The sequence below is a fragment of the Dyella sp. 333MFSha genome (assembly GCF_900102405.1).
Classification (GTDB): domain Bacteria; phylum Pseudomonadota; class Gammaproteobacteria; order Xanthomonadales; family Rhodanobacteraceae; genus Luteibacter; species Luteibacter mycovicinus.
This window is the reverse complement of record NZ_FNBR01000004.1, coordinates 115,053-169,737: the sequence shown is the minus strand read 5'-3', so window position 1 is coordinate 169,737 and position 54,685 is coordinate 115,053. Positions and strand designations below refer to the sequence as shown.

53 protein-coding genes (1 of these 53 running past the window's edge) are annotated in these 54,685 nt (G+C 65.4%); 29 read left to right on the top strand and 24 right to left on the bottom strand.

Annotated features, from left to right (window positions below; all coding sequences use genetic code 11):
* Window positions 1-75 precede the first annotated feature (75 nt).
* Window positions 76-813, bottom strand: coding sequence for a pteridine reductase (locus BLT40_RS15830; protein ID WP_090354812.1), 738 nt, complete (start codon window positions 811-813; stop codon window positions 76-78).
* Between the two features lie 52 nt (window positions 814-865).
* Window positions 866-1,873 carry a hypothetical protein gene (locus BLT40_RS20670; protein WP_255364037.1) on the bottom strand — a complete coding sequence of 336 codons (1,008 nt, stop codon included), beginning with the start codon at window positions 1,871-1,873 and terminating at the stop codon, window positions 866-868.
* Between the two features lie 292 nt (window positions 1,874-2,165).
* Here BLT40_RS20670 and BLT40_RS15820 point away from each other — a divergent pair, with 292 nt between their 5' ends.
* Both BLT40_RS15820 and BLT40_RS15815 read left to right on the top strand, forming a co-directional pair.
* Window positions 2,166-4,277 (top strand): TonB-dependent receptor, encoded by a 2,112-nt coding sequence (locus BLT40_RS15820; RefSeq protein ID WP_090354808.1) that lies wholly within the window; start codon window positions 2,166-2,168, stop codon window positions 4,275-4,277.
* 81 nt (window positions 4,278-4,358) lie between these two features.
* Entirely contained in the window at window positions 4,359-5,552 is a 1,194-nt protein-coding gene (locus BLT40_RS15815; protein ID WP_090354806.1) for a class I SAM-dependent methyltransferase, read from the top strand.
* On the opposite strand, the gene BLT40_RS15810 is transcribed toward BLT40_RS15815, so the two are convergent.
* Genes BLT40_RS15810 through BLT40_RS15800 form a run of 3 tightly spaced genes read right to left on the bottom strand, consistent with a single transcriptional unit; the run spans window position 5,549 to window position 9,865 of the window.
* Window positions 5,549-6,772 carry a multifunctional CCA addition/repair protein gene (locus BLT40_RS15810; RefSeq protein WP_090354804.1) on the bottom strand — a complete coding sequence of 408 codons (1,224 nt, stop codon included), beginning with the start codon at window positions 6,770-6,772 and terminating at the stop codon, window positions 5,549-5,551. The genes BLT40_RS15815 and BLT40_RS15810 overlap by 4 nt on opposite strands.
* A gap of 8 nt (window positions 6,773-6,780) precedes the next feature.
* A complete protein-coding gene (locus BLT40_RS15805) occupies window positions 6,781-7,722 on the bottom strand; it encodes a complex I NDUFA9 subunit family protein (protein WP_090354801.1) in 942 nt (313 codons plus the stop codon).
* A gap of 40 nt (window positions 7,723-7,762) precedes the next feature.
* Entirely contained in the window at window positions 7,763-9,865 is a 2,103-nt protein-coding gene (locus tag BLT40_RS15800; RefSeq protein WP_090354799.1) for a transglycosylase SLT domain-containing protein, read from the bottom strand.
* Between the two features lie 152 nt (window positions 9,866-10,017).
* Here BLT40_RS15800 and BLT40_RS15795 point away from each other — a divergent pair, with 152 nt between their 5' ends.
* On the top strand, window positions 10,018-11,652 hold the full coding sequence (locus BLT40_RS15795; protein ID WP_090354796.1) for a glycoside hydrolase family 17 protein: 1,635 nt from the start codon (window positions 10,018-10,020) through the stop codon (window positions 11,650-11,652).
* Here BLT40_RS15795 and BLT40_RS15790 read toward each other — a convergent pair whose 3' ends face one another.
* From BLT40_RS15790 to BLT40_RS15770, 5 genes are all read right to left on the bottom strand, one after another.
* Window positions 11,653-12,030 carry a hypothetical protein gene (locus tag BLT40_RS15790; RefSeq protein ID WP_090354793.1) on the bottom strand — a complete coding sequence of 126 codons (378 nt, stop codon included), beginning with the start codon at window positions 12,028-12,030 and terminating at the stop codon, window positions 11,653-11,655.
* Window positions 12,031-12,042: 12 nt separating this feature from the next.
* Window positions 12,043-12,852 (bottom strand): endonuclease/exonuclease/phosphatase family protein, encoded by an 810-nt coding sequence (locus BLT40_RS15785; RefSeq protein WP_036116368.1) that lies wholly within the window; start codon window positions 12,850-12,852, stop codon window positions 12,043-12,045.
* A gap of 86 nt (window positions 12,853-12,938) precedes the next feature.
* A complete protein-coding gene (locus tag BLT40_RS15780; protein ID WP_036116366.1) occupies window positions 12,939-13,586 on the bottom strand; it encodes a thiol:disulfide interchange protein DsbA/DsbL in 648 nt (215 codons plus the stop codon).
* A 30-nt stretch (window positions 13,587-13,616) separates the two neighbouring features.
* Window positions 13,617-14,480, bottom strand: coding sequence for a thiol:disulfide interchange protein DsbA/DsbL (locus BLT40_RS15775; RefSeq protein WP_255364036.1), 864 nt, complete (start codon window positions 14,478-14,480; stop codon window positions 13,617-13,619).
* A gap of 81 nt (window positions 14,481-14,561) precedes the next feature.
* Complete coding sequence (locus tag BLT40_RS15770) at window positions 14,562-15,203, bottom strand: c-type cytochrome (RefSeq protein WP_255364043.1); 642 nt, start codon at window positions 15,201-15,203, stop codon at window positions 14,562-14,564.
* Between the two features lie 330 nt (window positions 15,204-15,533).
* On the opposite strand from BLT40_RS15770, the gene yihA reads away from it, so the two are divergent.
* A complete protein-coding gene (gene yihA / locus BLT40_RS15765) occupies window positions 15,534-16,178 on the top strand; it encodes a ribosome biogenesis GTP-binding protein YihA/YsxC (protein ID WP_090354788.1) in 645 nt (214 codons plus the stop codon).
* A 61-nt stretch (window positions 16,179-16,239) separates the two neighbouring features.
* On the opposite strand, the gene BLT40_RS15760 is transcribed toward yihA, so the two are convergent.
* Window positions 16,240-16,728, bottom strand: coding sequence for a GAF domain-containing protein (locus BLT40_RS15760; protein ID WP_090354784.1), 489 nt, complete (start codon window positions 16,726-16,728; stop codon window positions 16,240-16,242).
* A 79-nt stretch (window positions 16,729-16,807) separates the two neighbouring features.
* Here BLT40_RS15760 and bioD point away from each other — a divergent pair, with 79 nt between their 5' ends.
* The 3 genes from bioD to dcp all read left to right on the top strand — a co-directional run bounded on the left by bioD (window position 16,808) and on the right by dcp (window position 20,128).
* On the top strand, window positions 16,808-17,479 hold the full coding sequence (bioD, locus tag BLT40_RS15755; protein ID WP_090354964.1) for a dethiobiotin synthase: 672 nt from the start codon (window positions 16,808-16,810) through the stop codon (window positions 17,477-17,479).
* Window positions 17,480-17,515: 36 nt separating this feature from the next.
* The gene (locus tag BLT40_RS15750) at window positions 17,516-17,851 is read left to right on the top strand and encodes a hypothetical protein (protein ID WP_036116358.1); all 336 of its coding nucleotides are present in this window, start codon (window positions 17,516-17,518) and stop codon (window positions 17,849-17,851) included.
* 90 nt (window positions 17,852-17,941) lie between these two features.
* Window positions 17,942-20,128 carry a peptidyl-dipeptidase Dcp gene (gene dcp / locus BLT40_RS15745; protein WP_090354781.1) on the top strand — a complete coding sequence of 729 codons (2,187 nt, stop codon included), beginning with the start codon at window positions 17,942-17,944 and terminating at the stop codon, window positions 20,126-20,128.
* A gap of 59 nt (window positions 20,129-20,187) precedes the next feature.
* Here the strand turns inward: dcp and BLT40_RS15740 are convergent, their stop codons facing one another.
* The 4 genes from BLT40_RS15740 to putA form a co-directional block, all read right to left on the bottom strand.
* A complete protein-coding gene (locus tag BLT40_RS15740; RefSeq protein WP_090354778.1) occupies window positions 20,188-20,787 on the bottom strand; it encodes a hypothetical protein in 600 nt (199 codons plus the stop codon).
* A gap of 113 nt (window positions 20,788-20,900) precedes the next feature.
* On the bottom strand, window positions 20,901-21,374 hold the full coding sequence (locus BLT40_RS15735) for a DUF2599 domain-containing protein (protein WP_090354775.1): 474 nt from the start codon (window positions 21,372-21,374) through the stop codon (window positions 20,901-20,903).
* Window positions 21,375-21,380: 6 nt separating this feature from the next.
* Window positions 21,381-21,803, bottom strand: a complete 423-nt coding sequence (locus BLT40_RS15730) for a DUF2599 domain-containing protein (protein WP_090354772.1) — start codon at window positions 21,801-21,803, stop codon at window positions 21,381-21,383.
* Between the two features lie 213 nt (window positions 21,804-22,016).
* Window positions 22,017-25,202 carry a bifunctional proline dehydrogenase/L-glutamate gamma-semialdehyde dehydrogenase PutA gene (putA, locus tag BLT40_RS15725; RefSeq protein ID WP_079520644.1) on the bottom strand — a complete coding sequence of 1,062 codons (3,186 nt, stop codon included), beginning with the start codon at window positions 25,200-25,202 and terminating at the stop codon, window positions 22,017-22,019.
* Between the two features lie 133 nt (window positions 25,203-25,335).
* Here putA and BLT40_RS15720 point away from each other — a divergent pair, with 133 nt between their 5' ends.
* The 7 genes from BLT40_RS15720 to BLT40_RS15695 all read left to right on the top strand — a co-directional run bounded on the left by BLT40_RS15720 (window position 25,336) and on the right by BLT40_RS15695 (window position 31,730).
* A complete protein-coding gene (locus BLT40_RS15720) occupies window positions 25,336-25,818 on the top strand; it encodes a DUF2244 domain-containing protein (protein WP_176809195.1) in 483 nt (160 codons plus the stop codon).
* A 20-nt stretch (window positions 25,819-25,838) separates the two neighbouring features.
* On the top strand, window positions 25,839-26,738 hold the full coding sequence (gene coxB / locus BLT40_RS15715; protein ID WP_090354769.1) for a cytochrome c oxidase subunit II: 900 nt from the start codon (window positions 25,839-25,841) through the stop codon (window positions 26,736-26,738).
* Window positions 26,739-26,770: 32 nt separating this feature from the next.
* Window positions 26,771-28,384, top strand: a complete 1,614-nt coding sequence (gene ctaD, locus BLT40_RS15710) for a cytochrome c oxidase subunit I (protein WP_036116347.1) — start codon at window positions 26,771-26,773, stop codon at window positions 28,382-28,384.
* Window positions 28,385-28,387: 3 nt separating this feature from the next.
* A complete protein-coding gene (locus BLT40_RS20665; RefSeq protein WP_255349729.1) occupies window positions 28,388-28,513 on the top strand; it encodes a hypothetical protein in 126 nt (41 codons plus the stop codon).
* 34 nt (window positions 28,514-28,547) lie between these two features.
* Entirely contained in the window at window positions 28,548-29,441 is an 894-nt protein-coding gene (locus tag BLT40_RS15705; RefSeq protein WP_036116344.1) for a cytochrome c oxidase subunit 3, read from the top strand.
* A 91-nt stretch (window positions 29,442-29,532) separates the two neighbouring features.
* Entirely contained in the window at window positions 29,533-30,120 is a 588-nt protein-coding gene (locus tag BLT40_RS15700) for a DUF4760 domain-containing protein (RefSeq protein WP_090354767.1), read from the top strand.
* A gap of 125 nt (window positions 30,121-30,245) precedes the next feature.
* Window positions 30,246-31,730 (top strand): trypsin-like peptidase domain-containing protein, encoded by a 1,485-nt coding sequence (locus BLT40_RS15695; RefSeq protein ID WP_090354764.1) that lies wholly within the window; start codon window positions 30,246-30,248, stop codon window positions 31,728-31,730.
* Window positions 31,731-31,783: 53 nt separating this feature from the next.
* On the opposite strand, the gene ilvA is transcribed toward BLT40_RS15695, so the two are convergent.
* Window positions 31,784-33,367 (bottom strand): threonine ammonia-lyase, biosynthetic, encoded by a 1,584-nt coding sequence (gene ilvA / locus BLT40_RS15690; protein WP_079520640.1) that lies wholly within the window; start codon window positions 33,365-33,367, stop codon window positions 31,784-31,786.
* Window positions 33,368-33,742: 375 nt separating this feature from the next.
* Here ilvA and BLT40_RS15685 point away from each other — a divergent pair, with 375 nt between their 5' ends.
* Together BLT40_RS15685 and BLT40_RS15680 are read left to right on the top strand one after the other, a co-directional pair.
* Window positions 33,743-34,096: a type II toxin-antitoxin system RelE/ParE family toxin gene (locus tag BLT40_RS15685; RefSeq protein ID WP_254857215.1), complete on the top strand. Its 354-nt coding sequence runs from the start codon at window positions 33,743-33,745 to the stop codon at window positions 34,094-34,096.
* Window positions 34,080-34,364 carry a helix-turn-helix domain-containing protein gene (locus tag BLT40_RS15680; RefSeq protein ID WP_079520639.1) on the top strand — a complete coding sequence of 95 codons (285 nt, stop codon included), beginning with the start codon at window positions 34,080-34,082 and terminating at the stop codon, window positions 34,362-34,364. The genes BLT40_RS15685 and BLT40_RS15680 overlap by 17 nt, the downstream gene beginning before the upstream one ends.
* 11 nt (window positions 34,365-34,375) lie before the next feature.
* On the opposite strand, the gene BLT40_RS15675 is transcribed toward BLT40_RS15680, so the two are convergent.
* Window positions 34,376-34,768 (bottom strand): hypothetical protein, encoded by a 393-nt coding sequence (locus BLT40_RS15675; RefSeq protein ID WP_090354762.1) that lies wholly within the window; start codon window positions 34,766-34,768, stop codon window positions 34,376-34,378.
* Window positions 34,769-34,840: 72 nt separating this feature from the next.
* The gene (locus BLT40_RS15670) at window positions 34,841-35,077 is read right to left on the bottom strand and encodes a twin transmembrane helix small protein (protein ID WP_036116337.1); all 237 of its coding nucleotides are present in this window, start codon (window positions 35,075-35,077) and stop codon (window positions 34,841-34,843) included.
* Between the two features lie 41 nt (window positions 35,078-35,118).
* On the opposite strand from BLT40_RS15670, the gene BLT40_RS15665 reads away from it, so the two are divergent.
* The 4 genes from BLT40_RS15665 to cyoE are packed head-to-tail and all read left to right on the top strand — an operon-like array spanning window position 35,119 to window position 38,478.
* A complete protein-coding gene (locus BLT40_RS15665; RefSeq protein WP_090354760.1) occupies window positions 35,119-35,850 on the top strand; it encodes an SURF1 family protein in 732 nt (243 codons plus the stop codon).
* Window positions 35,847-36,413 carry a hypothetical protein gene (locus BLT40_RS15660; RefSeq protein WP_090354757.1) on the top strand — a complete coding sequence of 189 codons (567 nt, stop codon included), beginning with the start codon at window positions 35,847-35,849 and terminating at the stop codon, window positions 36,411-36,413. The genes BLT40_RS15665 and BLT40_RS15660 overlap by 4 nt, the downstream gene beginning before the upstream one ends.
* A complete protein-coding gene (locus BLT40_RS15655) occupies window positions 36,413-37,564 on the top strand; it encodes a COX15/CtaA family protein (RefSeq protein ID WP_090354754.1) in 1,152 nt (383 codons plus the stop codon). The genes BLT40_RS15660 and BLT40_RS15655 overlap by 1 nt, the downstream gene beginning before the upstream one ends.
* Window positions 37,561-38,478, top strand: coding sequence for a heme o synthase (gene cyoE / locus BLT40_RS15650; protein ID WP_090354752.1), 918 nt, complete (start codon window positions 37,561-37,563; stop codon window positions 38,476-38,478). The genes BLT40_RS15655 and cyoE overlap by 4 nt, the downstream gene beginning before the upstream one ends.
* A gap of 63 nt (window positions 38,479-38,541) precedes the next feature.
* Here the strand turns inward: cyoE and BLT40_RS15645 are convergent, their stop codons facing one another.
* Together BLT40_RS15645 and hemH are read right to left on the bottom strand one after the other, a co-directional pair.
* Window positions 38,542-39,378 (bottom strand): alpha/beta fold hydrolase, encoded by an 837-nt coding sequence (locus BLT40_RS15645; RefSeq protein ID WP_255364035.1) that lies wholly within the window; start codon window positions 39,376-39,378, stop codon window positions 38,542-38,544.
* A complete protein-coding gene (gene hemH / locus BLT40_RS15640) occupies window positions 39,371-40,492 on the bottom strand; it encodes a ferrochelatase (protein WP_090354747.1) in 1,122 nt (373 codons plus the stop codon). Before hemH ends, BLT40_RS15645 begins: the two co-directional genes overlap by 8 nt.
* Window positions 40,493-40,602: 110 nt before the next feature.
* Between hemH and BLT40_RS15635 the strand changes: the two genes are divergently transcribed.
* From BLT40_RS15635 to BLT40_RS15615, 5 genes are all read left to right on the top strand, one after another.
* Entirely contained in the window at window positions 40,603-41,292 is a 690-nt protein-coding gene (locus BLT40_RS15635) for a lipid-binding SYLF domain-containing protein (RefSeq protein ID WP_036116315.1), read from the top strand.
* A 76-nt stretch (window positions 41,293-41,368) separates the two neighbouring features.
* Window positions 41,369-41,614 (top strand): twin-arginine translocase TatA/TatE family subunit, encoded by a 246-nt coding sequence (tatA, locus tag BLT40_RS15630; RefSeq protein WP_036116312.1) that lies wholly within the window; start codon window positions 41,369-41,371, stop codon window positions 41,612-41,614.
* Window positions 41,615-41,627: 13 nt separating this feature from the next.
* Window positions 41,628-42,074, top strand: a complete 447-nt coding sequence (gene tatB, locus BLT40_RS15625) for a Sec-independent protein translocase protein TatB (protein WP_079520632.1) — start codon at window positions 41,628-41,630, stop codon at window positions 42,072-42,074.
* The gene (gene tatC / locus BLT40_RS15620) at window positions 42,061-42,822 is read left to right on the top strand and encodes a twin-arginine translocase subunit TatC (RefSeq protein ID WP_036116310.1); all 762 of its coding nucleotides are present in this window, start codon (window positions 42,061-42,063) and stop codon (window positions 42,820-42,822) included. Before tatB ends, tatC begins: the two co-directional genes overlap by 14 nt.
* A 4-nt stretch (window positions 42,823-42,826) precedes the next feature.
* Complete coding sequence (locus BLT40_RS15615; RefSeq protein ID WP_051944042.1) at window positions 42,827-43,459, top strand: hypothetical protein; 633 nt, start codon at window positions 42,827-42,829, stop codon at window positions 43,457-43,459.
* A 12-nt stretch (window positions 43,460-43,471) separates the two neighbouring features.
* Here BLT40_RS15615 and BLT40_RS15610 read toward each other — a convergent pair whose 3' ends face one another.
* Together BLT40_RS15610 and BLT40_RS15605 are read right to left on the bottom strand one after the other, a co-directional pair.
* Window positions 43,472-44,830, bottom strand: coding sequence for a S41 family peptidase (locus tag BLT40_RS15610; protein WP_079520629.1), 1,359 nt, complete (start codon window positions 44,828-44,830; stop codon window positions 43,472-43,474).
* 14 nt (window positions 44,831-44,844) lie between these two features.
* Window positions 44,845-46,035 carry a murein hydrolase activator EnvC family protein gene (locus BLT40_RS15605; protein ID WP_090354745.1) on the bottom strand — a complete coding sequence of 397 codons (1,191 nt, stop codon included), beginning with the start codon at window positions 46,033-46,035 and terminating at the stop codon, window positions 44,845-44,847.
* A 307-nt stretch (window positions 46,036-46,342) separates the two neighbouring features.
* On the opposite strand from BLT40_RS15605, the gene gltB reads away from it, so the two are divergent.
* The 4 genes from gltB (at window position 46,343) to BLT40_RS15585 (ending at window position 54,231) form a co-directional block, all read left to right on the top strand.
* Window positions 46,343-50,794, top strand: a complete 4,452-nt coding sequence (gene gltB / locus BLT40_RS15600; protein ID WP_090354741.1) for a glutamate synthase large subunit — start codon at window positions 46,343-46,345, stop codon at window positions 50,792-50,794.
* Complete coding sequence (locus tag BLT40_RS15595) at window positions 50,791-52,227, top strand: glutamate synthase subunit beta (protein ID WP_036116303.1); 1,437 nt, start codon at window positions 50,791-50,793, stop codon at window positions 52,225-52,227. The genes gltB and BLT40_RS15595 overlap by 4 nt, the downstream gene beginning before the upstream one ends.
* Window positions 52,228-52,383: 156 nt before the next feature.
* Window positions 52,384-53,235: an NRDE family protein gene (locus BLT40_RS15590; RefSeq protein ID WP_090354739.1), complete on the top strand. Its 852-nt coding sequence runs from the start codon at window positions 52,384-52,386 to the stop codon at window positions 53,233-53,235.
* A gap of 201 nt (window positions 53,236-53,436) precedes the next feature.
* The gene (locus BLT40_RS15585) at window positions 53,437-54,231 is read left to right on the top strand and encodes an SDR family NAD(P)-dependent oxidoreductase (protein ID WP_090354738.1); all 795 of its coding nucleotides are present in this window, start codon (window positions 53,437-53,439) and stop codon (window positions 54,229-54,231) included.
* Between the two features lie 132 nt (window positions 54,232-54,363).
* On the opposite strand, the gene BLT40_RS15580 is transcribed toward BLT40_RS15585, so the two are convergent.
* Together BLT40_RS15580 and BLT40_RS15575 are read right to left on the bottom strand one after the other, a co-directional pair.
* Window positions 54,364-54,675 (bottom strand): WYL domain-containing protein, encoded by a 312-nt coding sequence (locus BLT40_RS15580; RefSeq protein WP_090354737.1) that lies wholly within the window; start codon window positions 54,673-54,675, stop codon window positions 54,364-54,366.
* On the bottom strand, window positions 54,672-54,685 hold the 3' end of the coding sequence (locus BLT40_RS15575; protein WP_090354735.1) for a YchJ family protein. It continues 385 nt past the right edge of the window; 14 of the gene's 399 nt are visible here — the last part of the coding sequence; its start codon lies off the right edge, out of view; it ends in the stop codon at window positions 54,672-54,674. The genes BLT40_RS15580 and BLT40_RS15575 overlap by 4 nt, the downstream gene beginning before the upstream one ends.

Sequence of the window (54,685 nt, the reverse complement as noted above, 5' to 3'; positions counted from 1 at the left end):
GATGCTGGAAGCCAACCGATGCCGGTGGGAGCGGACCCTGCCGGTGCTATCACGTAGCCCTTGCGTTACCGCGAATCAGATGTTGAGTGCGCGGCCGCCGTCGACGCGGATGACCTGGCCGGTGGTGTAGTGCGCGTCCATCAGCAGCCAGCGCACGGCTTCGGCGACGTCGGTGGGCTCGCCTTTGCGGCCGAGCGGTGTTTTGGCGATGAGGGCATCGGCGGCTTCTTCGGGCTTGCCGGACTCGGGCCAGAGAATGGCGCCGGGTGCGACGGCGTTGACGCGGACGTCGGGTGCGAGGTCTTTGGCCAGCGCCTGCGTGAGCATGTTCAGAGCGGCCTTCGCCATCGAGTACACCGCGTGTCCGGCAAGCGGACGTTCGGCGTAAATGTCGACGATGTTGACGATCGATCCGCGCGCTTTACGAAGGGCGGGAGTCGCTGCCTGTGCGAGGAAAAACGGTGCGCGCGCGTTGGCGGCGAACAGGTCGTTCCAGTGGGCTGCCGTGGTGTCGCCGATCGGCGTCGGGTAGAACGCGGACGCGTTGTTGACCAGTCCGTCGAGGCGGCCGAAGCGGTCGGTGACGGTGGCGATGAGCATGTCGGGTGTGGCGTCGTCTTCCAAAGCGCCGGCGAAGATGGCGGCGCTTTCAGGGCGCGCAGCGTTGAGCTCCTGCGACAGAGCTTTGGCTTCGTCTGCCGATTGACGATAGTGAATAGCGACGTCGCAGCCTGACGCGTGCAGGTGACGCACGATGGCGGCGCCGACGCGGCGTGCGCCTCCGGTGACGAGGACGACCGGTTGCTTGTTCACGTGCGACTCCCTGTTCTATCGGTGGGGAGCTTGCCGTAAACGGGCGCTGTCGTCACGTCGCGGGTTTGATTTTGCGGGCAGCTGGTTTCTTTGCGGGCGCGCGGCGGGCGGCGGTTTTCTTTGTCGCTTTCCTGGTGGATGCCTTGGCGACCCTGGTGGGGGTGGCTTTGCGGGCGGCGGATTTCTTGTCGGTGGCGCGTTTGGGGGTGGCCCTTTTTTTTGTCGCTGCCTTGCGGGAGTGCCCTTTGGGCGCATCGCCAGCAGGGCCGGCTCCTACAGAGGCTGCGGCTCGCCTGGCGGTGGGGCCAGGCGGGGTTTCGCCAGCGGAGCTGGCTGCCACCGGGCCGGCGGCGCCCGAGGTGTGTGGCGCTGGCTCGCCTTTCGGCTTGTTGCGCGAGGACTTCTTGCTGCCGCTGCCGTCCGGGGTGTCGTCGCCTTCGATGTGGATTTCGCCGCTGAACAGTTCCATCGCGGTTTTGGCGACCTGGCCGGTGTCGTAGTAGGCGTAGGCGCCGACGCCAAGTGCACCGACGATGGGCAGCCAGCGGGAGATGCCTTTGCCTACGGCGCGCTTCGAAACGCTGACGCCGATGCGACCGGCGAGACGCTGGAGAACGCTGGTGGCGGCCGTACGGAAGACGAGGCGGTCGCCGACACGGATGGCGATGTCACGGAAGGCCTGCGCGGCGGTGTGGCGGAACAGGCACCAGAGCATTTGTTCCTGACCGAGCTTCGCCGTTTTGCCATAAGCGGCGGCGATGTCGCTGACCAGCTGGCCCTGGATGCGCCAGATGGCGACGAGTTCGGGGAGAACGGTCAGCCAGCCGAGGGGGCCCGGCGGCAGGGCGAGGGAGCCGGCTGTCAGGCCTGCCTTGTTCGCCGCTGCGCTGGAGAGGCGGCGGCACTCGTCCTCGACGGTGCCCTTTGCGGCACGGGGGACGTCGCTGTCGGGGATGCGGCTGACGAACTCGAGAATGGCTTTCGCGACGGGGCTTTCGGCGCGGTCGGCGACGACGGCGATGATTTCTTTCGAGGTGGAGGTGGCGTCTTTCTTCGCCATGGGGGCTCCCTGGGGTTCGATGGAAGTAATGGTGGGGGTGGGAGCGTGAGTCGGTCATGAAGCCTTGAGGCGGGGTGGGTCGCCAGCAGGGCTGGCTCCTACAAGGAGCCGGGTTTGATCGGGGCGGGACGATGGGCCGCATGTTGCGGTGCAGCGGGCGGGTGTATGCTTTGAGGTAAATCTCAAGGATGAAAGCGGCTCGAAAGGTGCAGACCTCATAGTCGCCTCGCCCAATTCCCCCTTCCTGCGGCCGCAGGTAGTTACGTTATAACATTGCCAAGAAGAGTCCCTGATGACCCCCGTTCGCCTTGCACTCTGCATCGCCCTTGCCTTGTCCGCCGCTCCGGCCTTCGCGACCGACGACCCGGCTCCGCCGCAAAAAACCACGAATCTGGGCGAAGTGGATGTCAGCGCGCAGCTCGACGCGGCGCGTAACAGCCTTTCGCCCGACACCGGCAGCAGCCAGTACGTCATGGATCGCCAGACGATCCAGGCGCTGCCGCTGGGTGATTCGACGCCGCTGAACCAGGTCGTCCTTCAGGCGCCGGGCGTGGTGCAGGATTCCTACGGCCAGCTGCATGTGCGTGGCGACCACGCCAACCTGCAGTACCGTATCAACGGCGTGCTGATCCCCGAGAGCATCGGCGGCTTTGGCCAGACGCTGGATGCCCGCATGATCGACAGCGTGAAGCTGCTCACCGGCGCGCTGCCCGCGCAGTACGGCGAGCGCACCGCGGCCATCGTCGACATCACCACCCGCACCGCGAAGGACGGCATCGGCGGCAGTGTCGGTATCACCGGCGGCCAATTCGGCACGCTGAACCCGAATGCCACGCTGTTCGGCAAGAAGGACGACTGGAGCTTCTTCCTCACCGCCAACTACCTCGAGAACGACGTCGGTATCGAAAACCCGACCTCCAGCCGCAAGGCCGTCCACGACCACACCAACCAGGTGAAGGCATTCGGCGACATCTCGTACCTGATCAACAATGACACGCGCCTCAGCTTCATGTTCGGCGCGACCAACAACCGTTTCGAGATCCCGAACAATCCCGGCCAGTCGCCGCAGTTCGGTTATCTCGACGTGACGGACTTCGACTCGGCACAGCTCAACGAGCGTCAGTCGGAGAAGACGCGCTTCGGCATCCTCAGCCTGCAGGGCAAGATGGGTAGCACTGCCTATCAGGTCTCGGCGGGCGAACGTTACAGCGGTCTGAACTTCACGCCGGACGACATCGGCGACCTGATGTTCAACGGCGTCGCATCGGACGTCCACCGCGCCAACCGCGCGACCACCCTGCAGGCGGACTTCTCCACGCCGCTGGGCGACAACCACACGCTGCGTTACGGCGTTTACGGCGAGTTCGAACGCGCGACGTCGAGCAATAATGCGCTGGTGTTCCCGGCCGGTGCCGACGGCAATCAGACGTCGACCACGCCGATGAACATCCTCGACAGCAGCCGCATCCTGGCCCGCACCTATGCCCTGTACCTGCAGGACGAGTGGAGCATCGGCGACAAGTGGACGGTGAACTACGGTGCGCGCGCGGATCGCTACGATGCGTTCAAGCCGGAAAGCCAGCTGAGCCCGCGCCTCGGTGTCGTCTATCAGCCGACCGACAGCACGACGATCCACGCCGGTTACTCGCGTTACTTCACGCCGCCGGCCAGCGAGTCGATCAGCCCGACCTCCATCGCCAAGTTCAACGGCACGACCAACGCGCTGCCGGACAACGGTAACGACACGCCGCTGGCCGAGCGCAGCAGCTATTACGACGTGGGCATCTCGCAGAAGCTGGGTGACCAGTGGACCGTCGGCATCGACAGCTATCTGCGTCACGTTGCGCGCATCCAGGACGAAGGCCAGTTCGGCGCCGCCGTGGTCTACTCGACCTTCAACTACGACCAGGGCAAGGTCAAGGGCGACGAGTTCACCCTGAACTACAATGGCGGCGCACTGACCGCGTACTTCAACTTCGCGTACAACCGTTCCGTAGGCAAGCGCATCATCACGGGTCAGTACAACTTCGATCCGGACGATCTCGCCTACATCCAGGACCACTTCATCCACCTGGATCACGACCAGAAGTACACCTCGTCGGGCGGCATCAGCTACGCGTTCGCCGACAGCACGCGCATCGGTGCGGACTACCTGTTCGGTTCCGGCCTGCGCCGCGACGGCCTCGTGCCCAACGGCGACACGATGCCGTCGTACTTTCAGCTCAACCTGAGCGTGGCGCACGACTTCAACCTCACCAGCCTCGGTGCTACCCACACGCAGCTGGCTCTGGTCAATGCGCTGGATCGCACGTACGAACTCCGTGACGGTTCGGGCATCGGCGTCGGTGCGCCGCAGTTCGGTCCGCGGCGCGGCGTATTCCTGTCGCTACAGCAGGACTTCTGAGTCCGGGCGCTTCCCGGGGGCTTCGCATCCCCGGGAAGCGCTCCGCTGCAACGGGACCGTGCCTTCGATTATCCTGAAGGCATGAATACCCGGCTTCCCGAACCCAGCGCCGACGAGCGCGCTCATTCCGAGCATCTGATCAGCCTCCTGCGCGAGGAGATCGCGGCCCACGGGCCGATGCCGTTCTCTCGTTTCATGGAGCGCTGCCTTTACGCCCCTGGCCTCGGTTATTACAGCGCCGGCAAGACCAAGTTCGGCGCGGACGGCGACTTCGTCACCGCACCGGAACTGGGGACCTTGTTCGCCCGTTGCGTCGTGCGCGCGTTCGAGCCGGTGCTGGCGTCGCTCGGCCCCGAGGCGGATTTTCTCGAGATCGGTGGTGGCAGCGGCGCGTTCGCCGAGGCGGCCCTGCTGGCGCTCGAGGCAGCGGGTGTTGTGCCACGCCGCTTCATGATCCTGGAACCCAGCGCCGACCTGCGTGAGCGTCAGCGCGAACGACTACATGCGAACCTTCCCGCGGGGCTTGCGGCACGTGCCGTATGGCTCGACGGTCCGCTGGAGGAGGAGTGGGACGGCGTGATCTTCGCCAACGAGGTGATCGATGCGCTGCCGACGACGCGGTTTACCGCGCGCGACGGAGAAATCTACGAGGAATACGTGATCCTCGACGGCGATGGCCGCTTCATGCGCAGCGATCGTCCGGCGGATGCGCTTGTCGGCGGCGCCGTCCGTCACGTGGAGCGTGACCTCGGACGCGAATTCGACGCGGGTTACCGGACGGAGATTCTTCCGCAGCTGCCGTACTGGATGCAGGCGGTGGCGGGCACGTTGCGCCGTGGCGCGATGGTGTTCGCCGACTACGGCTACACCCGCAATGAGTACTACCTGCCTGAGCGCACCGACGGGACGTTGCGTGCGTTTTATCGGCATCGTGCGCATGGCGACGCGTTCTTTCTTCCGGGACTGCAGGATCTGACGGCGTCGGTCGACTTCACGGCGCTTGCGGAGGCGGGAAATAACGCCGGGTTCGGTGTCGCCGCGTATCTTCCTCAGGCGCAGTTTCTGATCGCGGCGGGGATGCAGGAGTTCTTCGAGGACGATTACCTGCGGCTCAGCGATGAGGCGGCGCGCTTTCGTCTGTCGCAGGAAGTGAAGAAGCTGACCCTGCCCGATCAGATGGGGGAGCGGTTTCAGGTGATGATGTTCGCCAAGGGCGTGGATCCGGCGGCGTTGCCGGTTGCGGTGTTGGCGGCGGATCAGGGGGCTCGGCTTTAAGGCTTAGGCACCGACGCGATGGCTGATGCCTGGGCTTTTTTCATGGCCTCGCCGATCGCCGGGCCTTGCAGGCCTTTTTCGACGAAGGGTTGTGAGGTAACGGCCGCGGCGGCCTGGCGACAGGCGCGCAGGAAGTCGGCTTGCGGGTAGGGAGCGCCAGTGTTGCCGCCGCGGCCGCGCTTGTCGGCCATGCAGGCAAGGAGAAAAGTCTCGAGCCGTTCCGGTCGGCGTAGCGCGCCGAGTGCTTCGAGCAGGCGAAGGATCGTGGTCGGCTTCAGCTCGAGCGCCATGTGTGCGTTGAGGTGGTGTTTGCAGACCATCTCCGCCATGAAGGCGTATTCCGCGGGCACTTTGAGTCGCGCGGAGATCTCGCGCACGGGCTCGATGCCGCGCTGCTCATGCATGATGTGGCGAGGCAGGACGTCCGCCGGTGTCAGCGCCTTGCCGAGGTCGTGAGTGAGGGCGCAGAAGCCGACCAGAGCGTCGCCGGGCGCGAGCGCGGCCGCGGCATCCAGCACCATTTCGATGTGGATGCCCGTGTCGACTTCCGGGTGGTATTCGGGACGTTGCGGTACGCCGTACAGCGCGTCCACTTCCGGGAACAGCACGCGCAACGCGCCGCTCTCGCGAAGTACACGCACGAAGACCGACGGCGCCGGTTCGGCGAGTGCCTTGCGGGTCTCGGCCCATACGCGCTCGGGAACGAGATGGTTGATTTCACCGTCGTCGACCATGCGTCGCATCAGCGCCATGGTGTCCTCCGCTACGGTGAAGCCCAGCGGAGCGTAACGTGCGGCGAAGCGCGCGACGCGCAGCAGGCGGACCGGATCTTCGGCGAAGGCATCCGATACATGACGCAACGTACGTGTCTCGATGTCGCCTACGCCACCGAACGGGTCCACCAGTGTGCCGTCCTCGTGCTGGGCGATGGCGTTGATGGTCAGGTCGCGGCGCTCGAGGTCCTGCTCCACCGTGACGGACGGATCGGCGTGAAACGCGAACCCGTGATATCCGCGACCCGTCTTTCGCTCGGTGCGAGCGAGGGCGTATTCCTCTTTCGTTTCTCCGTGCAGGAAGACGGGGAAGTCCTTGCCGACGGCCTTATAGCCAGCGGCGAGCATGGCTTCGGGCGTGGCACCGACAACCACCCAGTCGCGATCCACGACCGGACGGCCCAGCAGCTGATCGCGGACGGCGCCGCCGACGAGGTAGATATCCATAAGATCGTTCAGGGCCGACGTTTGGTGCGCGCTTCATCCAGGCGGCGCTGACGAACGGGCTGGCCGAGCAGACGCGGCAACCAGGCGGAAAAGGACTGGGGCGCGATGCCGAGCTGCGCGAGGCCGTCGACCTTGCCGACGGAATCCGTACGCAGCGAGAGAAAATTATCCGGCGTGAACGGCTTGCCCGGCACGAACTGCGCGAACTCCGCCTGCAGGCGGCCGAGGCTGTCGGGCATGGGGATGACGACACGGCGGAGGCCACGCGCATCGCGGATGGCACGCACGATGTCGATCAGCGTCAAGGTCTCGGGCCCGTACAGTTCGAACGTGCGCAAGGCGCCGATCGCCGGGTTGGCGACCGAGCGGGCGATGGCTTCCGCCACATCGCCTACGTAGACGGGCGCCATCTTCGCCTGCGGGCGCGGCAACGGCATCACGGGCGCGACGCGCAGCAGCTTGTCGAAGCGTGTGACGAGTCCGTCGCCCGGGCCGAAAATCGTGCTGGGCTGGTAGATGGTCCAGTCGAGCGTCGACGCCTTGACCAGGGCCTCCGCCTCACCGCGCGAACGCAGGTATCTGGACAGCCCCTGGCCGGCCTTGAGTGAACTCATCTGATGCAGACGATGGACACCCGTGGCCTGACAGGCCTCGATGATCAGGCGGGTCAGCTCGACGTGCGCCCGCTGGAAGGTCTGACGACCGCTTTCGCTGAGGATGCCCACCAGGTTGATGACGGCATCCGCTCCCGCGATGTGCCTGCGCAGGACGGCGGGATCGTAGACATCGGCGCTGACAGTGGTGACCTGCCGACCCACCGCGCTATGCCGGCGGTTCTCCCGGTTGCGTGACAGCAACAGAAGCGAGTGTCCGTCGGCGGCAAGCCGGGGTACGAGCGTGCCGCCGACAAAGCCGGTGCCGCCGAGGATGACAATGCGTTGAGCGTTCATGAGTTCAGCCTAGGCCGCTTGGCGCCCGACGCCAAGCGAGTCAGCTCTGGGGTTCCTGTGGGGCCGGAGCGGAAGTCGCCTCGGCGGGCGCCGGCTGGGTGACAGCCGGCGCCGTGGGTGGTGCGGGTCTGGCGACCGAAGGCGCCGGACAGGAGACCGGTTTACGTACGGCGCCAGGGGCAGGCAGGGCATAGGTGCTGCCGATCCGTGTCATGCGCGACCCGATTGGCAGCGCATTACCCGTCAGCCGCCAATCGTAGATCACGGCGAAGGCCATCACGCGTGCGACATATTCGCGCGTCTCCTTGTAGGGGATGCTCGCGACGAAGAGGTCGGGGTCCAGCGAGCCACGGGCGCTCACCCACTGGTCGACCTTGTTCGGGCCGGCGTTGTAGGCGGCGCTCGCCAGCCAGGGCGCCCCGTTGTAGCGGGCGGCCATCTGCGAGAGATAACGCGTGCCGAGAATGATGTTGGTCGTCGGTTCGTAGAGGCTGTCGCCGCCGCTCCACGCAAGCCCGTTACGCCTGGCGACGAGAGACGCGGTGCCGGGCAACAGCTGCATCAGCCCTCGCGCGTCGGCGCCGGAACGGGCGTCCGTCATCCATGCGCTCTCGGCGCGGATGATGGCGTAGGCCCAGGGTGCTTCGATGCCGGCCTGGCTGGCCTGTTCGACCACACCATCCTGGCGTGCCAGCGGGAAGCGCTGTTCGTACAAGCGCAGGGACTCGCCCGACGACAGGCCGAAGACGCCACGGTCGTACCAGCCTTTGCGGAAGGCGAGGTCGGCGGCGAGCCGTTGGGTGTCGGCGTCCCGCCCTGCCAGCGCGGCCGTCCATTCACGACGTGCGTACTTCTGCAGGCCGACCGAGTAGAGCTCGAAAGCGCGGTCGACGCCGGGCTCCGTCAGCAACGCGGCCTCACGACGCTCATCGGTGGCCATCGTCGCGGGGCAGATGGCGTACGAGGCATCGATCCGGTCGGCGGCCAGGAATCCGAAGTACGTCGCCTCCTGTGCGACGTTCTGGTAGATGGCCTTCGCCTCGCCCTGGCGTCCGAGCTTTGCGAGCACCAGCGCACGGAAATAACGCCATTCGCCGTCGTCTTTCTGCGCAGGCGCGAGCGCGTCGATGGCGGCGAGTGCCGCCGGCCAGTCCTGTCGGGCCAATGCGACGCGCACGCGCCACTCGCGAGTCGCGTCGGTCTGCGCACCCGGCGGCAGCGCGACCAGGCGATCGAGCGCCGACTCGTCGAAATCGGTCGCGTGGAAGAGGGCGAGGGCGTTGAGGACGGCGCCCTTCTGCTGCTCGCTCAGTGAGAAGCGCGGCGCCAGCGAGGTCCATGCGCTGTCGGCCACGGTCGACTGCTTGCGGGCCATGCGCTGCAGGGCGAGCGTCACGGCCTGACGATGGCGCGGCGTATCCGGCCAGGTGGCCGCGTCACGCAGCGCGCTGGTCGGGTCGTTGAGGGCTTGTGCGATGCGCTGGCCCGCAGCGGCATCCTCGGGCGGAAGCCAGGCGGCGAGTCCGGCCACCGTGCCGCCCTTGCCCGCATCGGCGGCGGTCTGGATCCGCGTCCACAGGCGATCGGGCGTCAGCAGGCCCTGGTCATGCGCCGCGCTCAGCACCGGATCGCACGCGTTCGGCAGGCTGGCCTTCTTCCACAGGTCGGCCAGGTCGGTCTCGAAGACGAGCGGCTGGCCGCGCGACAGCTTGGCCTGCAGGGCGAAACAACTCAGTCCGTCCCCGAGACCGGGCTGGTACATCGCGGTGAAAGTCACCCAGTCCTTACGGCGCGCCAGCTCGTTGAGGAAGTCGCGGCGCAGGTCGGCGGCAGGGATGAGGCCGGGGTTGGCGGCGAGGTACGCATCGACCCGGGCGCGATCGAGCGTCCGCAGATCATGCTCCAGCGACGCGGCTTCCAGATACGGGAAAAGCACGTAGTGTTCGAGTCCGGCGGCCTGGGCACGCCATGCATCGCCGCCCTGCTGGGCCATCGCGTAGGCCTGGCGGAAGCGCGTGCGCTCCGCGTCGGAACCTTCCGCCGAGGCCCGGAGGCTACCGGCGAGGCCGCAGGCGGCAAGGGCGAGGCCGGCCAGGAGGCGAATGGAACGGGCGGCGCGTCGCGTTGCCGGGGCGGAGACCATCGGGATTCCTTCACGTGTACGTACCGCATCATTGTAAGGGAAGCGTGTGCGCAGGCTTGATGAACGCAGCCAATGCAGCGGCAATCGCCCTCGCGGGCCCAGCCCGTTAAGCTTGTCCGGCTTCCCCCTTTACGCTCTCGAACTGGAACGGCATGCCGCCCCATCTTCCTTACGCGCGATTCGCGCGACCGCTCGCATGGCTCGTGCTCGCCGCCGCCGCCGTCTTCGGCGCTGGCTACTGGTTTGTGCTGGGCCGCCCGATCGCCCTGCCGGATTCGCCGACGGCGAAGATCGCCTGCGTGTCCTACGCGCCCTTCCGGCTCAAGGGCGAGACGCCGTTCGACCTCAACGCGTTTATCCCGCCCGAGCGGATCGATGCCGACCTCAAGGCGCTGTCCACGCGTTTCGACTGCGTGCGCACGTATTCCATGGGGCAGGGACTGGGCGCCGTGCCTGACATCGCCGGCCGATACCACATGAAGGTGTTGATGGGCATCTGGCTGGGGCGCGACCCCGTCGCCAACGAGCGCGAGATCAAGCTGGGCATCGAGGCCGCGCGTCGGGATCACGACAGTCTGCGGGGCATCGTCGTCGGTAACGAGGTGCTTCTCCGGGGCGAGTTGTCGGAAAAGGCGCTCGCGGCCTACATCGCCCGCGTCAACGAAGCGACCGACGTACCAGTCACCTACGCTGACGTGTGGGAGTTCTGGCAGAAGCACCCGGCACTGGCCAAGGTTACGGACTACCTCACGATTCACATTCTCCCCTACTGGGAAGACGAGCCCGTCGCTCCGGAAGACGCCGTGCGCCATGTGGCCGACGTCTACCAGAAGATGAAGGGCGAGTTCCCGGGCAAGCAGATCATGATCGGCGAGACGGGCTGGCCCAGCCAGGGCCGTACGCGCCGGCACGCAAGTGCGAGCCTGGTCAACGAGGCGCGCTACATGCGCGAGTTCCTCAACTACGCCGCCACGGTCGACATGCCCTACAACGTGATCGAGGCCTTCGATCAGCCGTGGAAGCGCGACCTGGAAGGCACGGTCGGCGGCTACTGGGGCATCTTCGACGTGGATGCGAAGCCGAAGTTCGCCATGCAGGGCCCGATCGTCGAAGAGCCGCGCTGGACCTGGGCACTCGGCATCGGCGGCGTCGGTGCGCTGCTGTTCCTGCTTGCGGGCGCCATTCGCCGTCGCTGGCACGGCGCGTCGGGCTGGGTGTCGCTGGCGCTCGCCGGTTTTGCCTCGGGCACGGCGTTGGCGGCGCACGCGCGGCTCCTGTCCTTCGCCGCGCGTGACAACGTCGAATGGGCTACCGGCATCATCATCGGAGTCGTCGCACTGGCGACGGCGCTGTCGCTGGCTCGTGCGATCGCCGCGCGTCTGGCATCGCCGATCGATCTGGCGGCGGTCGCACCGCGTCCGGTCGAGCGCCGTCGCTTGGGTATCGCGTGGTCGGACGCGTTTACGCCGCAGCGTTTCTTCTGGATGTTCGTACTGACGCTTTACGGGATTCTGCAGGTCTTCAACGGTCGCTATCGCGATTTCCCGATCGGCCTGTTCGCGCTGCCTTGCATCGGGTTCTTCCTGCTGGGGCTGCTGCGCACGCGCGAGGACAGCCTGATGCCGCTGGTCGAGGAGCGCTTGATGGCGGTGTGGATTCCGCTGCTGGGTATCGCGGTCGTCGTCGAGGAAACCGGTGTCAACGCGGTCTCCTGGGGTTGGCTGCTGCTCAATCTGGCGCTGGCGTGGCCGGTGCTGACGGCCTGGCGGCGGGCACGGCGGCTTTAGTCAGGCCGCCGCGGGCTCCGCTCCACCGAACTGCGCACGTACCAGTCGCAGCGAGCCGATCAGCAGCGCCACCGCGCCGCCCTCGTAGCAATACAGCTGCAGCGCGATCACGCCCAGCGACGCCGCCAGCACCGCCGACACGGTGCTACGCCAGAACAGCGCTACCAGCGCCATCAACACCGCCGCGTAACCGTAGGCGTAGGTCAGGAAGCCCTGCACGATGAGGTTGCGCGTGCCGCACCACCACGGACCGCCCGCGCCGTCGCAGGCATGCGCCGCATCGGCCGGCTCGATAAAGCCGTAACGCAGCACGGTGGCGGCGAACGCGACGATAACGATGACGGCCCAGGGCAGGGCGGCGCGCAGGCTCGATTTCATGGACGACTTACCTCAGGGGGTGGCGGCGCCAGCGGCTTCGGCTAGCGCGAGCGGCAGGCGAATTTCGGCGGCGAGCGGCAGATGATCGGAGAACGCCCGCGGCAATGTCCACGTGCGCTCGAGCTTGATGTCGGCCGACGTGAGGATGTGGTCGAGCGCACGGCGCGGTTTCCAGCTGGGAAACGTCGGTGTGCTGATCGTCGGCATCTGCAGGGCGGTCTTCTCGAACAGGCGCTGCATCTCGGGTGAGGTGGGCTCGGTGTTGAGGTCGCCCATCAGTACCGCATGCGGATAGGGCGCGAGCAATTCCGCGATGAAACCCAGCTGTCCCATGCGTGCCGCGGCGCCCAGAGACAGGTGGGCGATGACCACCACCAGAGCATCGGCCCCCGTGCCGAAACGCACGAACAGCGCGCCCCGGCCCTTGATGCGGCCGGGCAGCGGGTAGTCGATGACTTCGGTGGGCTCGATGCGGCTGAGCAGGCCGTTGGCGGAATGCGCCACGCGGGCCATGGGCCGATTGGGCTGATGGCTCCAGAACGGCATGCCGGCGGCCTCGGCGATGTAACGGGTCTGGTTGAGGAAGCCGGAGCGCAGGCTGCCGGCATCGGCTTCCTGCAAACCGACCACATCGAATTCGTGAAGGAGCTCGGCGAGCGAGTCCAGGTTTGCCAGCTTCGAGCGGCCCGGAAGGACGGCGTTCACGCTGCGCGTGACGTAGTCCGTGTACCGCTGGACGCTCGCGCCGGCGAGGATGTTGCAGCTCAGAAGGCGCAGGGTGCGCTCCGGAGCGAGGATGGATGGCGGCGTGAAGCGGGTCATGTGAGGGGCTTTGTCGGGTCTCGTCTGGCGATAACGCCAGAGAATGCCCTCCGTCGTGTGAACGGAGGGCAGGCGATCGTCAGGGCTTACTTGCCGCCCTTCAGTTCCTTGTCGACCAGGTAACTGACGACGCCGTTGAGCTCGTCGAAGTCCTTGATCTGCGCGCTGCGATACTTGCCGTCGACCACGACGGTGGGTGTGCCGTCGATGCCCCAGTTCTGAATCAGCTTGCCGTCGGCGAGGATCCGCTGACGGATGGCATCGTCCTTGGTCGCCAGCTGCAGGAACCTAGCCTTGTCGACACCGTAGTTCTTCGCGTACCAGTCGGCCAGCTCGTCGATCGTGGCGATCGGGTAGTGGTCGGTATGGATCGCCTTGAACAGTGCGGCATGGGCCTTCTCGGCCACGCCAAGCTGTTTGGCCGCGTAGTAAGCCTGAGCGTACGGCAGCCATGCATCGTTGAATGCCGCCGGAATGACGCGGAACGTCACGCCCTTGGGCAACTTCTTCTGCAGGGTTTCGGCGTACGGCTCGTAATGGGCGCAATGGATGCAGCCGTACGAGAACACCTCGACCACTTCCACCTTGCCGTCCTTCGGATCCAGGCGCTGCGGGGTGGTGGTGGCCACGTACTGCTGGCCTTCGGTATAGGGAGGCGCACCTTCGGCCGGCTTGGCGCTGCACGCGGCGGTGAGCGCGAGGCCGACGAAAAGGAGCGAGAGACGCTTGAACATGGATATCTCCGTGAGAGGTCGAGAACGCGGTTACTTACCCGCGGCTTCCTTGCTGATGAGCCATTGTGCGAGCTCTATCGCCTGGGGATAGCCACCGGCCGTGATCGCCGTGAAGCGGTACTTGCCGTTCACTACGATGGTCGGCGTGCTATCGACCTCGTAGGCGCGGATCAGTTCATCCGCCCGCTTCATCTTGGTGTTGATCGTGAAGGAGTTGGCCGTGGCCACGAACTCTTCCGGCTTGACGCCGTACTTCGCGTAAAACTTTGCGACGTCGTCGATGGTCGGCCATGCCGACTGCGGCTTCGGCTTGTTGGTCTGCTGATCCATGATGCCCAGCTCGCCGCTCTTGAAGACGGCGTCGAACATGGCGTCGTGGCTCTGCTTGTCGACGCCGAAGGCCTGCGCGGTGAGATAGGCGCGCTGCAGCAGCGGCCAGTTCTCATCCGGGCGGAACGAGGCGGGCGTGAAGGTCATGACCGTGCCGCGCGGCAGGTCCTTGACCAGCTGGTCGACGATGCCGTGGAACTGGAAGCAGGCCGGGCAGCCGTACGAAAACACCTCGGTGACTTCGATCTTGCCCGGGGTGCTGGTGGGCTGCGACGGATCGATGCGGAAGTAGTGCTTACCTTCGACCCACTTGCCGTCGTCGACGAAGGGCTTGGCCGGCGGGCGCTTGTCGTCGGCGTCGCTGGGCGCGGCGACCGGGGCGGCCGAAGCGGTGGCATCCGTGGCGGCAGGCGCGCTGGCGGTGGACGGCGTGGCCGGCGCGGCGGCCGGAGCCGGCGCGGCGGTGGAAGCGGCGGCGGGTGGCGGCGCGGTGGCCGCATCGTTGTTGCCGGAGCTGCAGGCCGCGAGGCCGATCAGGGCGGCGCAGAGGAGGGGAAGGCGCATACGCATCGGGGTTCCTTTTCTTACCTTCTTAAACGAGAACGGGCCCGAAGGGGCCCGTTCGATCTTCCAACTTTAACGCCATCAGGGCGTCGCGGGTGCGGCCTGCGTCGCCTCGTTCGTGTGCAGACCCTCGATATAGCTGGCGACGGCGGCGATATCCTTGTCGTCGAGCTTCTGCGCGATGGTCACCATGATCTTCGTGTGCGGGTCGTCGTTGGGCGTGCCGCCCTCGTGCCAGGCCTTGAGCCGCGACTCAACGTACTTCGCGTGCTGACTGGTCAGCTGCGGGTAGCGCGCGCCCGGGTTGCCGCCGCCGTCCGGCCCATGGCAGGCCATGCAGGCGGGAATGCCGCGCTCGACATCGCCCTGGCGATAGAGCTTCTGGCCCTGATCGACATAGGCCTGATCGGCCACGCCCGGCAGCGACGCCTTGGTGGCGAAGTAGGCGCCGATGTCGTGCATGTCCTGTTCGCTCAGTGGCGCGGCAAAGCCAGCCATGATCGGATTGGAGCGCTTGCCCGACTTGAAGTCGGCCAGCTGCGCGGCGATGTACTGCTCGCTTTGTCCGGCCAGACGCGGGTACTGCGGATCGGTGGAGTTGCCGTCGAGGCCGTGGCAGGCGCCGCAGGCAGCGGCCTTGCCCTGACCGGCGGTGGCGTCACCGGGCTTGATCGCGGCGGTGGTGCCGCCGACGGGCGCGACGCTGGTTTCGGTTTTCGGCATCCCCGGTGTCGCCGGGTCGGTCGCCGGATTCGCGCCCGGTGTCGCGGCGGTGCCTGCCGCCGCCGGGGCGGTGCCTGCCCTGGCGGGTGCCGCGGTCTGAGCCGTGGCGAGATTCATGACGAGCATCGCGGTAATGGCAGCGGCGGCGTGCCGAAACTTCATAGCTATCTCCAGGAGGGATGCTTCCGAGTCGGGCGAACTCCCCAGCGCGCCGCGATCAAAAGATTATGGGGGGCGGGAGAGAGCCCGGTCAAACCGGTGCGGCGCGCGGCTCCGCGCGGTATCGCATACACTGCCGGACTGTCGTATACGCTCCCCGGCCCGCCGAACATGTCTTCGAACCCCCTCAACAGCGCCCGCTTCGTCCTGGCCGCGAATGAAATCACCCAGCTGCCCTATGACCAGGGCGCCGAAGTGGCGTTCGCCGGTCGCTCCAACGCCGGCAAATCGAGCGCCCTCAACGCGCTGACCGGGCACAACGGCCTGGCCCGCACGTCGAAGACGCCGGGGCGCACGCAGCTGATGGTGGTGTTCGACCTGGCGCCACTGAAGATCGAGGGCGAGTCGCCGCTGGACGCGCGCCTGGTCGACCTTCCCGGATACGGCTACGCCAAGGTGCCCGAAGCCATGCGCAAGCACTGGCGTGGCGAGATCGACGCCTACCTGAAGATGCGCCGGAGCCTGCGCGGCATCGTGCTGATCGTGGACATTCGCCATGAGCTGAAGGACTTCGACCGCACCATGATCGAGTTCTGCGCGGCCACCGACCTCCCGTGCCACGTGCTGATGACCAAGGCCGACAAGCTGTCACGCGGCCAGGCGTCAGCCGCTCTGGAAACCCTGCGCAAGGATTTCCGCAAGAACAACGTGCCGGGGACCGTGCAGATGTTCTCGTCGCTCGCCAAGACCGGTATCGAGGAAGCGCGGGCGCGGGTGATGGAGCTGCTGGCTACGCCGCGACCGCACGAACTATAAAAACATCGCGCGCGGGGCGCGCTCCTCCAGGTAGGAGCGCGCCCCGCGCGCGATCAAGGTATCAGGCGACGGTGGCCATAAAAGCCTCGCACAGCGCCTCCATCCCGCGACGATCCTCGCCATCGAAGCGCGCCACCGACGGGCTATCCACGTCCCACACGCCGAACAGGCTGCCGTCGGCCTTGACCAGCGGCACCACGATCTCCGAATTCGATGCGGCATCGCAGGCGATGTGGCCGTCGAAGTCGTGCACGTCACGGATGACCTGGGTTTGCCGCGTCTGCGCGGCCGTCCCGCACACGCCGCGACCCAGCGCGATGCGGATGCAGGCGGGCTTGCCCTGGAACGGGCCGACGACCAGCTCGGTGCCATCGAACAGGTAGAACCCGGCCCAGTTGAGATCGGGTACGGCGTCGTAGATCAGTGCGGCGAAGTTGGCGGCATTGGCGATCGTATTCGTCTCGCCGTGCATCAGCCCCTTCGCCTGCTGCAGCAGCTCGGCGTAGAGGGTGGCCTTGTCGTCGGTGGCGAGCGCCTTGGCTTCAAACATGGCGATATATCCAGGGGATTCGTGATCGGAAGAAGACGTGTATGGTGCCACGACCCTGTCCCCGCAAGGCCGTCACAGCATGTCGCGACACCTCTTCGTCGCCGGTACCGACACCGGCATCGGCAAGACGCACGGAGCCCAGACCCTGGTTCATGCCTTTCGTCAGGCGGGCGAGCGCGTCGCCGGCATGAAGCCGGTGGCCAGCGGCTCGGCGCGAAGCCAGGAGGGCCTGCGTAATCAGGACGCGCTCGATCTGATCGGCGCCAGCGCGCCCCCGCCCCCGTATGCGCTGGTCAACCCGCTCGCCTACGAGGAGGCCGTGGCCCCTCATCTGGCTGCGCTGCGCAGCGGACGACCCGTCACCTGGCCGCCGCTGGACGCGGCCTTTCAGTCCCTGACCGCCGACTACGAGCGTGTGGTGGTCGAAGGCGTCGGCGGCTGGCTGGTGCCACTGGGGGACGGCATCTCGGCCGAGGACATTCCCCGTCGCTGGGACCTGCCGGTCGTGATGGTGGTCGGTGTCCGCCTTGGCTGCATCAGTCATGCCCGTCTCACCGCACGGGCGATCGAGGCCGACGGCTGTCGCTTCGTCGGCTGGATCGCCAACATCATCGAGCCGACGATGCCGCTGCTGGAAGAAAACGTCGCAACACTCCGTGCGAGTCTGGCCGCCCCCTGTCTGGGCGTGCTGCCCTACCGTGTGGCCCCCGCCGATGCGGCCATGTTTCTCGATCTCTCCCCGCTGGGCTGACGGCGGCTTCACGTGCGCGGCCGTAACTAGGACGTCATGACCACGTACTTTCTTTCGATCAAAGACATGAGCCGGGCGAAAGGTCCGGACCCGGAGCTTTCGTTCGAGGGCATCGGCCCGGACAAGCTCGCCACGGACATCGCCGACGCCATGCGCGGCGATGGCTTGTTCCAGCGCTGGCGCGCCAGGCAGCCCGAGCCGGATGAGGTCGATCCCAGCCTGGGCGTGACCGACGGCACCGCTTCGGCAAAAGGTGAGCTGTCCAACGACCGCACCGACATTCAGCTGACGACATCGCTGCCCATGCGGATCGTCAAGCATCGTCTGAATCTTCTCATCGGCTCCAGCTGGGAGCTGCGCGACACCCGGTGAAAACCCTTGCCCTGACTGATGGCGGTTGTCCCCGCCGGGCTTACGCCGCTAGAGTCGGCGCTTTGCTCACCGCCAGGGGACAACCCACCCATGCTGAAGGTCCGTAGCCTCGTGATCGCCACTTCGATCGCCCTTACCGCCGCCTGCTCGTCGTCGAACGACGCCGATAAGGCCACCGCCCCGGCACCCGCCGGCACGGCGCCCGCCCATGCGGCTACGACCGCCGCCGCCCCGGCCGCGCACGAAAACCCGCTGCTGGTCGCCAGCACGTTGCCGTTCCAGGCGCCGCCCTTCGACAAGATCGTCGACGGCGACTTCCAGCCGGCTATTGAAGAAGGCATGAAGCAGCAGATCGCCGAGATCGAGGCGATCGCCAATTCGGCCGACGAGCCGACGTTCGACAACACCATCGTCGCGATGGAAAAGTCCGGCGTGCTGCTCAAGCGCGCGCAGAGCGTCTTCAGCGCGCTCACCGGCGCGAACACGAACGACACGCTGCAGAAGGTCGACGAAGAAGAGTCGCCCAAACTCGCCGCGCACAGCGATGCCATCTACCTTAACGACAAGCTGTTCAAGCGCGTCGAGGCGCTCTACGAGAAGCGCGATTCGCTCAAGCTCGATCCGGAATCGGCACGTCTCCTCGAGGTCACTTACAAAGACTTCGTGCATGAAGGCGCGAAGCTCTCCGAAGCCGACAAGACCAGGCTGAAAGAGCTCAACAAGGAAGAGTCGACCCTCAGCACCAAATTCACCAACATGCTGCTCGCCGATACCAAGGCTGGCGCGCTGGTGGTCGATGACAAGAAAGCACTCGATGGCATGTCCGACGGCGACATCGCCGCCGCCGCCGATGCCGCCAAAGATCGCAAGCTCGACGGCAAGTACGTGGTCGCGCTGCAGAACACCACGCAGCAGCCCGCCCTGCAGGCCCTGAACGATCGCGCCACTCGTGAGAAGCTGTTCAAGGCCTCGTGGGAGCGCGCTGAGCACGGCGACGCCAACGACACGCGCGAGACCATCACGCGCATCGCTCAGTTGCGCGCCGAACGCGCCAAACTGCTCGGTTTCCCCAATTACGCCGCATGGAAACTCGACGACCAGATGGCGAAGACGCCCGAGGCCGCCGAGAAGTTCATGGAGCGCCTGGTGCCTGCGGCGGTCGCCCGCGCGAAGAGCGAGTCGAAGGACATCCAGGATGTGATCGACAAGGAAAAGGGTGGCTTCCAGGTCCAGGCATGGGACTGGGACCATTACGCCGAGAAGGTCCGCAAGGCCAAGTACGATCTCGACGAGTCGCAGGTCAAGCCGTATTTCGAACTCGACAACGTGCTGCAGAACGGCGTGTTCTACGCCGCTAACCAGCTTTACGGGATCACGTTCAAAGAGCGCAAGGACATTCCGACCTGGCAGCCGGACATGCGCGTGTTCGAAGTGTTCGACAAGGACGGCACCTCGATGGCTCTGTTCTACGTCGATTACTTCAAGCGCGACAACAAGAATGGCGGCGCGTGGATGAGCAATCTCGTCGACCAGTCGAAGCTGTTCGGCAACAAGCCGGTGGTCTATAACGTCGCCAACTTCAGCAAGCCCGCCCCGGGCCAGCCGGCGCTGATCTCGTTCGACGACGTCACCACCATGTTCCACGAGTTCGGTCACGCGCTGCACGGCATGTTCGCCGACTCGCAGTACCCGTCGCTTTCGGGCGCGAATACCGCACGCGACTTCGTCGAGTTCCCGTCGCAGTTCAACGAACAGTGGGCGTCCGACCCGAAGGTTTTCGCCAACTACGCCAAGCACTACCAGACCGGCGCGCCCATGCCTGCCGAGCTGGTCGAAAAGATCAAGAAGGCCTCGAGCTTCAATCAGGGCTACGCGATGAGTGAGCTGATCTCGGCGGCGCTGCTCGATATGCAGTGGCACATGCTGCCGGCCAGCGACAAGAAGCAGGACGTCGACCAGTTCGAAGCCGATGCGCTGAAAAAGGCAGGCTTTACGCTGGCGCAGGTGCCGCCGCGTTACCGCTCCAGCTACTTCCAGCATATTTGGGGTAACGGTTATGCCGCCGGTTACTACGCGTACCTGTGGACGCAGATGCTCGACTCGGATGCCTTCGAGTGGTTCAAGGAGCACGGCGGCCTGACCCGCGAAAACGGCCAGATCTTCCGCGACAAGATCCTGTCGAGGGGCAACACGGAAGAACTCGGCAAGCTCTACCGTGACTTCCGCGGCAAGGAGCCGAGCATCGAGCCGATGCTGAAGGATCGCGGTCTCAAATAAGCATTTTTAAAATGCCTGATCGACGGCCTCCGCAAGGAGGCCGTCTTCGTTTGAGTGCCTCACGGGATCAGTTCGATTCGCTCGATGCCCATGGCCATGCCGCGCCAGACGATGCCCTGGATCTCGTGCAGATTCTGGGCAGCGAGCTTGTCCGTCCGTTCGATGCACCCATTGCCGCTCTTTTCATAGTGCGCCGCGTACAGACGCGCGAACGTCGTGTGACGCAGAAACGTGATGGTCGCTTCATGGGTCGACGGCGGCTGCAGGACGCTTACGCATACCTTCCGGTAACTGGCATCGAACAATACGAGACACTCGTTCTTCGACCCGCGTCGTGCCGTCAACACGACGCGACTCTCGTCGTCGTCTTCGAGAACGCCGATCAAGGCGTCCTTCTCGACAGGAAGTATCCAGGCTCCCGGGAGGCGAAATGGCACATCAGCCGGCAACTGTCCTTCGTCGAGATGGGCAAACGACAGCACCTGACGCTCACTGGCTTGTTCATTGCCCTGCGGCAAGCTCAGATGTATGAGTTCCTTGTGCGAGCGTATGTGTTGCAGCGGCGTCAGGTGTCCCTTTGGTGAGGGCGCCCGCATGGTGATCGTGCGGGCATGGCCGCGGTCTTGCTGGATCAGGCAATCGGTACCGGGCGACGTCATGTCGCTGTCCTCCTCTGGGGGATGGACGTCGGGTACCGGCCGACGCGATGTATGGCAACTCTTGCATCACGCCGTGGCACTGCGCAATAGGCCGTGAGGCGTAGCGCGGCGGATCAGGTTTTGGGTGCGGGATCGGGATCGTACACCGACGGGTTGCATTGCTCCTGCTCGGTCTTCCTGCGCCCCACATAGGGTCGCGTCGGTTCGATGTTGTAGGTCGGCTTGTCGGGATAGAGCCGGACGTGGCACTCCAGCTGGTCGAGCAACCCCCTGGTGTTATGCCCCATATCCCAGAGAGGGTTTCCCGAAAACTTGCTGAGGACCTCGTCGTCGAAAACGTCGACATACGTCGGATCCCGGTCTCGCGCCTGGCGCCCACATGCCGTCGGCGTGATATGCAGGATCGGGCCGTATTCGTCGATGGTCCACTCGCCCTTCTCGACAAAAGGGGGCGGGCAGTCGGAGGGCGGAGCCTTGACGGCGCGCGATGACGTTACGTCCCGCGGGTCCGGTGTGGAAGCGCAGGCGGTCACCACACCGCAGGTGAGCGTGATGAAGGCGGTGAGATGGCACGTTCTCGTCTTCATGTCGGTTCAGCTCTTTGCCGGCGGATCGGGGTCGGCGACTTTCGGTTTACACCGTGACGTTATGGTCCGGGCTTCGCCGACGTAAGGCAGGCTGGGCTCGATCTCGAACGTGACATCCTGACGAAAGAGCGCGAAGTGGCAGCGAACCTGGTCGCGCAGTCCTTGCGGGTTGTACCAGAGCGGATTGCCGCTGAAGCGCTTGACCACCTCGACATACACGGAGGCAAGATCGTAGCCATCCGCCAGACGTCCGCAGAGTGTCGTGTGCAGTGTCAGGATGGGTCCATAAGGCCCCACGCTCCACTGCCCGTCCGAAATGAAAGGCGCCGGACAGAGCTCGCTCTTTGCGCGCCCGGGTGCCGCGTGGCTTGCAGCGGAACACGCCAGCATCAGCACAGCGACGATACGCGCCCACATCCTGTGGTTCATCGGTGGTTCCCTCGCGACACGATGGGTCAGCGACGTCGTGTCCTGACATGCTTCAGCCTAGGACTGGCTTGTCCGGGCTGCAACGGGCCGGGCATTTGATCTTCCACTGTCGCGCAAACGAGTTGCCGGCGAGTTGCCGGAATTGCGCGCAAAAAAAGCCGCGCCCTCGCAGGGGCGCGGCTTCGAATGGCCAGCGCTGACGCAGGCCGGCGATTACTCGCCGATCGTCAGCAACGACGCGTTACCGCCAGCCGCCGTCGTGTTGACCGTAAGCGTCCGCTCGCCGGCAAAACGCAGCAGGTAGTGCGGGCCGCCCGCCTTGGGGCCGGTGCCGGACAGGCCCTCACCACCGAACGGCTGCACGCCGACCACCGCACCGATCTGGTTACGGTTGACGTAGCAGTTGCCGACGCGCGCGTGGCTGGAGATGTAATCGATGGTGTCGTCGATGCGGCTGTGGATACCCAGCGTCAGGCCGAAGCCCGTCGCGTTGATCTGGTCGACGACCTTCTCCAGGTCGGCGCCTTTCCAGCGGATGACGTGCAGCACCGGGCCGAACACTTCGCGCGTGAGCACGTCCAGCGACGGGATCTCGTAGGCGCGCGGCGCGAAGAACGTGCCGTGCGTCGTGGCTTCCGGCAGGGCGACTTCGCCGATCTTCTTCGCTTCGCGATCCATGCGCGCGGCGTGCTCGACGAGGATCTGGCGCGCATCTTCGTCGATGACCGGGCCGACGTCGGTCGAGAGCAGCCCGGGGTTGCCGACCTTCAGCTCGGCCATGGCACCGGCGAGCATGTCGATCACCTTGTCGGCGATGTCTTCCTGCACGAACAGTACGCGCGCGGCGGAGCAGCGCTGGCCGGCCGACTGGAACGCCGAGTTGATGACGTCCTTGACGATCTGCTCGGGCAGCGCGGACGAGTCGGCGATCATCGCGTTCTGGCCGCCGGTCTCGGCGATCAGCGCGGCGATCGGCGCATTACGCGCGGCCAGCGCACGGTTGATCGCCCAGGCGGTGTCGGTCGAGCCGGTGAAGGCGACGCCGGCGACGCGCGGGTCGCGGGTGAGGGCGGCACCGACCGTGGCACCGTCGCCCGGCAGGTACTGCAGCACGTCGGCCGGCACGCCCGCGGCGTGCAGCAGCTTCACGGCGGCGTAGCCGATCAGCGAGGTCTGCTCGGCGGGCTTGGCGACGACCGCGTTACCGGCGGCGAGCGCGGCGGCCACCTGACCGAGGAAGATCGCCAGCGGGAAGTTCCAGGGGCTGATGCAGACGAAGACGCCGCGGCCATTGAGGAACAGCTGGTTGCTCTCACCGGTGGGGCCCGGCAGCTGCTCGGGCTGGCCGAACAGGCGACGCGCCATCGTGGCGTAGTAACGCAGGAAGTCGGCGGCTTCGCGGATCTCGGCGATGGCATCGGGCAGGCTCTTGCCGGCTTCGCGCACGCACAGCGCGATGAACTCCGCGCGGTTGTGCTCGAGCTGCTCGGCGGCGTGCTCGAGGATCGCGGCGCGGCTCGCGGCCGGCAGGCGGTCCCAGCCCGGCTGCGCCTTTACACCGGCGGCGAGCGCCTTGTCGACCAGTGCCGGATCGGCGTTCTCGACCGTGCCGACGATGCGGCGACGATCGGACGGATCCGTCACTTCGGTCTTCGTACCGGCGGCGGCGCCACCGGCGACCAGCGGCGCGGCCGTCCACGGACCGCTGTGGCGGTTGACGGCGTCGGCGAGCTCGTTGAGCTCATTGTCGTTAGCGAAGTTCATGCCCATGGAGTTCTTCCGAAGTTCGCCGTAGAGATTGACCGGCAGGGGAATGCGGGGGTGGGGAATGGAGGTGAAGGCGCGCACCGTTTCGCACGGGTCGGCGACCAGGTCGCGCACCGGCACGCTTTCGTCGACCACGCGGTTGACGAAGCTGGTGTTGGCGCCGTTCTCGAGCAGGCGGCGGACCAGGTAAGGCAGCAGGTCTTCGTGGCTGCCCACCGGCGCGTACACGCGGCAGGGCACGTTGAGCTTGTCCTTGCCGATCACTTCCGCGTAGAGGTCCGCGCCCATGCCGTGCAGGCGCTGGTTTTCGTACGGACGGCCCCTGGCGATGTGGTGGATCGCGGCGATGGTGTGCGCGTTGTGCGTGGCGAACTGCGGATAGACCGCGTCGCTGCCGGCGGCGAACAGACGATGCGCGCAGGCCAGGTACGAGACGTCTGTGTTCGGCTTGCGCGTATACACCGGGTAGCCCGACAGGCCGTTTTCCTGCGAACGCTTGATCTCGGCGTCCCAGTAAGCGCCCTTGACCAGGCGTACGAACCAGCGGCGACCGGTGGTACGAGCCTTCTCGGTCACCCAGTCGATCACGAACGGCGCGCGTTTCTGGTACGCCTGGATGACGATGCCCAGGCCGTTCCAGCCCTGCAGTGACGGATGCTCGAAGACGTCGCCGATGATGTCGAGCGAGAGCTCGAGGCGATCGGTTTCTTCGGCGTCGACGGACAGCGCGATGCCGTTCCTGAAGGCCAGCTGCGAGAGTTCGAGCAGCTTGGCGCCGAGTTCGGCACGGGCGCGGGCGCGGTTGGCCACTTCGTAGCGCGGATGCAGCGCCGACAGCTTGACCGAGATCGACGGCGCTTCGAGGTTGCTGGTGAACGGACCACGGCCACCGAGCGCGTTGATCGCGTCACGGTAATCCTGCTGGTAACGCTCAGCCGTGGCCTGGGTCAGCGCCGACTCGCCGAGCATGTCGTACGAATAGCGGTAGACCGCGTGCTCTTTTTCGGCGGAACGGTCCAGCGCTTCCTTGATGGTGCGACCCATCACGAACTGGTGGCCCATGATCCGCATGGCCTGACGCACGGCGAGGCGCACCACCGGTTCACCGGCGCGGCCGACCAGGCGGCGCAGCGCAGAGGTGAAGTCGTGGCGGGTTTCTTCCGCCAGGTTGACCAGGTGGCCGGTGAGCATCAGGCCCCAGGTCGAGGCGTTGACGAATACCGACTCGCTCTGGCCCAGGTGCTTCTTCCAGTCCGCATCGCCCAGCTTGTCGCGGATGAGCTTGTCCGCCGTGGCCTTGTCGGGGATGCGCAGCAGCGCTTCGGCCACGCACATCAGCAGAACCCCCTCTTCCGAGGACAGGTCGTACTGGCGCATGAAGGATTCGACGGCGCTCTGGTCCTTGGCGCGGGCGCGAACCCGGGTCACCAGGCCGGCGGCCACGTCGATGACGTGCTCCCGCTCGGTCGGGGGCAGTGTGGCCTGGGCGAGCAGGTCGTTCACGGCCTCGGTTTCGTCGCGCAACCAGGCGGACGTGATACGCGCGCGTGCCGGCTCGGCGCCGGTGGGGAGTTCGGGACGGAGGATCTGTGGGTTCACTTGGGGTGGGTCGGGACGGGGGAGACCGCGCATTGTATGGGACGCAGGGCCTGCATGTGTGTTGCTTTGCGGGATGGCCCGCCCTGCGGCATCACGCCGCTTCCCAACCTTGCCGCATTCTGACCGCCGCCCTATCATCGGTCCGTTCAAGGCACGCGGGATTCGCATGATCGTGCTTCGACCGACCGCCGCGGGTCAGCCGCGCGTGTTGTGGCTCCGGCCCAACCGTGCGCTGGACAGGCGCGGTCTGCGTCGACTGATCGTGGGTCTCGCGGCGATGGCCCTGGCGACGGCGTCGCTCGGTGCGTGGCAGGGGAATGTTTTCGCTCCCGTGTTCGCCCTGGCGGAGGCTTTCGTCGTGGGGTTCGCCCTTGGCGCGGCCTGGCGGGCCGCCGGCCGGGGCGAGCGGATCGTGGTGGGGCCCGACACGCTGGAGGTGCGTGCCGTGCCGGGTCGTCGGATCGTCCGTTTCCAGACGTACTGGGTACGGGTAGGGTTGGCATCGGGGGACGGGCGTCAGCGTCTGTTGCTCAGGTCACACGGCAATCAGCTCGAAATCGGCGCGTTCCTTGGGGAAGAGGAAAGGGTCGAGGCGTCCAGGAAACTCATGGTGCTGCTGTCCGAAGTCTCAGGTCAGACGCGCAGGTAGGTTCACTAAAGGTGCAAGACATGACATCTGGCGGCATCGGACGATGGAAAGCGGCGTGGGTGGCGGTTGCCCTCGCCCTGTTCGGCGGGGCGGCATGGGCCAACCCGGAACCCAACCAGCTGAACATGACCAAGGGTGTCAGCGAGTGGTCGCCCTACGCGATGCACATGGTGGCCCTGTGGGTCTGCGTGGTCATCGGCGTCATCGTCTTCGGTGCCATGTTCGTGGCGATGTTCCGCTTCCGTAAGTCGCGGGGCGCGGTCGCCGAGAAGTGGTCGCACAGCACCAGACTCGAGATCGTCTGGACGGTCATACCCGTCATCATCCTGATCTTCCTGGCCCATCTGGCCACGGGCGGTCTGACCTCGTTCGCCGACACCACGAACGCCGAGATGACCATCAAGATCACCGGCTACCAGTGGAAGTGGCGCTACGACTACGTCGACTACAAGGGCAAGGGGGTCGACAAGGTCGGCTTCATCTCCAAGCTCGAAGAGTCCTCCGACCGTACCCGCCAGCTTCATTCAAACCTCGACCCGGGCAAGATCCAGGTCGACGGCTACCAGACCTATCTGCTCGACGTGGACAAGCCCCTGATCGTCCCTGTCGGCACCAAGATCCGTTTCATCATCGTCGGCGGCGATGTGATCCACTCCTGGTGGGTGCCGGCGCTCGGCTGGAAGATGGACGCCATCCCGGGCATCGCCAACGCGGCCTGGACCAAGATCAAGGAGCCGGGCGTCTACCGCGGCCAGTGCGCCGAGCTCTGCGGCCAGGATCACGGCTTCATGCCGATCGTGGTCAAGGCCGTGCCCAAGGCCGAATTCGAACAGTGGCTGGCGACGCAGGAAGACGGTTCCAGGCTGCAGAAGGCCGCCGCGACCGCCCAGAACGCCCCCGCCCCGGTCCCCCAGGGTTAACCCGCTCAAGTATCCGGCAGAGGTTCAAGGTTATGGCCCACGCAGCCACCCACGACCACCACGATCACCACGGGGCCCCGAAGGGGTTCTTCCAGCGCTGGGTGATGTCCACGAACCACAAGGACATCGGCACGCTGTACCTGATCTTCTCGCTGACGATGTTCTTCATCGGCGGCGCCTTCGCGATGGTCATCCGCGCGGAGCTGTTCAAGCCGGGCATGCAGCTGGTGCAGCCGTATTTCTTCAATGAAATGACGACGATGCACGCGCTGGTGATGATCTTCGGCGCCATCATGCCGTCGTTCGTCGGCCTGGCCAACTGGATGATCCCGCTCATGGTCGGCGCGCCGGACATGGCCTTGCCGCGCATGAACAACCTGTCGTTCTGGATCATGCCGTTCGCCTTCATCCTGCTGCTGTCGACGCTGTTCATGCCGGGCGGTGGCCCGGCCGGCGGCTGGACCATGTATCCGCCGCTGTCGCTGCAGGGCGAGTCCATCGCGTATACCATCTTCGCGGTCCACCTGATGGGCATCAGTTCGATCATGGGCGCGATCAACATCATCGCCACCATCCTCAACATGCGCGCGCCCGGCATGGACCTGCTGAAAATGCCGGTGTTCGTGTGGAGCTGGCTGATCACGGCGTTCCTGCTGATCGCGGTGATGCCGGTACTGGCCGGCGCGGTCACCATGCTGCTGACCGACAAGTACTTCCATACCAACTTCTTCAATGCCGCCGGCGGCGGCGACCCGGTGCTCTTCCAGCACATCTTCTGGTTCTTCGGGCATCCCGAGGTCTACATCATGATCCTGCCGGCGTTCGGGATCATCTCGGAGATCATCCCCACCTTCGCCCGCAAGCCGATCTTCGGCTACCGCGCGATGGTGTTCGCCATCGCTTCCATCGCCTTCCTCTCGTTCATCGTCTGGGCGCACCACATGTTCGCCGTGGGCCTGCCGATGGGCGCGGAGATCTTCTTCATGTACGCGACCATGCTGATCGCGGTGCCCACGGGCGTGAAGGTCTTCAACTGGGTCTCGACGATGTGGGGCGGCTCGATGACCTTCGAGACGCCGATGCTGTTCTCGATCGCCTTCGTCATCCTGTTCACCATCGGCGGTTTTTCGGGCCTGATGCTCGCGCTGGCCCCGGCCGATTTCCAGTACCACGACACGTACTTCGTCGTCGCCCATTTCCACTACGTGCTGGTGACCGGCGCGGCGTTCTCGATCATGGCCGCCGCTTATTACTGGATGCCGAAGTGGTCGGGCAACATGTACAGCGAGACCTGGGGCAAGATCCATTTCTGGTCCAGCGTCATCTCGGTCAACGTGCTGTTCTTCCCGCAGCACTTCCTCGGGCTGGCCGGCATGCCGCGCCGTATCCCCGATTACAACGTGGCCTTCGCGAACTTCAACATGATCAGCTCGATCGGCGGCTTCTGGTTCGGCGCCTCGCAGCTGATCTTCCTCGGCGTGGTCGTGCATTGCGTGTTCTTCTCGAAGAAGAAAGCCGCCGACCGTTCCTGGGAAGGCGCCAAGGGTCTGGAGTGGACGGTGCCTTCACCCGCGCCGTTCCATACGTTCGACGTGCCGCCGGTCATCCATGACGACGAGCTCGCCCACGGCAACACGGATCACTGATCGATGCAGGGCATGACGGACACCGGGACGGAGGCGCGTCGCAAACGCGCCCGCAGGACGGCCATGATCGCGGGCGGTTTCGCGGTCGCGGTGTTCCTGCTCTCGATCGTTCAGATGCTCCGGGTCTGACCGGCCAAACACGCGATATCCACGGGAAACCACCATGGGTCACCAGCAACACGACGTCTACTATGTACCGAGCAAGAGCTACTGGCCGATCGTGGCCGCGGTCTCGATGTTCGTCACGGTGTTCGGTGCCGCGCACTGGCTGAACTCGCAACCGGGTGAGGGCAGCACGTTCGGCAAACCGCTGTTCTGGATCGGGATCGTGATGATCCTGGGCATGTTCTTCGGCTGGTTCCGCTCGGTCATCCGCGAGTCCATGGCAGGCAGCTACAACGGCCAGGTGGATCGCTCGTTCCGCATGGGGATGATGTGGTTCATCTTTTCCGAGGTGATGTTCTTCGGCGCCTTCTTCGGTGCGCTGTTCTACGCCCGTATCTTCTCGGTGCCCTGGCTGGGCGGCGAAGGCCACGGCGTGCTCACCCACCAGTTCGTCTGGCAGGGCTATGAAGCCTCGTGGGGCGCCAACGGTGGCGGCGGTCCGCAGAAGATCGGCGGCTCGTTCCAGACCATCGCCGCATGGGGCCTGCCGCTGCTCAATACGCTGATCCTGCTGTCGTCCGGCGTGACCATCACCATTGCGCACCACGCGCTCAAGGCGGGTCATCGCACGGCGCTGCTGATCGGCCTCGGCGCCACCGTGCTGCTGGGTTGCCTGTTCCTGTGGTTCCAGGCGCACGAGTACGCCGAGGCGTACGAGCACTTCAACCTGACGCTGGGCAGCGGCGTGTACGGCGCGACGTTCTTCATGCTCACCGGATTCCACGGCATGCACGTGACGCTGGGCACGATCATGCTGGCCATCATCTGGCTGCGCTGCGCGAAGGGACACTTCACGAAGGACGATCACTTCGGGTTTGAAGCGGTAGCCTGGTACTGGCATTTCGTCGACGTGGTGTGGCTGGCGCTGTTCCTGTTTGTTTACGTTCTTTGAGTCTTTTCTGTTTGAAATTCAGATTTTTCCTACGGACGGATGATCTGAGCACAAGCTAGACTGGTCTTGCCATCAAAGGAGACAGTCATGAATGACACCGCTGGCGGCCTGTGAGCCACACCAAGCTACCCGCCCCTTGGCGGGTAGCTTGTTTTCAGGGACAAGAAATGCGAAGGAAAGCTCAGTGTTTCAGTGGATTTTCGATACCGTCGATTCTGGCCTCTTCAGGAATCTTCTGGTTGCCAGCGGCGTCGGTGTTGCCGTTGCGTCGGTTCTCACCGCGCGCAGCATCGCGCGGAAAAAGCAAAGCGCGGATCTTCTATTTGCGAGTCGGAACGATGTCATCCTCCAGAATGGCGCCAGGAAGCTGGAGTATTTCGTCGACGCGAACGACAGAAATGTGGCTTGCCTCGCCTCGCCGGAAAATATCGAGTCGGAAGAAGCTGTATGCATTCGGTACTTCCTCAATCATTTCGAGGCGGTGAGTATCGGCATTCAGGCCGGAATTTACGACGAAGAGATGCTGAAGAAGACTTGGTACTCGGCTGTTGTTACGTCCTGGGAGCGGGCTAAACCGCTCGTCAATAAACTCCGCGGGCGGTTTTCCCCGACGGTGCTGCAAGAGTACGAGTGGCTCCACGGACGCTGGAAGAAGTCGCCTTTGTCAAAGCGTGACTGACTTCGGCTTACGCCTACAGATCTACCGGGCTTTCTGACATGTTTCCTCTCCAACCGCGTTGCTAAAGTCGGCATCGGCCTTCGCAGTGAAGGTCTTCGAAAAACGCAAACACATGGAGAGTGCTTATGAATCGGAGAGTATCCGCTCGTTTGTCGCGTGCATCGCTCTTGCTCCTGTCGATGGGCTACGCCGTCGGTGCATTAGCAAGCGACGCAAACCTGCTTCCTTCGTCCAGCGAACCGCGCTTTCGCGCTGTCGGTCAGCTCGATGTGCTCGACGGAAGAACCTGTACCGGCTCGCTCGTCGCGGGGTCTGCCAGTCCGGACGGTCATCGACCCGCGCTGCTGCTGACGTCCGGGCACTGCGTGCTCGGCCCTGAACTCATTCCCAATCAGGTCATGATCGACGAGGTGGCGCCACCGGGTTACCGCTTTACGCCCGCTTATTTTCAGGATGCCCAGCTGGTCCATCGACCCATTGGAGTCGAGCGAATTCTGTACGCGACCACCAAGAACATGGACATCGCCGTGCTCCGGCTGGACGTCTCATACGCCGATCTTGCGGCACTCGGTGTCGCTCCGCTTGTCCCGAGTGCGCCAGCGATCGTCGGATCGCTCCCTGTCGACCTGGTGCAGGTTCCCGCGGTTGGCGTTTCGGAAGAAGACCGCTTCCTTCGCCTGGCAACCTGTCAGGCCAGCGAGCCTGTCCGCCTCTTCGAGGGCGAACGCTTCTTCCTGCGTGAATCGGCGACCGATTGCGCCGGTGTATCGGGTGGTTCGTCGGGCTCCCCGGTGCTGCGCCACGGCACGTCGGATATTGTCGGCGTGCTCGGTACGAAGGTCGATCCGCGCTTTGACGGATGCGGTTTCGACCGCCCGTGCGAACTCACCGGGCGGCAGCCGGTGTCGCGCGTCGGCGCGAGCTACCAGAGCATTGCGGCGCCGCTGCTCTCCGCACTTCGTGCCGATGGCGGCTGGGACGCCAGTGCCCTCGACGCGGGTAACGGTGTGAAGCTCGATCGCACCGTCGGTGAGTACACGCGCAGCCAGATCGACGAAGAGGGGGATCTCGTACCCGCGCGGTGGGGCGTGCTGGTGAATGACGATACCCGTTGGGTCCGCTACAAGCACGGTGATGCCGCGACGGTCGATTGCGCCAGCCCCGAGGGTTACAGCGCTCCGATGTATGCCCGCGAGCAGCCGCTGGACCGTCTGCCGGTCGGACCGTCCGAAGGCGTGTACGCCATGTGCGTCATCGGACAGCTGGGCATCGATAACGACTGGCAGGCGCCGGAGCATGCGAGCGTCATGCTTCGGGTGATCGACGATACGGCGCCTACCGCGGTACCGGTACCCGCCGTTCGCGATGAAACGGATGCTGCATGGATTGTGGAGATCCGTAGCCCTTACGTCGCGCCGCCGATCGTGAAGGTGGGGCGCCTCGACTCCACCGATTGCGCTGACGATGCGAAGTACCGCACGCTGTCTTCGTCGTTCATCAGTCTGCCCAAGGCCAAAGGCCCGTTACGCGTGTGTGCGAAAGGCTCGGACGAAGCGGGGAACCTCTCGCCGATGGGATCGATCGACCTGGTCGTGTCAAAGGCTCATTGATCCGCACGTGCCGTTGTTTCACAGGAGCGCTCGCGCGCTCCTGCTTCCCTCGTTTATCTCAGAAACAGTCGGTAGGCGGGATTGCTGGTCTCTTCGCGATACGGATAGCCCAGCCGGTTGAGGAACCGCGTGAGCGCGTCCTCGTCCGTCGCTTCCGCCTGGATGCCGACCAGCGTCGAGCTGTAATCGGCACCCTGGTTGCGGTAATGGAACAGGCTGATATTCCAGCTCGGCGACATCGAACGGAGGAAGCGCATCAACGCGCCCGGTCGTTCGGGGAACTCGAAGCGAAACAATCGTTCGCCCTGTGCGGCTGTCGAGCGTCCGCCCACCATATGCCTGATGTGCTGCGTCGATAGCTCATCGTTGCCAAGATTGACGACGGCGAATCCCGCTGCCTCGAAGACGGTTGTAAGCGACGCTTCGTCTACCGGGTCGTCTACCTGGAGGCCGACGAAGATCCTTGCGTTTTCATCGGTGCCGAGACGGTAGTTGAATTCCGTCACGTTGCGCTCGCCTACGAGCTCGCAGAAGTGCAGGAAGCTGCCGCGCTCCTCGGGAATGCTCACCGCGAACAAGGCTTCGCGCGATTCGCCAACCGCGGCGCGCTCGGCGATGAAGCGAATGCGGTCGATATTGAGATTGGCGCCGGAGACGATGGCACAAAGGGTGAGCGGGTGGTCGACCGCTCCCGAGTTGGTGGCCTGGGTCGCGTAGCGACGCGCAGCCGCGACGGCGAGCGCTCCCGCCGGCTCAACGAAACGTCGCGTGTCCTGATAGATATCCTTGATCGCAAGGCATACCTCGTCGGTGTCGACCAGCATCACCTCGTCGAGGTACTGGCTGCACAGTCGGAACGTTTCCTGCCCCACCAGCTTCACCGCCGTGCCGTCGGAAAAAAGCCCGACCTCGGTGAGTTCGATCCGTCGCCCTGCCTGGATCGATTGCGCCATGGCGCACGAGTCACGCGTCTGCACGCCGATCACGCGGATATCCGGGCGGAGTGCTTTTACATAGGTCGCGACTCCTGCAGCGAGACTGCCCCCTCCGATGGGCACGAAGATGGCGTCGATATGCCCGTGGTGCTGGCTCAGTATCTCCATCGCTACGGTGCCTTGTCCTGCGATAACGTCGGGGTCGTCGAAGGCTGGGATGAACGTCATGCCGCGTTCTCGCTGCAGCGCCATCGCGTGGGCGAACGCATCGTTATACGAATCGCCCGCCTTGATGACTTCCACCGTGGGCCCACCGAATCGCCGTGTCGCATTGACCTTAACGAGGGGTGCGGTTTCAGGTACGACGATGACCGCCGGGATACCAAGTTTCGCGGCGGACCAGGCGACACCTTGCGCGTGGTTTCCCGCTGACGCCGTGATGATGCCGCGTGCCAGTACGTCGGCGGACAGGTTGCGGATCCGGTTGTAGGCGCCACGGAGCTTGAACGACGAGACGGGTTGAGTGTCTTCACGCTTCAGCAGGACGTGGTGCCCCAGTTGCTCGGACAGCACCGTCGCATGCTGCAGTTCCGTCCGCTGGGCCACGTCGTACACGCGGGCGTTGAGGATGCGCCTCAGGTAGTCGGCGGCATCGCGTACGGGTTCGTCCCGAGTGGCGTGACGTGAAGCGGGGAGGGACATGGCGTGCGTCTCCGGTGCGTTCGTTTTCCCGGAGGCGGATACGAAAAACCCGCCTCGGAGGGCGGGTTGTCGGTCACCTGTCGCGCGTGATTCAACCCACCATCGATGAGACGGCGATGCTAATCAGCGTAATGAGGGCGGCGAGGCGGTTCATGGTCCGATCCTCTTACTGAACGAGCGGGGTGTCAACCAGCGCATGCCAGCCGGAGACGGCACGTCGGGCGGCACTGGCTCTCCGCATCGTTTGGGCGAGGGCCACTGAACATGGTTTGTGCATCACGCGACCCTCTCAGATGCGGCGAATCCACCGCGTCAGGGAGGTGTTCTGATGAGAAAGCAAATATCGAGGGGTGCGCCATTGACGTATGTGAGTCAATGGCGCACTATCACGAAGTGATCTTCGTGGAGACGCGGGCCTTCACGAGGCGTGTTACGGAATTGCTCGACGACGCGAACTACGGACGTCTACAGGTGTATCTCGCGGCTTACCCGGAAGCGGGCGATGTGATGGAAGGCACGGGTGGTCTCAGAAAGATACGTGTCGCCATGGGCTGCCGGGGAAAGAGTGCCGGAGCCCGAGTTATTTATTATTACTTCGTAGCGCAATCACAGATCGCGATGTTGTTGATATTTTCGAAGAACGAGCAGCAAAACCTGACGTCCGATCAGCGAAAGGTTCTTGCCACCATCATGGATAACTGGAAGCGGAGTTATGACCAAGTTCTTTGAAGACCTCCTGGAAAGCGTCCAGGAAATGGATGGCATTGTTCGTGGCGAGAAGCAGGCTTCACGCGTGTTTGAAGTCGATCCCGGCGCGATTAAAGCGCTACGTGAAACGACGGGCTTATCGCAGTCAAAGTTCGCGCTGCTTCTCGATGTCGACGTGGGTACGCTGCGTAATTGGGAGCAGGGAAGACGTGCCCCTACCGGCCCCGCCCGGGCCCTCCTTCGGGCCATTCGCAAGGATCCCCGCCATGTCCTCGCCGCGTTGGCCTGAGGTGGCTCTGGTCAGCGCTTTACGACTCGCGCCAGTTGAAGCGCACCCACGGCGATAAGCGCCAGGGCTCCACAGGCGACCCAGAAGCCCAGTGGCCGCGCCTGGTAGATCATCGGCGCAAGGATCGCGTATGCCGCGAGAAACAGTGCCGCAAGAGCGGCGCACATACGGGGATGTCGTCCGCGTGCCCAGAGGGCGCCGGTTGCCAGAATGAGAGTGGAAGCCCAGATCGCGATGAGCGCTGGAGGTGCCTGGGCAAGAAGGGCGCGCAAGGCCGCAGCCTGGGGCGGCGCCCCGACCAGTGCTATCAACGACGTGCCGAGTACGGTGACCGCCAGCCAGATCACGGCGATCAGCGCCAGATAGAGCCCCGCCGGTAACGGCGTCCGCTTCACTTGTTCCATGTCCTTTCCGCCCCAGTCAGTCCTTCACGGCACCGATTGCCGCACCGCGCCTTGGCCCCCCGGCCCCAAGCGTTAGAATTGACCGACCCCGTGGGGGTGCAGCCAGCCCATGAAGATGCCCAGCGCCACCATGGCGATGAGCAGCAGTGAGAGTCCGATACGGCGGGTGAGTGCCCAGACGGTGCGCTTGCTCTGGCCCTTGTCGGTCATCATGAAGAACAGCGCCTGCCCGAGGTTGAACAACACCACGAGCAGCAAAATCACCAGCGCATATTTGTAGATGGTTTCCACGTGACGGCTCCGCGCCATATCGACAATCCGAGTATAGCGTTGGGCACGGGGCGTCTTGCATGACTTTCCTGCGCCGTCCTACGTGGTTCGCTGTCGCACTCACGCTGGTGGGCGTGCTGGCTTTCGTACGCCTGGGCATATGGCAGCTGGATCGCGCCGACGAGAAGGATGAATTGCTGCGGCGGTACGCCGCATCGGCCGCAGCAAGCGTCGAGGAGTTCGGTTCCATCGCCGATAATCCTCCTCTTGATCGATACCCGAGGCTTTCGGTACGTGGCGTTTACCTGCCCGACCATTACTACCTGCTCGACGACCAGACCCACTCCGGTCAGGTCGGCGTGCACGTCTATGCGCCGTTTTCGCCGCATGGGCGCGATCCGTACCTCCTCGTCGACCTCGGTTTCCTGCCGAAGGAAGCGGGCGCCAACCCCCGGCTGCCGCCGCTTCCCGTGGGCGTCACCACCGTGCGGGGGCTCTACGTACCGTCGCCGGGTGTCGGTGTGCGCCTGGGTGGCGACCGTCTCCCGGAGCAGCACGGCGCGGAGAAGACCATGGTCTACGTCGATCTCAGGGAGATCGGTAACGACATCGGGCGCTCCCTGTATCCTCGCGTACTCCTTCTGGATCCCGACCCGGCCAGCATCTACATCCGCGAATGGACGCCGGGCTTCATGCCGCCGGCGCGCCATCGCGCCTACGCCTTCCAATGGTTCACCTTCGCCCTGGCGGCTGTGGTGATCTTCGTCCTCCTGCATCGCAAGCGACGCCCGAAACGGCCCGAGCATTCATGACCGATCCGAACGTCCCCCCACGTAAACCCGGCAGTGGCCGGCTCAAGCTCGTCTTGATCATGCTGGTCTTCCTCGCGCCCATTATCGCGGCGGGCCTGCTGACGCTGAGTGGCTGGCAGCCGGAAGGGAAAGGCAACGGTCGTCCCATCGTGCCGCAGCGCAGCATGGCCGATGTCCGCGTGGACGTCGCCGGCACGGCCTGGGCATGGCGTGACAGCGAGCCGCGTCTGACTCTGGTCGCGTTGCCGGGGCCGGATTGCGCCGCGCACTGCCTCGAGACGCTGGCGCTCATGCGTAACGCGCGCATCGTGCTCAACCGCAACGCCGATCGCCTGCGCCTTCTTTATATCGGCACGCCGCCGACCGCGCAGGGCGCGGACGCCGTCATGCCCGACTGGAAGGTCGGTACCGACGCGGCGAAGGCCTTCGAAGAATTCCGTCCCACCCAGCCCGACACGGTCGCCGCCGTGCTGGTTGAATCCAATGCCACCGCGTTGTCCTGGTATCCCGCCGGTTTCGACCCGAGCGGCCTGCGCAAGGATCTGCAGAAGGTGATCCGCTGATGTCGCCCCGAGCTCTCAAAACCCTGCGCACGCTGGCCTTGCTGGCTGCGCTGTTCGCTTTCTGCATCGTGATGTTCGGTGCCTTCGTGCGTCTGTCCAACGCGGGGCTGTCGTGTCCCGACTGGCCGACCTGCTATGGCAAGGCCACGTGGCCGGGCCACGCTCAGGACATCGCCCGCGCGAACGAAGCCTTCCCCGATCGTCCGTACGAAACGCACAAGGCGTGGCGTGAGCAGGTACACCGCTTCCTCGCCGGCAGCCTCGGTGTGATGGTCCTCGCCATCGCCCTGATGTCGGCCTGGCGCCGACGCATGGCGGTGGCCGCGGTGCTCGTGGCGGCGGTGTTCGCGACGGTGGGTGTCGTGATGTACATGCGCGGCGAATACGTGGTGTCGTCGTTCCTGTCCGCGCTGGCCATCGCGCTGCCGCTGATCGCCGCGGCGATGCTCGACCGAGCCGGTGCCTGGCGCGTCGGCGTGGCCGCGCTTGCCGTGATCATCTTCCAGGCCATGCTCGGCATGTGGACGGTGACCTTGCTGCTCAAGCCCATCGTCGTGATGGGGCATCTGCTCGGCGGACTGGCGACATTCGCCCTTCTCGCATGGGCAGCCCTGCGCTGGTGGCGTGTCGGCACACCGGACGACCGGTTCGCGGCACTTCGCGCGCCGGTCGCCATCGGCATCGTCGTGCTCGTCTGCCAGATCGCGCTCGGCGGCTGGACCAGTTCCAATTACGCGGCGCTCGCTTGTGGCACGGATTTTCCGCAGTGCCTCGGGCAGTGGTGGCCGCAGACGGACTTCCCGCAGGCTTTCGTGCTCTGGCGCGGCATCGGCGTCAACTACGAGGGCGGCGTGCTGGACATGGCCGCACGTAGCGCGATCCAGATCGCCCACCGCATCGGTGCGCTGGTGACCTTCGTCTACCTGGGCTGGTTGTCGCACAAGCTGGCGCGCGCCGGCCTGCGCAGGATCGGTATCGCCGTGGCGGTGGTGCTGATCGCGCAGGTGCTGCTCGGCATCGGCAATGTGCACCTCGGCCTGCCGTTGCCCGTCGCCACGGCGCACAATGGTGTCGCCGCGCTGCTCCTGTTCACGCTGCTTGCCGCCCTGGCGAGCACGCAGCGGCTGCCCGCCACGACGGAGTCCCCGTGAGCATCATCGGTCAATATTTCGAGCTGACCAAGCCACGCGTCGTCGCGATGCTGGTGTTCTGCGCGGTCATCGGCATGTTCCTCGCCGTCGACGCCGACGGCCAGCGTGTATTGCCGACGTGGCATGCGGCGATCTTCGGCACGCTCGGCATCTGGCTGGCCTCGGCTTCCGCCGCGGCGTTCAACCACCTGATCGACCAGCGCATCGACAAGATCATGGCGCGTACCTCGCATCGTCCGCTGGCGACCGGCCAGCTGACGCCGATGCAGGTGTTCGTCTTCGCGATGACGCTGGGCATCGTTTCGATGCTGGTGCTGGTCTTCCTGGTCAACAGGCTGACCGCGGTGCTGACGTTCTTCTCGCTGATCGGTTATGCGGTGATCTATACCGCCTACCTGAAGCGTGCGACGCCGCAGAATATCGTCATCGGCGGCCTCGCCGGCGCCGCGCCGCCGATGCTCGGCTGGACCGCGGTGACCGGCGAGCTGCATCCGTTCGCGCTGCAGCTGTTGCTGATCATCTTCGTGTGGACACCGCCGCATTTCTGGGCGCTGGCGATCTTCCGCGTCGACGATTATTCGCGGGCCCAGGTGCCCATGTTGCCGGTGACGCACGGCGTGGTGTTCACGCGCTGGCACATCCTGTTCTACACGATCCTGCTGTTCGTCGTGACCATGCTGCCGTTCTTCACGGGGATGAGCGGACTGATCTACCTGTTCGGCGCGGTGATCCTCGGCCTCGGTTTCCTCTGGTACGCCGCACGCATGTTCAATCCGCCGGACGAGCTGTTCGCGATGAAGATGTTCAACTACTCCATCGTATACCTGATGGTGTTGTTCGCCTTCCTGCTCGCGGATCACTGGCTGGTCGACCCGGTCGTGCAGCCGGGCTTCCGGATGGAACCGGTGGTTTAAACCGGGTCGCGTGGCGCCGTCGGGCCGTCACACGTTGGCGGGTATGTGACTTTCCCTGCCTGCTTACAGCGCGCCATGCACCCAGTCAGCCACGGCCTCCGGGTGTTCGAGGTGCAGATGATGCCCTCCATCCATGTGCTTCACCCGGATATCGTCGACGCAATCGATCCGTACCTGCAATGCCTCGGGCTCGAGATAGGGCGGCGACGGCCTGGCGAGCAACAACGACGTCGGTGCAGCGAGCCCCAGCAGCAACGACATGATCTGCGTCTCCGCGAGGCGGAGGGCCGTGGGCCGCGACAGGCGCGCATCGCTGCGCCAGCTGTATCCACCGTCGACCTCGCGCAGGCCGCGTTCCACGATGTGTCGTGCCAGCGTCGCATCGAGGCCGCTGGCCAGTGCGCGGGCACGAGCCGCATCGTCGATCGACGGAAAGACGCGCAAGGGCCGGGCGCCGCCAGCCGTCGACACCATCGCTTCGCGAAACCGGTCCAGCGTGCGCGATCCGTCGTCTCCGAGCGGCCCCAGGCCTTCGATCAGTGCCATTGCGCGAATGCGCTCCGGCGCCGCGATGGCCACCATCGTCGCCACACCGGCGCCCAGCGAGTGACCCAGCAGATGAAAACGCGGCAGCGCGAGCGAGTCGACGGCGGCGAGCACGGCCCGCGTGTAATCCTGATGCGTGTAGATCGTGCTCTCGGGCAGATGGTCCGAGTGACCGTGGCCAGGAAGGTCCAGCGCGATCACGTGGAACCGGTCGGCAAGCCGGGGTGCGAGCAGAGCAAAGCTCGCGGCGTTGTCGAGCCAGCCATGGATCAGCACCAGCGGCGCGGCGTCGGGTTCGCCCCAGCTCAGTCCGGCGAGCTCCATGCCTGGTATGGCGATGCGCAACTCACGCATCGGCATGTGCCTTACGCGCACGTTCGCGCGCGGCGGCAAGGCGCATCGCCGCCGCGGCCGGGTCGTAATCTGCCGCGAACTCGGGCCATCCCTGCGTGTGGCGCAGCACCAGGTCCGCGATGGCGCCCACGTGGTCCGGACGGGCGTTGAGGCAGGGGATGTAGCTGAGCGTCTCGCCGCCGGCCTCGCGGAAGAATTCCGCGTTCTGCATGGCGATCTCTTCGAGGGTTTCGAGGCAGTCGACGGCAAAGCCCGGACTGATCGTGTCGATGCGCTTGACGCCCTGTGCGCCGAACTGCCTGACCATCTCGTCGGTGTACGGGTGCAACCACCGTTCGCGGCCCACGCGTGACTGGAAGCTCATCGGCGCCTCGTCCGCGGTGACGCCCAGCGCTTCGCGGAGCAGGCGAGCGGTGGCGTGGCACTGGCAGAAGTACGGATCGCCGTTGCGCACGTAGCGCTCGGGAATGCCGTGAAAACTCATCAGCAGCTTCTCGCCCCGGCCGTTGCGCTCCCAGTGGTCGCGCACGCTGGCGGCGAGCGCGGCGATATAGGCGGGATCGTCGTGGTAGTCGTTGATCTGGCGCAGTTCCGGTGGCCAGCGCAGACCCTTCACCGTGTCGGCCACCGCGTCGAACACGCTGCCGGTCGAGGTGGCCGAGTACTGGGGGTAGAGCGGCAGAACGAGCAACCGCCGCACCCCTTCACGCTGCAACTGGGCAACCGTCGCCGCCACGCTGGGCCGCCCGTAGCGCATGGCCAGGGCGACGCGGATCGGTCCGTTGCGACGGCGCCCGAGTTCGGCCTGCAGGGACGCGGCCAGCGCCTCGCTGCCTGTTCGCAGGGGCGAGCCTTCCGCGGTCCAGATACGGGCATACGCGTGGGCGGAGCGCTTGGGACGGACGCGGAGAATGACGCCGTGGAGAATGGCTTTCCACAGCAGGCGCGGGTACTCGATGACGCGCGGGTCACCCAGAAACTCGGCGAGGTACGGCCGTACGGCCGCCGCGGTGGGCGCCTCAGGTGTACCGAGATTAACCAGCAGCACACCCGCCTGGGGCAGGGTGTCGTGGGAATGACCGGCAAGGCCGGTATAGTTTGGCGTACCTGGCATCGGAGTCCGGCGCTCGCGGGAATCGTTGCAGTCTGCCATAGGGCGGCGCGACGAGGCTCGCTCTCAATGCCGCAGCCGCTGCCACCCCGCGTATCGATAGGAGCCACCCGATGTCCCCACGCCCGCTTCGCCTGCTCGCCCTCGGCCTTCTCGCCCTGCTGCCCTCGCTGGCCGTCCAGGCCGCCGACCCGCCGAGAGAGCAGGCCCGGAACGCGGTCCGTGTGCTGTCCGAGATGATCGACGACGCGCCCGACAAATCGCTGCCTGCCGATCTGCTCAAGAACGCCAAGGCCATCGCGGTGCTGCCGGCCATGGTCAAGGGTGGCTTCGTCTTCTCTGGCTCCAAGGGCGAAGGCCTGATCTCGATCAAGACGCGTGACGGCACGTGGTCGAACCCCAACTTCATCTCGATGGCCGGTGCGGGCGTCGGCTTCCAGGTCGGCATCCAGTCCGCCGACGTGATCCTCGTGTTCCGCACCGATCGTGGCGTACAGAGCATCATCGACGGCAAGTTCACCATGGGCGCCAACGCCTCCGCGGCGGCCGGCCCGGTCGGCCGCTCCGCCACGGCCGCCACCGATGGCCAGATGAAAGCCGAGATCTACACCTACTCGCGCGCCAAGGGCCTGTTTGCCGGCATCGCGCTCGATGGCACCCATTTCAGCATCGACGACGACTCCAACGAGCAGATTTACGGCCCCGGAATCACGGCACGTCGCATTTTTGAAGGCGGTGTGACGAATGTTCCAAGCGAGGTAGTGGAATTCAGGGATAAACTTGAGGAGTACACTAACCGCTGAGTGTCGTCCCACCCGGTGCCCCAAGGGGCGCCGGACCGTCCCACGGCCCGGACCGAACGGGCCCGCGAGGTTTTTCATGAGCATTACCCATATCGTCCTCCTGCTGCTCGTCGTCGTGCTGATCTTCGGTACGAAGAAGCTGCGCAACATCGGCTCGGACCTGGGCGGCGCCATGCGCGACTTCAAGAAGGGTCTGGACGGCGACGAAGAGGCCCGCGCGGCGCGCGAGCGTGAAGAGAAACTGCGTGCCGATCCGCCCGTGAGCACCCAGGTCCCGCCGGTTCACAGCGAAACCACCGAGCCGCGCGACCGCGCTCCGTGATCCCGGCGGCGCCATGATCGAGATCAGCTTCGGTAAATTGCTGCTGCTCGCGGTGGTGGCGCTCATCGTGCTCGGCCCCGAGCGCCTTCCGCACGCCGCACGTACGGCAGGCGCCCTTTTGCGGCGCATGCGCAACGGCTGGGACAGCGTCAAGTCCGAGGTGGAGCGCGAGATTCAGGCCGAAGAGATCAAGCGCACGCTGCGCGAGACCGCCGAAAACGCCCGTGCCACGCATGACAGCGTGCGTGACGACATCCGCGCCGCTGGCAGCAGCGTCCGTGAAGACTTCCGTGCCGCCGCGGACGATGCCCGCCAGACCGGCGACCGTGTGCGCGACACCTTTTCCGATACCCCGGTAGCTCGCGTCGAGGGTCGTGAGCCCGACCCGGCGCGCGACATGCTGCCGCTGGCCCACGGCGACACCCCGCCGCCCAGGAACGAACCGCATGAGCGCAGCTGACTCCGATCCGTCCGGCGACGACGTGGTCGAAGAGGGTCTGTTTTCCCACCTGATCGAACTCCGTTCCCGCCTGCTCCGCGCCATCGTGGTGTTGCTCGTGGTGTTGCTGGCGCTGATGCCCGTCGCCAACCACCTGTATGCGGAACTGGCCAAACCGCTGGTCGAGCGCATGCCGCAGGGCGCGCATCTGATCGCCACGGAAGTCGCCAGCCCGTTCGTCACTCCGTTGAAGCTGGCCTTCTTCTGCGCGCTGTTCATCAGCATGCCGATGATCCTGTACCAGCTCTGGGCCTTCGTCAGCCCGGGCCTCTACAAGCACGAGAAGCGCCTGGCGCGCCCGTTGCTGGTGGCATCGCTGGTGCTGTTCTATTCGGGCTGCGCCTTCGCCTATTTCATCGTGCTGCCGGCGGCGTTCAAGTTTCTCAATGCCGTGACGCCCGACGGCGTGGCGATGATGACGGACATCACGCATTACCTCGACTTCGTCATGCTGATGTTCTTCGCCTTCGGCCTGTGCTTCGAAGTGCCGGTCGCGGTCGTGATCCTTGCCGCCATCGGTATCGTCGACGCCGAAAAGCTCAGCAAGGGGCGCGGTTACGCCGTCGTGGGCGCGTTCGCCATCGCCGCCTTCATCACGCCGCCGGATCTGCTCTCGATGGTGATGCTGGCTGTGCCGATGTGCATCCTGTACGAGCTCGGTTTGCTGGCCGTGAAGTTTCTTCTGAAACCACCGCCCGAGCAGGCGTGAGCCGATGGGCGTTTCGGTCGGTTGGCTGGCGGTCAAAGGCAAGGATGGCGATGCCGTCCTCGCCGCTCTCGACCTGGTCCGCAATGAGCAGACCACGACCGATCCGCGTCGAGGCTACGCCATCGAACTGCCGTCCGGCTGGTTTGTCGTCGTCACACGGTTCGCCTCGCCCCTGATCGCGGAGGAATCGCTGCGCCCGCTGTCGCGTGGCTGCACGGTGATCACCTGCGAACAGGAGGAGCACGTGATGGTCAGCGCCGCCACGTGCTACGTCGATGGCCTGCGCACCTGGCATGTCGAGCACGACGGGGAGGGCGACGATGTCCGTCACATCGTCTCGCATGGCGAACCACCGCCGGCGTTCGATGCCATCCACGCCCGTATCGAAGCATTGCAGGATGCCTCCGATGCCGAAGGCGACGATGTCGACCATTTTTATTCGCTGCCGCCCGAGCTGGCGCAGAGCGTGACCACCTTCGACGTGGACCTTCCCGCCAGCGCTTACGGCAAGCTGGTGTTCACCGGCTGGACGGCGAAAGAAACCCTGGCGCCGGGCGCCACTCCGCAGCTCCCACGGAAGCTGCGGCGTGAGATGGTCAAGGCCCGCGCCGCGCGTCCGTGGTGGAAGTTCTGGTAAGCGTCGGGGCGCTTACTTCGATACGTTACGGCCCAGCGATAAACCCTTCAGCACGTTGAGCGCCTGCGACAGCGGATAGTCTTCGATCGCGAGCTTGCCGTCGTCGTCGTTGGCGTTCTTGTCGTCCGACGACGCTTTCTCGTTCACCAGATGATTGGGCAGGTCGGCTTCCGAGCCGATAAGCGCGGGCGGCGTGTCGCTCTTGTTCACGGAGAGGTCGGCCAGCGCGATGTCCGGCTTGATGCCTTCGGCCTGGATCGAGGTGCCGTTGGGGGTGTAGTAGCGTGCGGTGGTGATCTTCACCGCGTGGTCCTGATCCAGCGGCAACACGGTCTGCACCACGCCCTTGCCGAAGGTGCGACGACCCATGATGAGTGCGCGGTGGTTGTCCTTCAGTGCACCGGACACGATCTCGGCGGCGGAAGCCGTGCCGTTGTCCGTGAGGATGACCATCGGTGCGCCCTTGAGCAGATCGCCCGGGTGGGCATCGAAGTGCAGGTTGGCGTCCGGCAACCGGCCCTTGGTCGTGACGATGGTGCCCGAGTCCAGGAAGGTGTCGGCGACGCCGACGGCCGTGGTCAGCAGACCGCCCGGATTGGAGCGCAGGTCGAGCACGGCGCCCCGGGGCGCGCCGTTCTTCGTGATCCAGTCCGAGAGCTTCTTGTCGAGGTCGGTCGACGTGTCTTCCTGGAACTGGCTGAGACGGATGTAGACGTAGCCGGGGTCGAGCTGACGCAGCTTGACGCTGGTGACTGCGATGCGCTCGCGCACCAGCGGCATGTCGATCGGCTTGTCGGATTTCTCGTGCAGGATGGTGAGCGTGACCTTGCTGCCGGGATCGCCTCGCAGTTTCTTGAACGCGTCGTCGATGTTCTGGCTGTCGACGACCATGCCGTCGACCTTGAGGATGGTGTCGCCCGGCTTGATGCCAGCACGCGACGCGGGGGTGTCGTCGATGGGCGAGACGATCTTCAGTGCGCCTTCGACCTGCAGGACTTCGATGCCCAGACCGCCGTACTGGCCCGTGGTGTCCTCATCGAGTTCGTCGAGGCCTTCCTTGTCGAGGTATTCGCTGTGCGGATCGAGGTTCTGGAGCATGCCGCTGATGGCGGCTTTCATGATCGTCTTGTTGTCGAGCTTCTCGACGTAGGCCTGCCGAACGATCTGGTACACCCGCGTGAAATTGCGAATGTCGTCCAGATCGACGGCGTCGTCGGCCTGAGTGGCGACCTTCGCCGCCGTGGTCGACGATGCGGCGGGGGCGTCGGGCTGCTTCAGCGCGGGCTTCGCCTGTTGCGCCTGGACGGTGGGAACCGCGATCGCACCGGCGAGAGCCAGTGCGAGGGCGAGGCGAAGGGGGTGCTGACGCATGCCTGTCTCCGGGGTCAATGCTTCTTGCTCAACCAGCCACGCGCGTCGATGGGTTTGCCACCCTGGCGCAGCTCGAAGTACGCGCCGTTGTCGCCGGCGGGTGCGGCGGCGGTGCCGACCGCCTGGCCGGCCTCCACCGTGTCGCCCACGCCGTGCAGCAGCGTCTCATTATTGCCGTACATGCTCATGAATCCGTTGCCGTGGTTCACGATGATCATCATGCCGTAGCCACGCAGGAAGTTGGCGAAGACCACGCGGCCGCGCGCGACCGCTTTCACCTCGCTGCCGCGCGGCGCGACGATGATGACGCCGCTGCCGAACGCGTGCACCGGACCGTTGGCCGGCCAGGGCAGGTTGCCGCGCATGTTGCCCACCGGTGCCGCTGCGGGCGTGCCCTTGGGCGCAGGCGCCGCCTCGACGGCCGCCCGGGCCGCCTCGGCCTTCGCCGCGTCGTCGATCACCTTCTGCAGGCGGCCGACCAGTGAGTTCATGTCCTGCTCGTTCTGTTTCAGCGCGGCCATACGCTGTGCCTGGTCCTTGTATTTCGAATCCGCCTCGGCCACCAGTTTCGCCTGGCTGGCGCGCTGCTTTTCCAGTTCCGCGGCGCGCGACTCGCGCTCCGCCCGCGTCGCCTCGAGCTTCTGCTGTTCGGCGGTGATGGCGGCTTCGACCTCCTGCAGGCGGGAAAGATCCGCAAGCAGGCCGCGGATCTTCTCGACCCGGTTGTCCTGAAAATATTTCGAGTAGGCCAGGGCGCGCGAGATCCGGTTGACGTCTTCGTCGCCGAGCAGGAGCTGCAGATCCGAGCCGCGTCCGAGCGTATAGGTCGCGCGGAGCAGGTCGCCGAGGGCGTCCTTCTGCTTCGAGAGGCCCGCTTCCATCTGTGCCCGCTGCGCGTTCAGCTGCTCCAGGTCGTGCTGGCGCTGCTGGAGGTCGCCATCCGTCTCGCGCACCGCCCTGGCGGCGGCGGATACCTGCTCGGCCTGTTTCGCCAGCGCGGCGTTGGCGCTGTCACGGGCGTTGGCGGTCTCGCGCTGCTCTTTCGTCAGGTTATCGATGTCCTTGCGGACTCCTTCGAGCTTTTGCCGGGCCTCGTCCTGCTGGGATCGCGTCTTGCCGTCCTGGGCCGCGTGGGCGGGCAGGAGGGGCGTAAGCGTGGCGATGGCGAGGGTCAGGGCGAGTGGCAGACGGGAAGTTGGGCGCATAGGGTCGATTATTACCTATCCGGGCCCGGGAGGAGTCAGCCCTGCCGGCGATTCAGGTCGCCTCACCGTACGGCCTGGTATGCCCCGCAACCCGCCCCGTACCTCATTTTTCGCGACTGGTCTTTCGTTCGCTCCCGTAAGATTTCCGTTGGCTTTCCGTTTGGACGTCCGAACGCTTTGACGCGCCGCGACAAATGTGACTAAAGTGGGTCGCTAGTTTCCTGCGTATACGTGAAGAGTCGGCCGTTCCAGGTCGCGGGGCCACGTCTGCGTCACCCCAGCAAAACCAACGGCCACCAGGAGGCGGATGGTGAAGCAAGGCATTCCGCGCCTCTATGACGAGGCGTTCGAACACGACAGTTGCGGCTTCGGTATCGTCGCGCAGATCGACGGTCACGCCAGCGCGAAGCTGGTCGACACCGCATTCGACGCACTCGCGAAACTTTCCCACCGTGGTGGCGTCAACGCCGACGGTATCAGTGGCGACGGTTGCGGTGTGCTCATTCGCCGTCCTGTGGAATGGCTGCGCGCGCTCGCCGGCGAAGCGGGCGTAACGCTCGCCACCCATTTCGCCGCGGGCGTGGTGTTCCTCGACCCGAACGGCGACGACACCGGCGCTCGTGTGCTCGAGGCCGAGCTGGCCGCCGTGAATCTTTCCGTCGCCGGCTGGCGCGACGTCGCTGTCGACACGGATGCCTGCGGTCCGCTGGCGTCGTTTTCGATGCCACGCGTGCGGCAGATCTTCGTCGACGCGCCGGGCGACCTTTCGCCGGCGAAATTCGAAGCCGCACTGTTCCGTGCGCGTCGCCGCACCGAGCTGCAGCTGGCCGACGACAAGCAGTTCTACGTGGTCTCGCTCTCGGGCGAGGTCGTGGGCTACAAGGCGATGGCCGCCCCCGGCCGTCTTCGTCAGGTCTATCCGGACCTCGCGCACCCGGCGCTGGTTGCCGACGCGGTGGTCTTCCACCAGCGTTTCTCGACCAACACGTCGCCGCAGTGGCGCCTCGCCCAGCCGTTCCGCCTGCTCGCGCACAACGGTGAGATCAACACCATTCGTGCCAACCGTCGCTGGATGCAGGCCCGCACGGCCGTCATGCGTTCCGAGCTCGTCGATCTCTCCGACATCGGTCCGCTGGTGCGCCAGAGCGGCTCGGATTCGGAAAGTCTCGACAACGCGCTCGAAGTGCTGCTCATGGGCGGCATGGATCTGCTCACCGCCATGCGCGTGCTCGTGCCGCCGGCTTACGCCGCGCGCGAAGACATCGACGAAGATCTCGCCGCGTTCTACGAGTACTACGCGCTGCATAGCGAGCCGTGGGACGGCCCCGCCGGTCTGGTGATGTGCGACGGCCGTTACGCCGCCTGTACCCTGGACCGTAACGGCCTGCGTCCCGCGCGCTGGGCGTTGTCCGACGACAATCATCTGATCGTGGCGTCCGAGGCCGGTCTGTGGGACGTCCCGTCGTCGCGCATCGTCGCCAAGGGTCGTCTTGCGCCCGGCGAGATGATCGCCGTGGACTTCCGCGAGCACCGTCTGCTGCGTGACGCCGACATCGACGCGATCAACCGCCAGCGGGCACCGTTCCGTGACTGGCTGCGTGACGGCGTGACCTATCTCGAGTCCGACCTGATCGATCCGAGCCTGGCGGCGGAACCGCTGCCGGCCGACGAATTGCGCCGCTACCAGAAGCTCTACGGCCTGTCGCGCGAAGAGTGCGAGTCGGTGCTGAAGGTGCTGGCCGAAACCGAGGCGGAAGCCACGGGCTCGATGGGTGACGACACGCCGATGGCCGTGCTGTCGCGACAGATCCGTCCGCTGTTCGATCGCTTCCGCCAGGGCTTCGCCCAGGTGACGAATCCGCCGATCGATCCGCTGCGCGAGCGCCTGGTGATGTCGCTGGTTACCCAGATAGGCCAGGAACGCAACATCTTCGATCTCGGCCCGGAGAACGCGAAGCAGATCCTGCTCAACTCGCCGATCCTTTCGCAGCGCAAGCTGCGTCAGATCCTGGCGAATGAGGATTATGCGGACACGCCACGTTTCGACCTCATGTACGGCGCGGACGAAACGCTCGAGCAGGCGCTCCTGCGTATCTGCGACGATGTCGAGAAAGCCGTGCGCGCGGGCGTGCGTATCGTGTTCCTCAGCGACCGCTATCCGCGCCGCGATCTGTTGCCGATTCATTCGCTGCTGGCCACCGGTGCCGTGCATGCGCGTCTGGTCGACAAGGGCCTGCGCTGTCAGTGCAACATCATGGTCGAGACGGCGACGCCGCGCGATCCGCATCACTTTGCGTGTCTGCTCGGTTTCGGCGCCACCGCGATCTACCCGTGGCTGGCCTACCAGAGTCTGTTCGACATGGGCCGCAGCGGGCACATCCGCAACGGCGAAGGCGCTCCGCGCGAGATCGGCCGCAACTACCGTCGCGGCATCCGCAAGGGCCTGCTGAAGATCCTGTCGAAGATGGGTATCTCCACGGTGGCGGGCTATCGCGGTGCGCAGCTGTTCGAGATCGTCGGTCTGGCGCCGGAAGTCGTCGCAGCCTGTTTCCCGGGCACGCCGTCGCGTATCGGCGGGTCCACCTTCGCCGACCTCGAGCAGGAGCAGCGTCTGCTCGCTGCCGAAGCCTGGGACGAAGCGCACGCGCTGCGTGCCGGTGGCCTGTTCAAGTACGTGCACGGCGGCGAGTTCCACATGTACAACCCGGACGTCATCGCCAGCCTCCAGGTGGCGGTACGTACGGGCGACTACGCCGACTACGCCAAATACGCGCGTTACGTCGACACGCGTCCGCCGTCCGCACTGCGCGATCTGCTCGTGCCACGCGCGACCACGCCCATTCCGCTGGACGACGTCGAACCGGTCGAGGACATCCTCAAGCGTTTCGACTCCGCCGGCATGTCGCTCGGTGCGCTGTCGCCCGAAGCGCACGAGGCGCTCGCTATCGCGATGAACCGCCTCGGCGCCCGCAGCAACTCGGGTGAGGGCGGTGAAGATCCCGCGCGCTACGGCACCGACCGCGCGTCCAAGATCAAGCAGGTGGCCTCGGGTCGTTTCGGCGTCACACCGACGTATCTGGTCAACGCCGAAGTGCTGCAGATCAAGATCGCCCAGGGCGCCAAGCCGGGTGAGGGCGGTCAGCTGCCGGGTCACAAGGTCGACGCGACCATCGCTCGTCTTCGTTACGCGAAGCCGGGTATCGGTCTGATCTCGCCGCCGCCCCATCACGACATCTATTCCATCGAAGACCTCGCCCAGCTGATCCACGACCTCAAGGAAGTGAATCCGCAGGCGCTGATCTCGGTGAAGCTCGTCTCGCACGCGGGCGTCGGCACCGTGGCCGCCGGTGTGGTCAAGGCGGGCGCGGATCTGATCACGGTTTCCGGCCACGACGGCGGTACCGGTGCCAGTCCGCTCACCTCGATCAAGTACGCGGGTACCCCGTGGGAGCTGGGTCTGGCGGAGACGCAGCAGACGCTTCGCCTCAACGACCTGCGCGGTCGCGTGCGCCTGCAGACCGACGGTGGTCTGAAGACCGGTCTGGACGTCATCAAGGCGGCGATGCTCGGCGCCGAAAGCTTCGGCTTCGGCACCGGTCCGATGGTCGCGCTCGGCTGCAAGTACCTGCGTATCTGCCATCTGAACAACTGCGCGACGGGCGTCGCCACGCAGCACCCGATCCTGCGGCAGAAGCACTTCCTCGGGCTGCCCGACATGGTGATGAACTACTTCCGCTTCATCGCGGAGGACGTGCGCCAGCATCTCGCGCAACTGGGTGTCCGCTCCATCGCCGAACTCATCGGCCAGAGCGGTCGCCTCGAGCAGCGTGACGGCGTGACGCCGGTGCAGGAACGCCTCGATCTGTCGCCGCTCATCAGCGAAGACGGCATGGGTGAGAAGGTCGACTTCGCCTGCACCTTCGCGCGTAACCCGATGCGCGACCCCGCGGCGCTCGCCAGTCGCATCGCGGCGGAAACGCGCGAAGCGGTGAAGGATGGCCTGGGCGGCACGTTTACCTACCCGATCGCCAACACGGATCGCGCCATCGGTGCGCGGCTCTCCGGTGACGTCGCCCGTCGCTGGGGCGATATGGGCATGGCCGGCAAACCGGTGAACCTGCATCTGCTCGGCGCGGCGGGGCAGAGTCTCGGTGCGTGGAACGCCGCCGGTGTCAACATCGATCTGATCGGTGAGGCCAACGACGGCGTCGGTAAGGGTATGGCAGGTGGCCGTCTGGTCATTCGTCCGCCGGCCGATTCGCCGTTCGCCAGCCAGGACGCCTCGATCATCGGCAATACCTGTCTGTACGGCGCGACCGGTGGCGAACTGTTCGCCGCGGGTCAGGCCGGCGAACGCTTCGCCGTGCGCAATTCCGGCGCGTTGGCCGTCGTCGAAGGCGCGGGCGACCATTGCTGCGAGTACATGACCGGTGGCGTCGTCGCCGTGCTGGGTCGCACCGGACTGAACTTCGGCGCCGGCATGACCGGCGGTTTCGCCTACGTGCTGGACATGGAGCGCAATTTCGTCGATTGCTACAACCACGAACTCGTCGACATCGTGCGCATCTCTCACGAAGGCATGGAACATTACATGCAGCATCTGCGCCAGCTGATCGCCCGCCACGCCGAACTCACCGACTCCGCCTGGGGTCGCAAGGTACTCGGCGATTTCCGCGGCCTGCTGCAGCGCTTCTGGCTGGTGAAACCCAAGGCCGCGAGTCTCGACGCGCTGGCCGAAGAACTGCGGAGCGCGGCATGAGTTCGAAGGACTTCCGCTTTCTCGAAATCCCCCGCCAGACGCCGCGTACGGTGCCGGTCGCGGTGCGCGTGCTCGGCTACGGCGAGATCTCCGGCGACTTCGCGTCGTCGGAAGCCGCGTCGCAGTCGGAGCGTTGCATCGACTGCGGCAACCCGTATTGCGAGCACGCCTGCCCGGTGCACAACTACATCCCGAACTGGCTGAAGCTGGTGCAGGACGGCCGTCTGTTCGAAGCGGCGACGCTGATGCACGAGACCAATCCCTTGCCGGAGATCTGCGGTCGCGTCTGTCCGCAGGATCGTCTCTGCGAAGGTGCATGCACGCTCGAACAGGGTGACTTCGGTGCCGTCACCATCGGCAGCGTCGAACGCTGGGCGACGGACGAAGCGATTCGTCAGGGCTGGCGCCCCGACCTGTCGCGTGTGAAGGAAACCGGTGCGCGCGTCGCCATCGTCGGCGCGGGTCCCGCTGGTCTGGCCTGCGCGGATCGCCTGCGTCGCGCGGGTATCGCCGCCGATGTGTTCGACAAGTATCACGAGATCGGTGGTCTGCTGACCTTCGGCATTCCGCCGTTCAAGCTCGACAAGTCCGTCGTGCGCACGCGCCGCATGGTGCTCGAAGGCATGGGCGTGACCTTCCGCCTCGGCATCGAGATCGGTCGCGACATCGCGTTCGACGAGTTGCTGGCGGATTACGACGCCGTGTTTGTCGGTACCGGCGCATACACCTATGTCGACGGTCAGCTCGACGGTCGCGATCTGGTGGGTGTGCACGACGCGCTCCCGTTCCTCATCGCCAACACCGACCGTCTCTTGCGCGAAGAAGAGCCGGCCGCCGAATACGATCTCGCCGGCAAGCACGTCGTCGTGCTCGGCGGCGGTGACACCGGCATGGACTGCAACCGCACGGCGATTCGTCTCGGTGCCGCGTCGGTCACCTGCGTCTATCGTCGCGACGAGCCCAGCATGCCGGGCTCGCGTCGCGAAGTCGGTTACTCCCGCGAAGAGGGCGTCCGCTTCCTGTTTCAGCGTCAGCCTACGGCCCTGGTCGGTGAAGATGGCCGTGTGAAAGCCGTGCGTGTCGTCGAGACCCAGCTGGTCGAAGGCGACGACGGCCGTCCGCGTCCGCAGAACGTACCGGGCAGCGAAACCGATCTGCGCGCCGACGTCGTCATCCAGGCCTTCGGCTTTCAGGCGAGTCCGCCCGACTGGTGCGACACGTTCGGCATCGAGCGCGATCGCAGCGGTCGCATCGTGGCCGGTGGCGAAGGCCGCCTGCCGCTGCAGACCAGCAACCCGCGCGTCTTCGCCGGCGGCGACAACGTGCGCGGTGCGGATCTTGTGGTGCGTGCCGTCTACGACGGTCGCGAAGCCGCCGCCTCCATCGCACGCATGCTCGCCGCGAAGAAAGCCGAGGTCACCGTCGCGGCGTAAGCGTGCCGGTGGCACCGGTGAACCGGTGCCACCGTGTTCTGGCGGGAGCCAGCCCGGTTGCGCCCAGCGGGGCGTCGGCTCCCGCCAGGCCGGTGTCCACAGGACGGCTCGAGGGCGCACAATAGCCGCAATGCTTCCCCAGGCTCCGACCCCCTCATGTGCCTGATCGCCTTCGCCTGGCGCGCCCATCCGCGCTGGCGCCTCGTGCTCGTCGCTAACCGCGATGAATTCCACGCCCGTCCGACCGCGCCACTCGCCCCCTGGGACGAGGCACCGCAGATCCTCGCCGGCCGTGATCTCGAAGCCGGGGGAACCTGGGCCGGCGTCGCTCCCGATGGCAGGGTCAGCGTCATCACCAACGTCCGGGACATGACCGCCGACCACAGCGGCCTCTCCCGTGGCCTGCTGGTCGCGGACTACCTCGGCTCCACGTTGGCCGCCCGAACGCATGCGATCGAACTGATGGCCAGCGCGCGGGACTATCGCCCCTTCAATCTGCTGACCTTCGATCACGACGACGCGTATTACCTCGGCAATCATCCCGGTGCCCGCGCGCAGCCGGTCGAAGGCGGCGTGCACGGCCTGAGCAACGCGGACTTCAACGCGCCCTGGCCGAAGACACGTGCACTTGTAGATCGCCTTTCCGATTGGCTGAAACATGGCGCTGGCTACGGCCTCGCGCCCAACGCAAGCGCTGAAGGCAACACCAGCCGCGCAGCCAACGCCGTCGGCGCCAGTGCGAGTGCGGACGGCGCATTGGAACCGCTCTTCGCCATGCTCTCCGATCAGGGCCGCTGGCCCGATGACGTGCTCCCCGACACCGGCATCGGTATCGAGCGGGAGCGCTTTCTCTCCAGCGCCTTCATCGTCGGCGAAACCTACGGCACCCGTGCCAGCACGGTCATCCTGGTCGACCGCGACGGTCGCACCACGATCGCCGAACGCCGCTTCGGCCCCAACGGCGTCCCCCAGGGCGAAACCCGCCTCACCGCCGATCCGGCCGGTTAACCCGGACGCCGGTCCAAACGCCGAGTCTTGCGATGCCCCTGTAGGAGCCAGCCCTGCTGGCGATTCCCGCGCCAGCGGGCACCCCATCACACCCCTTTCTTGGCCCCAGCGCGAAAGTCTTTCCCCCGTTCAGCGATTGATCCCGCCCCCTGCCGCCCCGACGATGATGGAGGTCTACCCCTCATCCATCCGGAGCCACCCATGAACATCGACCTCAGCAAGCGCAGCGCCATCGTCACCGGTTCCACCGCGGGCATCGGCCTGGCCATCGCCACCGGCCTCGCCGTCGCAGGCGCCAAGGTCGTCATCACCGGACGCACTCAGGCGCGCGTCGATGAAGCGATCGCCGCCGTAAAGAAAGCCGCCCCGAGCGCTACGGTCACCGGCGTCGCCGCCGACCTCGGCACGGCCGAAGGCGCCGCCGCCCTGATCAAGGCCGTCCCCGAGACCGACATCCTCGTGAACAACCTCGGCATCTTCGAGCCGAAGGACTTTTTCGCCATCGACGACGCCGAGTGGACGCGGTTCTTCGAAGTGAACGTGAACTCGGGCGTGCGTCTGTCGCGTCACTACGCCAGGGGCATGGCCGGTCGCGGCTGGGGTCGCGTGCAGTTCATCTCCAGCGAGTCGGGCATCCAGGTGCCGGCCGAGATGGTGCATTACGGCGTGACCAAGACGGCGCAGCTCGGCGTGTCGCGTGGTCTGGCTGAAGTGCTCTCGGGCACGGGCGTCACCGTCAACGCGATCCTCCCGGGTCCGACCTTGTCCGAAGGTGTGAGCGAGTTCTTCGGCAAGATCGCGAAGGATCAGGGGACGACGATGGAGGCGGTCGAGAAGGACTTCATCCAGACGCATCGTCCGACGTCGCTGATCAAGCGTCTGCTGAGTGTTGAGGAAGTCGCCAATGCGTCGGTTTACCTCGCCTCCGAGCAGGCATCGGGCACCACGGGTGCGGCGATTCGTGTCGACGGCGGTGTGACGCGTTCGATTATCTGATGGGGTGGGCTGCAGCAGCCCATCGCCAACAGGGTTGGCTCTCTCACCGAAGCCGGCAGCTAAACGGTTGCCGGCTGCCAGCAGTGTCTCGACACCAGGTAGGAGCCAGCTTGCTGGCGAAAGCACGCCGCCTCAGTCCCCCAACCGACAAACGATCCTCAAAAACACTCCATCATCGCGCTGAAAATCCGACCGCGCCCCGTGAAAAAGCTCATCGGATATGACAACCGACTCCACCCGATCCATTCGGAACGTCTTCCATCCCTGTGATGTGCCCGAAGCGCTATCGCCCCTGAGTTGATAAGCGCTGAGCAACCGGTCGCCCGAATGATCGTCGCCATAGACATACGGCTGCACGACACGCTGCGCACCGCCGTATCCGACCACGAGCAAGCGCCGCTCACGAATGGCACGACAAACGATCGCGCCAGTGTCCGGCGTCATGCGCCCAGAT

What these genes read in the sequence shown, in the direction of transcription:
- BLT40_RS15680 (WP_079520639.1), top strand. Translation starts at nt 34,080, where the DNA reads ATGACCAAGTTCTTTGAAGACCTCCTGGAAAGCGTCCAGGAAATGGAT.
- BLT40_RS15810 (WP_090354804.1), bottom strand. Translation starts at nt 6,772, where the DNA reads ATGGATATCTACCTCGTCGGCGGCGCCGTCCGCGATCAGCTGCTGGGC.
- ctaD (WP_036116347.1), top strand. Translation starts at nt 26,771, where the DNA reads ATGGCCCACGCAGCCACCCACGACCACCACGATCACCACGGGGCCCCG.
- BLT40_RS15740 (WP_090354778.1), bottom strand. Translation starts at nt 20,787, where the DNA reads ATGACGTCGCCCGGTACCGATTGCCTGATCCAGCAAGACCGCGGCCAT.
- BLT40_RS15790 (WP_090354793.1), bottom strand. Translation starts at nt 12,030, where the DNA reads ATGAAATCGAGCCTGCGCGCCGCCCTGCCCTGGGCCGTCATCGTTATC.
- BLT40_RS15750 (WP_036116358.1), top strand. Translation starts at nt 17,516, where the DNA reads ATGACCACGTACTTTCTTTCGATCAAAGACATGAGCCGGGCGAAAGGT.
- BLT40_RS15720 (WP_176809195.1), top strand. Translation starts at nt 25,336, where the DNA reads ATGATCGTGCTTCGACCGACCGCCGCGGGTCAGCCGCGCGTGTTGTGG.
- BLT40_RS15660 (WP_090354757.1), top strand. Translation starts at nt 35,847, where the DNA reads ATGACCGATCCGAACGTCCCCCCACGTAAACCCGGCAGTGGCCGGCTC.
- BLT40_RS20670 (WP_255364037.1), bottom strand. Translation starts at nt 1,873, where the DNA reads ATGGCGAAGAAAGACGCCACCTCCACCTCGAAAGAAATCATCGCCGTC.
- tatC (WP_036116310.1), top strand. Translation starts at nt 42,061, where the DNA reads ATGAGCGCAGCTGACTCCGATCCGTCCGGCGACGACGTGGTCGAAGAG.
- ilvA (WP_079520640.1), bottom strand. Translation starts at nt 33,367, where the DNA reads ATGTCCCTCCCCGCTTCACGTCACGCCACTCGGGACGAACCCGTACGC.
- BLT40_RS15645 (WP_255364035.1), bottom strand. Translation starts at nt 39,378, where the DNA reads ATGCGTGAGTTGCGCATCGCCATACCAGGCATGGAGCTCGCCGGACTG.
- BLT40_RS15590 (WP_090354739.1), top strand. Translation starts at nt 52,384, where the DNA reads ATGTGCCTGATCGCCTTCGCCTGGCGCGCCCATCCGCGCTGGCGCCTC.
- BLT40_RS15595 (WP_036116303.1), top strand. Translation starts at nt 50,791, where the DNA reads ATGAGTTCGAAGGACTTCCGCTTTCTCGAAATCCCCCGCCAGACGCCG.
- BLT40_RS15665 (WP_090354760.1), top strand. Translation starts at nt 35,119, where the DNA reads ATGACTTTCCTGCGCCGTCCTACGTGGTTCGCTGTCGCACTCACGCTG.
- tatA (WP_036116312.1), top strand. Translation starts at nt 41,369, where the DNA reads ATGAGCATTACCCATATCGTCCTCCTGCTGCTCGTCGTCGTGCTGATC.
- BLT40_RS15610 (WP_079520629.1), bottom strand. Translation starts at nt 44,830, where the DNA reads ATGCGTCAGCACCCCCTTCGCCTCGCCCTCGCACTGGCTCTCGCCGGT.
- BLT40_RS15705 (WP_036116344.1), top strand. Translation starts at nt 28,548, where the DNA reads ATGGGTCACCAGCAACACGACGTCTACTATGTACCGAGCAAGAGCTAC.
- bioD (WP_090354964.1), top strand. Translation starts at nt 16,808, where the DNA reads ATGTCGCGACACCTCTTCGTCGCCGGTACCGACACCGGCATCGGCAAG.
- putA (WP_079520644.1), bottom strand. Translation starts at nt 25,202, where the DNA reads ATGCGCGGTCTCCCCCGTCCCGACCCACCCCAAGTGAACCCACAGATC.
- BLT40_RS15730 (WP_090354772.1), bottom strand. Translation starts at nt 21,803, where the DNA reads ATGAACCACAGGATGTGGGCGCGTATCGTCGCTGTGCTGATGCTGGCG.
- BLT40_RS15655 (WP_090354754.1), top strand. Translation starts at nt 36,413, where the DNA reads ATGTCGCCCCGAGCTCTCAAAACCCTGCGCACGCTGGCCTTGCTGGCT.
- dcp (WP_090354781.1), top strand. Translation starts at nt 17,942, where the DNA reads ATGCTGAAGGTCCGTAGCCTCGTGATCGCCACTTCGATCGCCCTTACC.
- BLT40_RS15695 (WP_090354764.1), top strand. Translation starts at nt 30,246, where the DNA reads ATGAATCGGAGAGTATCCGCTCGTTTGTCGCGTGCATCGCTCTTGCTC.
- BLT40_RS15800 (WP_090354799.1), bottom strand. Translation starts at nt 9,865, where the DNA reads ATGGTCTCCGCCCCGGCAACGCGACGCGCCGCCCGTTCCATTCGCCTC.
- BLT40_RS15735 (WP_090354775.1), bottom strand. Translation starts at nt 21,374, where the DNA reads ATGAAGACGAGAACGTGCCATCTCACCGCCTTCATCACGCTCACCTGC.
- BLT40_RS15685 (WP_254857215.1), top strand. Translation starts at nt 33,743, where the DNA reads ATGGCGCACTATCACGAAGTGATCTTCGTGGAGACGCGGGCCTTCACG.
- tatB (WP_079520632.1), top strand. Translation starts at nt 41,628, where the DNA reads ATGATCGAGATCAGCTTCGGTAAATTGCTGCTGCTCGCGGTGGTGGCG.
- BLT40_RS15760 (WP_090354784.1), bottom strand. Translation starts at nt 16,728, where the DNA reads ATGTTTGAAGCCAAGGCGCTCGCCACCGACGACAAGGCCACCCTCTAC.
- coxB (WP_090354769.1), top strand. Translation starts at nt 25,839, where the DNA reads ATGACATCTGGCGGCATCGGACGATGGAAAGCGGCGTGGGTGGCGGTT.
- BLT40_RS15615 (WP_051944042.1), top strand. Translation starts at nt 42,827, where the DNA reads ATGGGCGTTTCGGTCGGTTGGCTGGCGGTCAAAGGCAAGGATGGCGAT.
- BLT40_RS15780 (WP_036116366.1), bottom strand. Translation starts at nt 13,586, where the DNA reads ATGTTCAAGCGTCTCTCGCTCCTTTTCGTCGGCCTCGCGCTCACCGCC.
- BLT40_RS15675 (WP_090354762.1), bottom strand. Translation starts at nt 34,768, where the DNA reads ATGGAACAAGTGAAGCGGACGCCGTTACCGGCGGGGCTCTATCTGGCG.
- BLT40_RS15795 (WP_090354796.1), top strand. Translation starts at nt 10,018, where the DNA reads ATGCCGCCCCATCTTCCTTACGCGCGATTCGCGCGACCGCTCGCATGG.
- gltB (WP_090354741.1), top strand. Translation starts at nt 46,343, where the DNA reads ATGGTGAAGCAAGGCATTCCGCGCCTCTATGACGAGGCGTTCGAACAC.
- yihA (WP_090354788.1), top strand. Translation starts at nt 15,534, where the DNA reads ATGTCTTCGAACCCCCTCAACAGCGCCCGCTTCGTCCTGGCCGCGAAT.
- BLT40_RS15770 (WP_255364043.1), bottom strand. Translation starts at nt 15,203, where the DNA reads ATGCCGAAAACCGAAACCAGCGTCGCGCCCGTCGGCGGCACCACCGCC.
- hemH (WP_090354747.1), bottom strand. Translation starts at nt 40,492, where the DNA reads ATGCCAGGTACGCCAAACTATACCGGCCTTGCCGGTCATTCCCACGAC.
- BLT40_RS15785 (WP_036116368.1), bottom strand. Translation starts at nt 12,852, where the DNA reads ATGACCCGCTTCACGCCGCCATCCATCCTCGCTCCGGAGCGCACCCTG.
- BLT40_RS15820 (WP_090354808.1), top strand. Translation starts at nt 2,166, where the DNA reads ATGACCCCCGTTCGCCTTGCACTCTGCATCGCCCTTGCCTTGTCCGCC.
- BLT40_RS15805 (WP_090354801.1), bottom strand. Translation starts at nt 7,722, where the DNA reads ATGAACGCTCAACGCATTGTCATCCTCGGCGGCACCGGCTTTGTCGGC.
- BLT40_RS15605 (WP_090354745.1), bottom strand. Translation starts at nt 46,035, where the DNA reads ATGCGCCCAACTTCCCGTCTGCCACTCGCCCTGACCCTCGCCATCGCC.
- BLT40_RS15585 (WP_090354738.1), top strand. Translation starts at nt 53,437, where the DNA reads ATGAACATCGACCTCAGCAAGCGCAGCGCCATCGTCACCGGTTCCACC.
- BLT40_RS15580 (WP_090354737.1), bottom strand. Translation starts at nt 54,675, where the DNA reads ATGACGCCGGACACTGGCGCGATCGTTTGTCGTGCCATTCGTGAGCGG.
- BLT40_RS15700 (WP_090354767.1), top strand. Translation starts at nt 29,533, where the DNA reads ATGACACCGCTGGCGGCCTGTGAGCCACACCAAGCTACCCGCCCCTTG.
- BLT40_RS15815 (WP_090354806.1), top strand. Translation starts at nt 4,359, where the DNA reads ATGAATACCCGGCTTCCCGAACCCAGCGCCGACGAGCGCGCTCATTCC.
- BLT40_RS15670 (WP_036116337.1), bottom strand. Translation starts at nt 35,077, where the DNA reads ATGGCGCGGAGCCGTCACGTGGAAACCATCTACAAATATGCGCTGGTG.
- BLT40_RS20665 (WP_255349729.1), top strand. Translation starts at nt 28,388, where the DNA reads ATGCAGGGCATGACGGACACCGGGACGGAGGCGCGTCGCAAACGCGCC.
- BLT40_RS15635 (WP_036116315.1), top strand. Translation starts at nt 40,603, where the DNA reads ATGTCCCCACGCCCGCTTCGCCTGCTCGCCCTCGGCCTTCTCGCCCTG.
- BLT40_RS15775 (WP_255364036.1), bottom strand. Translation starts at nt 14,480, where the DNA reads ATGCGCCTTCCCCTCCTCTGCGCCGCCCTGATCGGCCTCGCGGCCTGC.